This window comes from Mesorhizobium sp. P3_A8 (genome assembly GCF_056402995.1).
Genome location: NZ_JBFUGI010000005.1, coordinates 56,422 through 114,092, shown reverse-complemented (window position 1 = coordinate 114,092; position 57,671 = coordinate 56,422). Strand labels below are relative to the sequence as shown.

Sequence of the window (57,671 nt, the reverse complement as noted above, 5' to 3'; positions counted from 1 at the left end):
GGCCCCAATGGCGGCAAGGTGTTTGCGCGGCGTTCGGACAAGACGCTTCGCGTCGGCATTGCCGGAGCGTTCACCTATGCCGGCTTCCACGACGCCATTCTCGACCGCATCGACGATGTCGCCGCCCAGGCGGCGCTCGATCGCGCGGTTTTCGCCGGCGGCTGCTCGGAAAATTCCGAGACCTCGGTCTCGGCGCTGTCCGAGGATATTCTAAAACTCTACTATGACGACTACATCGCGCAATGGGACAGCTTCCTGCGCGACATGCGGCTCGCGCCATTGACCGATCTCAATGTCGCCAGCGAAAACCTGAAGGACCTCTCGAGTGCCGATTCAGCCTTGAAGCGGCTGCTGACGGCGGTCGTTCAGGAGACCGAACTGACGCGTTCCGACGACGCGCCCGCCGACAACAAGGCGGCGGCCAAGGGTGCCTCGAAACTGCTCGGCAAGTTGGGCAAACTCGGCAAGCTGGCGACAAGCGGTGCGAAACTGCTGCCCCGCGCCGGCTCAGCCACAGAGGTGGACCTGACCGGCAATCTGGTGGCCGAACATTTCAAGCCGCTGAAGAGCACCATTGCCGAGGTCGACGGCCAGCCGCCGGCGCTGGATGCCGCCGTCGTCGCGCTGACCGCGCTGTCGAACGTTTTGCAGACGGTCACCGCCAACCCCAATCCGCAGGATGCCATCAAGAAGCAAGGCGGCCTTGCCGAACTGACCGGTGCGGTCGCCAGGCAAGCACAGATCCTGCCCGATCCTATCAACGTCTGGCTTAGCGGAATTGCCGGTGACACCAGCAATCTGACGCAGAAGGCGGTCACGTCGGAGCTCAACGCCATCTGGCGGGCGGACATATTGCCGTTCTGCCAGGCGGCGCTGAACGACCGCTATCCATTCAGTCCCGACAGCGCTGTGGACGTCAATGTGCGTGATTTCGCCCGTTTGTTCGGGCCGGCCGGACTGATCGACGGTTTCATCAACGACCACCTGATCAACTATGTCGACACCACCAGCCAGCCATGGAAATGGCGCGCCGATTTCGGCCTCGATCCTTCGGCGCTGGCGGCGTTCGAGCAGGCCAGGCATATCCGCGACGATCTCTTTCCCGGTGGCACCGGACCGGTGATGAGCTTCACGCTCGAACCGAAGGACCTGTCTCCCAACGTCACGCGGGTCACGCTCAATCTCGATGGTCAGACGCTGGTCTACTTCAACAATGCGACGCGGCCGCAACCGATGACCTGGCCGGGCAAGGACGGCACCGGGGTCATTTCGCTCGCCTTCCAGCCCATCGACGGATCGCCCGAAATCATGCTCAACGAGACTGGCAGTTGGGCGTGGCTGAGGATGCTGCGCAACGGCCGTTTCGCCGGCACGTCGCTCTCCGATGTCTACAGCCTGCGCCTGGGCACGAAGGGAATGTGGGCCGATTTCGAACTCAAGGCCGCCAGCGTCGAGAACCCCTACAATCTGCAGATGTTCAAGAAATTCTCATGTCCGCCGCAGATATGATCTTGCCCGGCTTTTACGGCAAAATGCCCGCCACCGGCGACTTCGTGACGCGGCGGCTGTCGGGCGACTTTGTCCGCGGCTGGGACCGCTGGCTGGCGCAGCATCTCGTCCCGCTGTTCGGCTCGGAATTTTGGCCAGGCACAACCGCGCTGCGCTTTCTGGCGGGTCCGGTATCCTTCGGCGCATCGGCAGGCATCATCGTGCAAAGCGCCGACAGGGTCGGAAGGAAATTTCCTTTGAGCGTCGTCGCCCAGCTTGCCGAAGCTCCCATTCAATTCGCCGACGCCGAGGCGTGGTTTGCCAGCATCGAAGCGGCGGCCACCGCCGCCCAGAATGGCGAGCTGACGCCCGACGAGTTGGATGCCGCGCTGGCCGGACTGCCGGTGCCATCCGTCGAGGCAGGCGACGAGATCATCGGCGATATGGTGATGTGGACGGCCCGTTCGGACATTTTCGACATCGATCCGCAATCGCCGCAGGCGACTTTGGAACAGATCCTCGCTGCCAGCTGGGAGACCAGCTGATGCAGATCTGGAACCAGATGGGCTATCCGCACCAGTTCACCATGGCCATGGACAAGGCCGGCCATGAATGGATTGTCGTGGTCGTCAAAGGCACGTTCGACTTCCCCGCCAAGCCGGGCGGACTGGTGCAAAAATCGGCGGAGCAGGTGCCGCTGGTGATGGCCGACACACAAACCGGCGTGCCTGGCTACTCGGCCACGCTGTGGGAGACCGACTTCGCCTTCCGCAAACCGCGCTGCGACGTGATCGCCAATGGCTGCGCCTACGCGCCGGGCGGGCGCCCGGCCGAGCGCGTGCCGGTCGGCATCAAGGTTGGCAATTGGTCAAAACTGTTCGAGGTCGTCGGCCACCGCGAATGGCGCTCCATCGGCCCGGTTTTTACCGCCACAGCGCCGCAACCCTTCCTGAAACTGCCCATCTCCTATGACGTCGCCTGGGGTGGTGTCGACAGGCTCGACCCGGAGGACAAGCTCCCCGGCAGCTACAAATACAACCCGGTCGGGACCGGCTGGTCGCGCACCAAGAACCAGCGGCTGATCCCCGGCCTGCGGCTGCCGAACACCCAGGCGGTCGGCGAAGAGGTCCGCTCGCCATTCGGCGACTACAAGCCGATGAGCTTTGGCCCGATGGGCCGTGGCTGGCCGGGCCGCATCGAACATGGCGGCACTTACGACGACAACTGGACCAAGAACATCTTTCCGTTCCTGCCGCCGGACTTCGACGAGCGCTATTTCCAGTCGGCGCCGTCCGACCAGCAGATCGACCTGCCGAGAGGTGGCGAGGTCGTGCAGCTGGTGAACCTGACGCCCGAGGGGCGCACAGGTTTTAGGCTACCCGCGACGGCGCTGCCGCTCACCTTGTTCAAAGGCCGCGCCAAGTCATTCGAAGGCGAGGTCTACCCGGACACGATCCTGTTCGACGCGGAGAGCAGACGGTTCTCACTGGTCTGGCGCGTATCGCAGCGGATCAAGCGAACCATCCTCGACTTCACGGAAGGTTGGGTCGGGCCGCCGACGCCGGCCATGCTGAGGGCGCGCGCGACAGGTCGTACCTATATCCGCGCCAACGGCACCGCGCCCGAGGAGGAAGACGCATGACCTCCCCGATCGAGATCGTTTCGGTTGGTATGGTGACGGCCGTTGGCCTCGATGCACCCTCTGCTTGCGCAGCGATGCGCGCCCGGCTCGACGGCTTTCAGGAAACGCGTTTCACCGGCTCGCCCGCGGGATGGCTTACGGGTGCACCCGTGCCGCTGCCACGCAACTGGATCGGCGAGAAACGAATGGCCCACCTGGCGGCCGGGGCCATAGCGGAGGCTTTCGACAATCACCCGCAAGCGCGAGGGCAGACGGCGCTGATCCTCTGCCTTGCGGAAGAAGATCGGCCCGGCCGGCCGGTGCGGGACAATCTTGCACTGCTGCGCCGGATCAGCGAGATCGTTGAAATAGAACCGCATCTGCGCTCTCGCATCGTGGCTTTTGGCCGTCCGTCCGGCCACGTCGCGTTCGATCAGGCGCGCAGGCTGATTGCTTCGGGCGAAGCGCCCTATGTCATGATCGCGGGTGTCGACAGCTATCTGACGGCACCAACGATTTCCCACTATCTCAGCAAAGGCCGCCTGCTGACGGCAGACAATTCGAACGGCTTCATTCCAGGCGAAGCTGCAGCGGCGGTGCTGTGCACCCGCCCGCGCAATGGCGGTTTCAGGCTCTTCGGGCTCGGTCTTTCGCGCGAGGCGGCTTCGATCTACAACGGCCAGGATTTGCCGTTGCGCGCCGACGGCATGACAGCCGCCTATGATGCGGCGTTCCACGAGACCGGGATCGAGATGAACCGGCTCGGCTATCGCATCGCCGATCTGATCGGCGAGCAGTACTGGTTCAAGCAGACTGCGCTGGCCTCGATCCGCCTCCTGCGAGGGCGCCACGAGTTCCAGGACCTGTGGTCACCCGCGGAGTCGCTTGGCAATATCGGAGCCGCAGCCGTTCCAACAATGGTCGGCATGGCCTGGACCGCAGCCGGCAAAGGATATGCCGCCGGCAATCCGGTTCTCATCGAGGCATCGTCCGATGCCGGTGCCTGCGGCGCCGCGGTGTTCGCTTACGGGAGAACGGCATGACGGTGTATGCCAATGGCCTCGAGGTTGCCTGCAAAGCGCAAGCGAACCAGGTTATCGCGGCTTTTCCTTACGTCTGCTTCACGCCGCCGCAAACGCCGGCAACCCCACCCGGCGTTCCGGTTCCCTATCCGACGTTTGGGATGGACAGTGACACCGACAGCGGCACCGGCACGGTCAAGATCGGCGGCAAGACGGTCACTCAGAAGAACAAATCCTATTACACCAAATGCACCGGCAACGAGGCTGGCTGCGCGCCCAAGAAGAACCTCATCACCTCCGTGAACACGGGCAAGGAATACGCCCATGCCTGGTCGGGCAACGTCAAAATGGATGGTGAGCCGATCAGCCGTTTCACCGACATTTCGTCGAACGACCATGCCTCCCCCACGGCCGGCGGACCGCCAATGCCCAAGGTCGCCACGGCCACGGTGGCGACCTTCAAATGCTCCGACCTCGAAATCAAGCCTTACAAGGAGCTGGAATGCCCGGACGGTTATGAGAAGGAGCATACCGTCGAGGTCCAGTTCTTCACCGCCGAAGGCGTTCGCGACCTGACGCTGGATTGCTGCAAGGCCTATGACGACAAGGAAGCGCCCTGCATTTGCATGAAGGCAAAATGGCTGGCGGGCGAAGGTGCGAAGGCCAAGGCGGCCGGCGTACCGACCAAAAAGATAATCGGCAAGAAACGCAAAACCCCGCACAACTTCAAGTCGGCAGACGCCCGCAACTGGCTGAGCAACAATTCGGCCGGCAAGCTCGGTGATTTTACCGACACTTGCGTGAACAGCACGGTCAAGAACCTGGATGACCCGAAAATTCCGCCGGCCGTGCATGCCGCTGCGACGGAGTGCCTGAAGACTGCCAACATGGAATACATGAAGAAGAGCATGAACAAGTCCGAGCAGGAGGTCAAAGACAAGACGGCCTGCCATGGCAGTTGTCCGAAGGCGAAGGATCAGGCTCGCCTCGTGCAGGTTGCAAAAAAACGCCTGAAGAAAGCCGCCGGAGGGGAGTCCGTGGTCGTGACAGCGGCGGACGTCGCTCCCTCGAAAGTGTCCTGTTAGCCGACCGACCGGCTCTCGGGGAACCGCAGCCACATCTCAGGAGGATGACGCGGATGAAAATGGACAAGGAAGACCTCGAGGGGTTCGCAACCGACAGCGACACGGACATCGAATGCCTTCAGATCGCGCCCTTGGGCGGAGGCAAGGCGGCCATTCTGTTCCTGCTCAGCGATGCCGACTATGTCACGACAGTCTCGGTGATCTTCATCGTCGATGATTTCAACCCCAAGACAGCGCGGGGCTTCCTGGTGACCTCCGAATGGCTGATGTCGCTTTCGGCTGCGCCTTCAGGCGAGTTGTTCGCGCTGGAAGCCACGACCTGGATCTGGCGCAATGCCGATGCCAACTGGGCGCGTGACAAGGTCAGCCAGAAGAGCCTCAGGCAAGTCTGGGCCGAAGATTCCGGCGGACCGATTGCCGTCGGCACGGACGGCGTGGCGTACCGGCTGGCCGGCTCGCAATGGCAGCCCATCGCCCCGCTTGGATCCAATGAGTATCTGGATGTTCACGGGCATCCGAAACATGGCATCTACGCCTGCGGCGAGATGGGCACCATTCACCAACTGGTGGGCGCGGGCTGGCGCCCGCTGGATGTGCATCGGCACGACCGGTTTCGCGGCATCGACATTGCGCCGGACGGCAAGATAAGGGTCGCGGGCGACGATGGTGTCTGCCTGTGCATCGCGGATGAGGAAGTGACCCAGATCGAGGCTGCCGCTGACATGACCTATCTCGCCGTGCGCAGTTTCAAGGGCAAGACCTACTGGGGCGACGAAGCTGGCCTCAATATCGAGGTGGGCGGCGCGCTTGAGCCATTCGAGGACACCGGCATCGCGTCGGACCTGCGCAGCGATGGCGAATTCCTCTATGTGGCCGGTATCGATACCGCCTGGCGCTTTGACGGCCGCAAGTGGAAAACACTTACCCTCGTCTATGACGAAGGCCTTCGGCTGACGTGACCGCGCCGGGTTGGGCCGAGCATCTGCCCAGTACCCGCAAGTTGGCGGACGGCGGTCCTAATGCCCGTTCTCCGATAGATACGCCCGCACTTTGGCGAGGTCGAGTTCGGCGATCCGCGCCGGCGCGCCATTCACCAGCATGCGGAGCACGAACATTTCACCTGCCTCCGGATATTCGGCATAAAGCAGTTCGGCGATCTCCTGCCCCACCTGGCCCGCGACCCGAAGGCCATCGAGATGAGCGTCCAGCCGTTCGACAAGGCGCGCGAGGCGCTCCTCGTCCATGTCGGGGTTTTCGTCAGGGTGCAGCAAATGGTGGTCGTAGACGGTCCACAGAAATGCCGCCATTTCCGCATGCTGTCGCACAATCTCGCGAAGAACGACCTTCGGCATCAGTTTAGGTTCACCGACCCGCCCCGGATACGGTTCGTGGCGCTGGCATGGCTTGTCACGTAGGTGCCGCGAATGGTGATGCGGCCGTCCTTCTCCATGATGATCGTCGCCTTGCCGCAGCGAAGCTCGACACGCTCGTCACCCGTTATGGTTACGCGCTCTCCGTCGCGTATGACCTGGGCGGCGGCGGATTTGCGCGACGGCTCGACAATCCGGCCGACGATGAGTGGTCGGTTCGGATCGCCCTCCTGGAAAAGCAGCGCCACCTCGGCGCCGATCATCGCCGATGTCAGCTCGGTCAGGCTACGCGCCGGGATCGCTGTTTCCTGCGGATTTCCGGGAAACACGACCAGTGGCGCGTCCTCACCGAAGCCCAGGAATATGCCGATCACAACGCCTTCGATTCGCTCTACAACCTGTGTCATCGTCCGCCTTCAATTCTGCTTAATTTCCGAACCCTTCATCGTGATGTCGCTCGAGGCCTTCATATTGATCTTGCCCGAGCCCTTGACGGAAATGTCCTTGCCCTCGATGGTGATCGTACCGTCTTTCTTCATCGTGATCGTCGCGGAACCGCATTTCAGGGCGATGGAATCGCCCGCCTCGAGCACAAACGTCTTGCCTACATTTATGGTCGCGTCCTCGCCGACCCGGACCATGCTGCCTTTTGCGACCTTGAGCTCATGGGCCGCACCAATTTCGGTGACATCGTTGCTCGCGATCTTGGTGTTGCGATCCTTGCCGATCTGAGAAACCTTGCTGCCGGCAATTGCGAAACTCTGGTCCGCGCCGATCTGGACACTCTGGCTGGCGGCAATTTCCCAACCATCCGAAGCACCGATGTTATGGCTCTGCGCAGCACCAACCGTAACCGACCGCGTCGCGCCGATGGTGTTTGTCTGCGGCCCGCCGACGCTTCGTGTCTCGGATGCACCGACGGTATCGATGCGGGCGGCGCCGACAGTGACGGTCTGGACAATCCCGACGGTCTGCGAGTGGTTGGAGCCGATCGTCTCCGTCGAGTTCGAACCGATGCCAATCGTCTCATTCGACCCCACCGTCAGCGAGCGGTTCTTGCCCACTGTCTCGGTGTCGTTCGAGCCGATATTCGTGGTCTGGTCGACGCCGACCTTGACCGTCTTGTTGTTGCCGACGTCCTCATCGAGGTTGTGGCCGACGGAATGCTTGGCGTCGTGGTCGATGCGGTCGGACTGGTCGTGCTGGACGAGCTTGGTGCGGTCGTGCTTGATCAGAAGGTGGTGGTCCTTCTGCGCCTGGAAATTGACCAGTTCGGAGCCGGCCTTGTCCTCGAACATCAGCTCGTTGTAACCGCCGCCGCCTTTCGAAGAGTTGGATTTCCAGCCCGATTGCGTTGCGTTGCCGGGCAAGCCGTAGGGCGGCATCTGCGAGGCGTTGTAGACCCTGCCGGTGATGATCGGCAGATCAGGGTCGCCTTCCAGGAAGTCGACGATCACCTCCTGGCCGATGCGCGGTATCTGGATGAAGCCCCAGCCGCTGCCGGCCCAGGTCTGCGAGACACGGACGAAGCAGGAACTGTTTTCGTTCTTCTTGCCCAGGCGGTCCCAGTGGAACTGCACCTTCACCCGGGCATATTTGTCGGTGAATATCTCCTCGCCGGAAGGGCCGACCACCGTCGCCGTCTGCGGCCCGCGCATGATCGGCCGCGGCGTGATCCGCGGCGCGCGATAGGGCAAGGCAGTCGGTGCGACACCCAGCACGAGTTTGAAATTCTCGCTGTGGGCCTCGTTCTGGGTTCTGTAGCCCGGGTCGAACAACCTGTATTCGGCGCTGACCACCAGATACTCCTGGTTCTGGTCATCGCGCGGAAAGCTTTCCAGCTTGAACGTGCAGCCGGAATGGAGGCCGCGCACGGTTCCGACGGCAGTGATGCGCTGGTGCACGGCCTGGAGTTCCTCGCGCCGGATACCGGCCAGAGTGTCGCCGCGCCCGACATCGAGATGCGCCCCAGGCTGGCGATAATTCTCGCCGGCAGCTTCCTTGTGGCTGAACGGCTGGGCCGACTTCGCCATCAGATCGGCCCCAGGCTTCTGGAAATCATAGTCGGTATGGGCATAGGCCCCCGGCCGCACCGAACTGCCAGGAATCCATTCGGTGATGTATTCGACGTCGCGCCGCGAGCCCTGCCCCTCGAAATTATAGGGTATCTTCTCGTAGCCCGGCGCCGGCTTCAGCTTGCTCATCGCGTCGCACAGAACGAGCGTGTGCTTGCCCTCGTCATGCTCGAAGAAATAGAAGATGCCTTCGTGCTCGAGCAGGCGCTGGACGAAATCGAGATCGCTCTCGTCATACTGCACGCAGTATTCGCGCGACGGGTACGACCCCTGCAGCCGCTTCTCGAATTTCGCCGTACCGTATTTCGAGAAGATCTTTTCGACGATCTCGACAGCGGTCATGTTCTGGAAGATCCGGCAATCGGTCGCATTGCCGAGAAACCAGAGCCACGGCCTGACGACCGCTTCGTAATAGGCCAGCCGGTCCTCGATGCGGGTCAGGCGGAACTCGGACACCAGGCCGCTGAACCACCGTTTTGGATCGGATTCTCCTTCGACCGAAACCACGCCCCCCAGCATCTTCAGCGGATCGATGTCGGAGTTGGGCCCGACGAAGCCGACCGTATAGGCAAAGCAGCGGCTGATCTCGTCGCGGCCGACAAGATGCGTGAAGGTCAGCTCGGCGCCGACCGGTGTCTGCACAACCGTGGCACGTTCGTTCGGCATGGGTCGTGCCCCTCCTGGACGCGGCCGCCGGCGCGGTGGATTTGAAGTTCCCGCCATCTCATCAGGAACTTTTCAGGACCCGCCGCACCAGGCCATGTTGAGCCTACCACATGTTGTCGCGCCGACCAAAGAGGACGCACGGTGGAAAATCCTTACCCTGTCGATGCATTGCCTCGAAACGCTGCTGTCCTGTTGTATGTGCAAACTGCTAGAATGTGGAGTATCGGTCAGTGTTCGACGGCGATCCTGGATGTACATCAGTCTGCAAATCAACAATGTCGACGCCTTGCCTGCGGGCATCTCGACCGGCTACGCGGCGCGGGATCGCAGCTTCGAAATCGGACGCGATGCTTGCGACTGGACCTTGTCGGACCCCGACAAATTCATCTCGGGCCGGCATTGCGAGGTCCGCTACGTGGCAGGTGCGTTCTGGCTGCACGACGTCTCGCGCAACGGAACCTACATCAACGGGTCAAGCCAGCGCATGACCGGCCCGCATCGACTGGGCAGCGGCGACCGGATGCTGATCGGCCGTTATGTCATCTTCGTGTCGATCGACGAGGAGCGGGTCGCGACCGGCCATCCAAGCCACGGTTCGACGCAGCGCGAAATGCCGGCTGCGGCAGGCCGGTCGCTGGAATTCGGAGATGGGCCGTTCTTCGACCCCGCGGAACAACGGTCCGGGCAGCGCGGTGCCGCATCGACGTTCCCGTCACAACCGCCTTTGCCCTCGACAAGAGACGAAGTGCTGCGGGAAATCGCGATCGCGGCCGGCATCTCGCCGGAACTACTGCAATCGCGCGACCCGCATGAAGTTGCGGCCGAGATCGGCGCGGTGCTGCGGACGGTGGTCGAGGAACTGACCTTGCTGCTGAAGGCGCGCGCGGCGGCGAAAATGCTGGCCAAGAGCACGCAGAGAACGATGATCAGCGCCGCCGACAACAACCCGCTGAAATTCGTCCCGGGAACCGACGACATACTCGAGATCATGTTCGCACGGCGCCGGGCCGGCTATCTCGATGCCAGGCGCAGCATCGAGGATGCGTTCCGCGATCTCAAGACCCACGAATTCGCCACCTATGCCGCCATGCAGGCGGCGCTGTCGCGGCTGCTTGACGACCTGTCTCCGGAAGCGATCGGAAGAAAGCTTCCGCCGACGTCGTTCTCGTCGAAAAAGAGCCAGGCCTGGGACGCTTTTGTCGCGACCTGGCGAACCATGGAGGAAGCACACGAGAACGGCATGTTGGACATATTCCTGGCCTATTTCAGCGAAGCCTATGCCAAAGCCGACAAGCAGAAATAGGCGCTTCCGGGGCGCGTTGCAGCCGACGAAGATACCTCTTCGGCGCGCGGCATCCGGTTCCAATCGAGAATTTCCGGGATTACGATCGCATACGACAATTCGCCAAGCGGGTAAGGCTGATCGACCTGGGGGTCTGCGGCAAATGTCATCTTACAGCGGGATAGTAAGGAGTAGCCGACCGTCCTCAAGACACTGCCCTGCTGCGCAGGGCTCGCCTTTGCGTTACCTGGCCGCGAAGAGCTCTGCGCCTGTCCGGCAAGAGCGCGGGCGTCAGGCGCGGACGGACGATCGGCCATGAACTCGAAGGACGATCCTTTCGGCCCGGCGGGCAAGACCGTCATTCGCGCCACGCCACGGCGTGAGCGAAAACCGGCGCCGATCCCACAGGAGCCCGCCGAGGATGGCGGGCAACGCTCGCCGGTCAAGGAGTCGACCGTGTTCGATCCCGGCGTCGGCCGGCATACGCCGCCTGGTTGGACATCAGGGACCGTGCTTTATCAGGGAACTCCTCCTGTTGCGGCAGGAAGCGGCGCTTCCGCTGCGAAGCCGGCGCCGGCTCTGCCACAGGAGACCCTGCTCGATATCACCGACAGTGTCCGATATTCTGCGGCAAACCCGATCCTTGCCGCGGCCGCACCCTTGCTGATGCTGTTCGGCCAGCTCAGGCTTGTCCCCGTCGAGAGACGAGCGGAGCCGTTGGCCGAACATGTCGCTGAGGCGATCGATAAATTCGACAGGACACTGGAGAAATCAGGTGTTGCCGAAGAGGATGCGCGGATTGCTAAGTTCGTCCTTTGCGAAACAGCCGACGATCTCATCGGCAACCTGCCTTGGCCACGCAAGGACACCTGGGCGCAGCACAGCATGCTGTCGCAGTTCTTCCACGTCGAGCCTAACGGGACAGGCTTTTTCGAAGCGCTGAACAAGGTCCTGGCCAGCCCGGAGACACACTACGATCTGCTCGAACTGATGCATGTCTGCCTGTCGCTGGGGTATGAGGGCCAATATCGCGGCCTGACACGCGAAGACACCAATCTCGAACGCGTTCGGCGCGACGTCTACGAAACGCTTCGCTATTTCAAGCCTCGCGCCGACGAGGACATCTCGCCTCGCTGGCAAGGCTTGGCGGCGACGATGTCACAATCGTCGACACGCCTGCCGCTGTGGGCCGTCGCGGCAGCGGCAACGGCGCTGCTGACAGCGGCGTTTTTCGCACTACGGGTCTTCATCACCAATGAAGGCGACGCCACCGCCGGTGAATTGCTGGCTCTCACGCCATCGACGCCGATCGCCATCGAGCGCGCGAGCGTGGCGCCGTTGGCCGAGCCGGTGAAAGTCACTCCGCCTGCAGCCACAACCACGCAGATCGACCGCATCCGCTCGGCACTGGCCAAGGACGTCGAAGCCGGCGGACTGACCGTCGGCACGAAGGGCGACTTCATCGTCGTGGAAATCAACAATCTCCTGCTGTTCCAGTCCGGCCGGGCCGAGGCGAAGCCGGGGTTCCAGCCCATAGCCACTGATATCGCAGCCGCCCTGGAACCCGAGCGCGGACCGATCAGGATCGTCGGCCACACCGACAATGTGAAGCCGCGAAAATCGAGCCCGTTCAAGTCCAACTTCGACCTGTCCGTCGCCAGGGCGAAGGCCGTCGAAACGATGATGGCGCCGAAGTTCAGCGATCCTTCGCGGCTGACCGTCGACGGCAAGGGCGAGGACGAGCCGATCGCCGACAATGCGACGCCGGAAGGCCGCGCCAAGAACCGCCGTGTCGATGTGATGATCGCCAAGGAGGAAACATTGTGAGCACGGCCGGTTGGAAGCGCCGATGACGCGTTGGCTGCTGCAGATCTTCAGCATGATCGCGCTGGCCGGTTTTTCGGCGGCCGTGTGGTTTGCCGGACCGTTGATCCGCTTCGCCGACAGCCGCCCTCTCGGGCCTGTCTGGCTGCGCGCGGCAATCATCGGTGTGATCGTGGCGACCGTGGCGATCATCTACGGATTGCGCTTCTGGAAGATGCGCAAAGCGCAAAAGGCGCTGGAGACCGTCGTTGCCCGCAACGACGACAGGGACAGCGACTCGCAGGTGCTCGAAGCGCGCATGAACGAAGCGATCGCCGCGCTCAAACGGTCGAGCGGCAAGCGCAATTTCCTCTATGAGGTCCCCTGGTACATCATCATCGGCCCGCCCGGCGCAGGCAAGACAACGGCACTTGTCAATTCCGGCCTGAATTTTCCGCTGGCCGGTTCGGGTGATGCCCAGCCAGTCGCCGGCGTTGGCGGCACACGCGCCTGCGACTGGTGGTTTACCGATCAGGCCGTGTTGATCGACACCGCCGGACGCTACACGACGCAGGAGTCCAATGCGCAGAGCGACAGCAAGAGCTGGCTCGCCTTCCTGGCGCTGCTCAAGAAATACCGCGCACGCCAACCGATCAACGGCGTCATCCTGGCGATCAGCCTTGCCGATCTCATCGGCCTCGACGATCAGCAGCTTGACGCTCATGTCGTCGAGATACGCAGTCGCCTGCGGGAAATCCACGAGACGCTGAAAATCCAGTTTCCGGTCTATCTGCTGTTCACCAAGGCCGATCTTGTCGTCGGATTCATGGACTATTTCGGCGGTTTCGACGAGCCGCGCCGACGCAAGGTCTGGGGCGCGACATTCCAGACCGCCGATCGCACCAAGAACATGGCCGCCGAGGCTCCGGCCGAATTCGATGCACTGGCAAGACGCCTGGTCGAGGAGATGCCCGACCGCCTTCAGGAAGAGGCTGACCCGGCCGCGCGCATATCGGTCTTTGGCTTTCCGGCGCAGTTTGGCGCGCTGAAGGTTCGAATTACGAGTTTTGTCGCCGGCCTGTTCGATCCGGGCCGCAGCCAGGTGAATGCCAGCCTGCGTGGGCTCTATTTCTCGTCAGGCACGCAAGAGGGGACGCCCATCGATCAGGTGTTGGGCGCGATCGGCCGCAGCTTCGGCAGCAATTCCCGCGCCCATCTTTCCGGAAGCGGCAAAAGTTTCTTTCTGCATGATCTGCTGACAAGCGTCATTTTTGCCGAATCCGGTTGGGTTTCGTACGACAAATCGGCGGCAAGGCGTGCGGCGATCGCCCGATTTGCCGGGCTTAGCGCCATCGCCTTGATCGCCGCGGCGGCCCTCGGAACGCTCGCCCTGAGCTTCACCGCCAACAGGTCGCTGATTGCCTCCACCACGCAGGCCATGGGCCAGTACCGCACGACGGCGGACGCGCTGCTCAAAAGCACCGAGGTGACCGATGTCGACCTCGAAAACGTCATCGGCCCGCTCGACCAGTTGCGCGATCTGCCGGCCGGGTTCGAAACCGGCGACGCACCGACACCGATCGAGGAGACGTTCGGCCTCAGCCAGCGGGACAGACTGCTTTCGGCGTCCAGGACGGCTTACCGGCAAGCGCTGGAGCGCATGTTCCGATCGCGTCTGCTGATCCAGGCCGAGCGGACGATCCAGGCCAAGATGGCCGATCCCGCCGCGCTCTACGAACCGTTGAAAATCTACCTGATGCTCGGCGGCAAGGCGCCGAAGGTCGACGACGCCTTGATCATCTCCTGGATGAAGCAGGATTGGGAGCAGAACCGCTATCCGGGCGAAAACAACCGCCCAGGACGCGAGCAGCTCGAAAAGCACCTGCGCGCCATGCTTGCCCTGGACGACGCCTATGATCCGGTTTTCGAACTGAACCAGCCGCTCGTCGAGGCCGCCCAGCGCTCGCTTGGGCGGATGAGCCTTGCCGACCGCGCCTCCGCCTTGATCAAGTCGGCGGTATATTCAGCGGCGCTGGAGGATTTTTCGGTTTCCGTCAAAGGCGGCCCGGAGTCGCAGCTGCTGTTCGAGCGTGTCGACGGCGGCGACCTGTCAGGCCTTCGTGTTCCCGGCCTCTATAGTTGGGCCGGCTTCAACCATTTCTATCTCGGGCAACTCTCGCGCATTGCGCAGACGCTCGTCGACGACCAGTGGGTGCTCGGTGGCGGCGGCGAGCAAGGCGGCATCGATCAGGAACTGCTCAAGCTCGGCCCCGAACTTCTCGATCGCTATGGCAAGGAATTCGCAACGGCGTGGAACAGCGTTCTCGACGGGTTGAAATTCAAAGCTATGCTGAAGGACAAGCCGCACTATATCGCGCTTTCTGCCGTCGCCTCACCAACCTCGCCGATCGAACAGCTGTTTACGGCGATCGCCGACGAAACCGCCCTGACGCGCGACGCAGCTTCCGGCCAAGACACGAGCACCGGGGTCGAAGCCGGCACGGTTCAAGGCCAATCTCCGGACGCAGCAAAGATGGCCAAGGGCCTAGCGCGCATCGGCATACAAATCGCCACCGGAAAATCGCAAAGCCGTGCCGGCATAGGATCCGCAGCAAACCAGAATCCCGGGGCCAATATCGAAGCGCAGTTCAAATCGTTCCAGGCCCTGGTGAGCGGTCCTGCCGGACGCCGGCCGATCGATGCCTTGACGCAGAATTTCCGCGACATCTACCAGAGCCTGCAACTGGCGACCGACGTGCCTTCACAGACGGAACGCGTCAACGCCAATCTGCAGCTGCAGATAGCCACCCTTCGCGCCAATTCCTCGCGCCTGCCCAAGCCACTCGCCAGAATGGTCAATGCGACGGCGGACGAGTTTGAAGGAAATGTCACAGAGACCTCGGTGGCGAATTTGAACCAGCTGCTCGACCAGGCGGTCACCGCGCCTTGCGAGGCGGCGATCAACGGCCGTTATCCTTTCTCCGGCAATGCCACCGAGGACATGGCGATGGCGGATTTCGCCAAACTGTTCGCTCCGGGTGGGCTGATGGACCGGTTCTTCGCGCAAAACCTCGCATCGCTGATCGACATGAGCGGTCAGGACTGGAGCTGGAAGCAGGATGCGCGCTTCGGCCGCGACCTGTCGAAATCGACGCTGAAAAGCTTCCAGCAGGCGGCCGAAATCCGCAGCGCGTTCTTTCCCCAGGGCGGTTCGACGCCCTCGATCAGCATCACCTTCACGCCGTTCTCACTGCATGGCGATGCCGATGCGGCGGTGCTCGATGTCGACGGTCAGACCGTGCAGAGCAACCAGGCGGGCAACGCGCCGAGCACCTTGACGTGGCCGAGCGGCGCGGCTTCCGGATCCGCCAGCCTGAGCCTGACGCCGGAGATGCCGGGCCGCGAATCCAGCATCAAGTTCGAAGGGCCGTGGGCGCTGAAGCGGCTCATGGACAAGGCGACCATTACCGGGACAGACAGCAATGTCGAAGCGCGCTTCGTGATCGGCGGGCGCGACGTCACCTATACGATCCAGACCGGCTCCGGCCCCAGCCCCTTCCTGCTTCCGGCACTTCCCGGATTCAGCTGTCCGAAGGCGTTTTGAGATGGGCTTCGAACCTTTCAACGCGTTGACACCCCGCATGAGCCGCAGGGACCCGGACCTTAATTTCGATACTTTAATGGCCGAGCCTGTGGCAGACTGGCACGAGCGGGCGCCCGGGAGTGCGCCGCAGAGGACGCGTGAGACGCGTTTGGTGGCAAGTTGAACGATGTCGCCCTTCCCTTTGACAGCTTCGGCGTGAGCCACAAGGGCTGTGTCCGCGAGCACAATGAGGACAACTATCTTCTCGAGCCGCGAACCGGGCTTTGGGTGGTGGCCGACGGAATGGGCGGGCATGAGGCCGGAGAGGTCGCCTCGGCCAGCATTGTCGACCATCTGGCCACGATCGGCATCGCAAGCTCCGCTCCGGATCTGCGGGCGCGTTTCGAGGACAGGCTGAGCCGGGCCAATGCCGAGATCCGCAGCATATCGGAATCGCGTGGCATCACCATCGGCTCCACGGTCGCCGCCCTGTTGGCGATGGACGGACGGTTCGCCTGCCTGTGGGCGGGCGACAGCCGGGTCTATCTGATCCGCAACGCCGCGATCTCGCAGATTTCGAAAGACCACACCGAAGTACAGGAACTCTTGGATCGAGGCATGATCAGCGCGGCCGAGGCGCTCACCTGGCCACGCCGCAATGTCATCACGCATGCGGTCGGCGTCAGCGACGACTTCGTCATCGATTTCCAGCAAGGCGAACTGATGCCGGGGGACATTTTCGTGCTGGCCACCGACGGGCTGACCGCACATGTCACCGACGCGGAGATCGAGGCCGCTGTGGTGTCGGCAACGCCTCAGGCGGCCGGCGAAAACCTGCTGGAAACGGTTCTGGCGCGAGGCGGAACGGACAATGTCACCATTGTGCTGGTAAAGATCGGAAACGGGCGCAATGGACAATCGCTCCACCCTGATCTGTCCAGAGCGGAGGGCTGAGGCTGATGAGCGCCGACGACAAGACGCGAATTTCGCCGCAGGTGGCCAACACCGCGGTCGGCACGCAGCTCAGCGGCATCTACGAACTTGACGAACGGATCGCATTCGGCGGCATGGGTGAGGTCTACCGTGGCCACAACATCCAGACCGGAGACCACGTCGCCATCAAGATCGTGCTGCCCGAGTTTGCCCGCGACCAGACGATCCTGTCCTTGTTCCGCAAGGAGGCCTCGATCCTCAACCATTTGTCGCATGACGCGGTCGTGCGATACCACGTCTTCACCATCGATCCGGGGATCGGCCGTCCTTACCTGGCCATGGAATTCGTTGACGGCGAGTCGCTGTTCGACATCATGCGGCGCGGGCCGATGCCGGTGGAAGAGGTGCGCAAGCTCTGCCATCGCCTCGCATCCGGCCTGGCCGCCGTGCATCAGGCCGGAGCAATCCATCGCGACCTCTCGCCCGACAACATCATCCTGCCAGGGGGCCGGGTCGACCGCGCAAAGATCATCGATTTCGGCATCGCGCGATCGGCGACCGTGGGCGGGGAGACGCTGATCGGCGGAAAGTTCGCGGGAAAATACAACTACGTTTCACCCGAACAGCTCGGACTGTACAGCGGCGACGTCAGCGAGCAGTCCGACATCTACAGCCTTGGGCTGGTGCTGGCTGCCGCTCTGCGCGGCAAGCCGATCGACATGAGCGGATCACAGTACGAGATCATCGAAAAGCGCCGGACCGTGCCCGATCTCTCCGACATCGACGACGATTTTCGCGGCATTGTCGAAGCCATGCTGCAACCGGATCCGCAAGACCGGCCGGTCAGCATGGCTGACATCGCCAGGATGACGCGCGGCGAAGACGAAGCAACAACGCCGCCGCCATCCAGGACACCCCGTGACCGTCCGGCTCTGCCAGCGGCCGAGCAAACCCTTGCTCCTGATCCCAAGCCCCAGCCATCCAATGTCGCGGGGCACAACGCGCCGGCGGCAACAGGCCCGGGCGAACAGCGCTTCGTCCCGCATGTCCGGCCCGCGCATTTGTCCGAGCCGCAGCCTTCGCCGATCGCCGGGCCGCCGCGCATGGCCGCGAGCAACGTCCCCGGAAAACCTGCGAAGACCCGAACAATCGCGATTGCCGCCTTGGCGACACTGGCTGTCGCCTCAGGCGCCGGCCTTTACCTGAGCGGCTTCATGACGCCGGCGGCGCCGACTGCCGGCAAGACGTCGCTTTCGCCCGAACCCTCGAAGCCTGTAGCGGAAACGTCGAAGCCGACCCCGACGGACAAGGTCGCGAGCGCCCCCGAGCCGGCAAAGCCGGTTGCGCCCGCGCAGCCGGAGGCCAGCGTCCCGCCGGCTGAAAAACAGCCAGAGGCCGCGGCGGCTCAAAAGCCGCAGCCGGCCGAGGCCCTCCCGAAGCAGCCGGCAATGGCAGCGCAACCACAAACGGAGGCGAACGCGCCGCCGGCTGCAAGCCAGGCAGATGCGAAGCCGGTGCAAACGCCCGAGCCGGCGAAGCCCATTGCTCCCCCGCAAACCCAGGAACCCCCGAAGCCTTCTGCAACGGTCGCGCAGCCGTCCGAAACGGCATCGCCGGCAATCCAGCCGGATACGATGGCCCGCAACAGTCAGACGGCAGCTCCAGCACCTGAGACGATAGCTCCAGTCCCGCCGGCCGAGAAGGCCGCAGCACCGCCGCCGGTCCTGCCAAAGGTTGTGGAGACCCCAAAGCCCGAGCCGCAGATCAGCCAGCCGGAAGCCAAGGCGGCCGTGCCGGCACCCAAACCGAGCGTGAGCCAGACGGATACCGCGAACGCCGAGGGCCAAAACGCATCGTCACCGCCGGCCAACCAGCCGGACCAACCAGTCGTCGCATTGAACCTGCCCAAACCGGCGATCCCGCCGGTCGTCGATGACAGTGCGCAACGGGTCTCCTGGGTTCGCGACTTCGGCGGCGGCGACTGTTTCTACGCGACCATGACGTCGTCGACCGACAAGGCCGCCGCGATCGAAGGTTTCGGCACGGCGGTCCAGCCATTCGAACGGATGCTCGGCGATTTCCAGGCAAAATTCCATGTCGAGCCGGACATCAGCGTCCGCCTCATCGAGCCGAGCCAGTGCGAAGTCACCAACTTTCTGCGCTTTCTCGGGCAGACCACGGCCGACAAGCCGCAGCTTGTTCTCGACCGGACATCGGTGCCGAACGGGACGCCGATCAGCGGCACGCTGGTGACGCGCGGCGGGCTCATTTCCAGCGTGCTGCTGATCGATCACAAGGGCATGGTGTTCAACCTCGACGACCGCATCGTCGCGCAATCCGACAGGGCTACCTTCAGCATCCCGATTGGCCTCGGCGCCGCCGACAAGGCCGCCGGGAAGGCCGTGCCGCAGATCATCATGGTGATCACGGGTCCGCAGGATATTCAGGCGGCCTCCTTCTCGACGCCGACGCCGGCCTCGGTTCTGCTGCCCAAAATTCTCGAGGAGATCGAAACCGACGGATCGCAATTCTCAGCCACTGCCAAGTATTTCCGGCTCGGCGGATAGCATGGGCGCCCGATGGAACTCCGCCGCGCGTGTTTGCCTCATTCGTCTGCCGACCTGCCGATAGAGCAGCGTGATCCAGCTCGAGCCCGGCTTGCCATGACAGGCCGCGTGAAGCTTGCGGTCATGGCAGGAGCGGCACTGCTGGCCGTGCTGGTGTCCAGTGAAGCGCGCGCCGAGTTCACCGTCTGCAACCAGACGCTCGACGTCGTCAATCTGGCGGTCGGCCAGAAGGTCGACAATGCGGACCAGACCGACGGCTGGTGGACCATCGGCGCCAACCAATGTGTCAACGTCATCCGTGAGGAGCTGACGAACCGCTACATCTACATCTATGCGACGGATGTGTTCGGCCATGCGATCCTGACCGGATCGACCGAGATGTGCATCGAGCGGCGGCGTTTTTCGATCCGCGGCATCGACGAGTGCTGGCAGCGCGGCCACATCGCGGCGCAATTTCTCGAAGTCGATACGCTCGAACAGGCGCGGTGGACCTTCTTCCTGACCGGAAGCAATCCGTGACGCACAGTATCGACACCAGCTTCAGAGAGAAAAAGCAGGCGCGAGCCGCGCTGCGCAGGCGCACGCTTTGGCGCCGGCTCATTGCCGGGTTGGCCGTGATTGTCCTGCTTTCGATCGCTGCCGGTTTCTACCTCACCGCGGACTATTGGTCGTTTGGCGACGAAGACGAGGAGTTGCACGCGGTTGAAGGCGCGGACGATGTGCCGGCCGATGCATCCGTCTATGTGCCTGCCATTATCGATCTGGCGGGAGATCCGATGTGGATCACGCTTGCGCCCGATGCCGACACGGCAAGCAAGGGCCATGCGGTAGCGCGCCCGGCCGAGCTCGACAGTTCCGGCGCCTCGCCGCAGATCGAGATCCTCTCCGACGTGATGCTGAGTGCCAGCGAAAAGTTCATGACGACGATCCCGTCGACGCAGGAGGACTTCGCGTTCTTCCAGGCACAGCGGCGGACCGCTCCGACATCTCCGGCTGCCGCACCCGCTGAGCAGGCCGCTCCGCCAGCCCCGGCGGCGGCACCGGACGACCAGCAGGGCGACCTGGATAATGACCTGGCCGCACCCGATGCGAGCGGCGCCCCGGCCGGTTCGGCGCCCAAGGCTGATGCCGACGACCCGGAGGCCGGATGGGGAGAGACCATCGATCAGGGCGAGGCAGCGCTGCCCGCCTTCAAGAAGACCCAGATCGAGAACAATACGACCGTGGCAACGGTGACCAGCGAGTACCAGCGCTTCGAGGCGACCGAAGACACGTTCGTGAAGATCCTCAACGACCGCAGCCTGGACAGCGTTGCGCTCGATGCACATTTCTCCGCCGACGATGCCAAGCTGGCCGGCGAAGCCCTGAAGGCGATCTTCAACCGGGACGGTCTGGAACCGGGTTATGTCGTCGCCATGCGCGGCTTCCGGCCGAACCGCGAGACGACGACGATGTCGCTCATGCAGGTCTCGATCTACGCCAAGAATGTCTTTGTCGGCACGCTGACACGCAACGCCGCGGGCGCCTTCGTATCGGGTGTCGATCCCTGGGTGCGCGAGGACCTGTTCAACTATTCCGGTGCCGAACAAGGCGGGCCCAAGCGGCAATACCGCCTGCTCGACGCGATCTATTCGACGGCTGCGCGCAACAAGGTTCCAACCGGCGTCATCGGCGAGGCGATCATGTACCTGTCGCGCGGACAGGATCTCGACGCCTTCGCCAGCGAGGACCAGCGCCTGGTGCTGATCTACTCGCAGACGCCGCGCGGCAAGGAAGAGACGTCCGGGCGGGTGCTTTATGTCGGCGTCCAGGGCGGTGAGAAGACCATCGACTGTTTCGTCTTCCAGCAAAGCGACGGCCAGTACGCCTGCGTCACCGGCAATGACGAGGTGCGTTCGCTGACTGTCGCCAACGGCATGGTGACCCCGGTGAACGGGGTCATGACCTCGACCTTCGGCCCGCGCAAGCACCCGATCCTCGGCGTCGTTCGTATCCACAAGGGTGTCGATTGGGCAGCCCCTGTCGGCACGCCGATCATGGCGGCCTTCGACGGCGAGATCAGCTTCCAGGGCGATGGCGGCAGCTATGGCAATCTGGTGAAGATTACGCATGCGAACGGGCGCGAGACGCGCTACGCGCATATGCAGAAATTCGCCATTGCGAGCGGCGTCGGCACCAAGGTGAAGGCCGGCGACATCATTGGCTATATCGGCACCACCGGGCTTTCGACCGGCCCGCATTTGCATTTCGAGCTCTACCAGAACGGCGAGGCGATCGATCCGCTGGGGACGGTCACCACGGTCGCCAGCTATGATACTGGCAGTTCTGGCAATTCCGGCGATGTCGCCGTCGAAACGCTGACCGAGCGGATCGTTCATGTCGAAAGCGGCGGCAGCGCCCGCGCCAAGAACCCGAATTCCTCGGCGACCGGGGCCGGCCAGTTCATAACCAAGACCTGGATCCGGATGATGAACACCTACCGGCCGGAACTTGCACGCTCGCTGTCGACCGCCGACCTGCTCGCCCTGCGCTACGACGCCACCATCTCGCGTGAGATGGTGCGCAATCTGGCGCGCGAAGGCGAGGCCTATCTGCGGGCGCGCGGTCACCAGATCACAGCCGGCCGGCTCTATCTCTGCCATTTCCTCGGCATGGAAGGTGCGCATCAGGTGCTGTCGGCACCGGGTTCTGCGCAACTGAGCGCCGTGCTGGGGTCGGCCGTCATCCAGGCCAACCCGTTTCTCACCGGCAAGACAGCCAGCTATGTGGTGGACTGGGCCGAAAGGAAGATGGGCCAGAAGCTCAGCCGTGTGGCCACCGACGCCAGCCCGCCGCCGACGACTACGGAGATCCGCCAGACATCGCCGGAGTTCGAAAAATACAAGCAGGCCGTCACCGCCCTCATCAGCTCGATTCAGACTGCGCTTTGAACCTGCCGGCCACGGCATCAGCCCCTCAGGCCATTGGTGTCACTATTTTCGGACCGTTGTGAACCAAAACTGCGGTCAGGACCACATATGTCCAAGGAGCCATTTTTGGCACAAGCGACCCAGTCGCCGACGAAATCTGGCATCCGCCGACATCAACAGTGCCCCCAGTGGGTAGAGGGCTGGTCCATGAAAACGATCACAGTCTTTCTGAGCGGAATTATCGTGGTTTTCCTTGCCGCCTTCGGCGCCGGGGCCGCCGCGCCAGACGCCAAGCGCGTCGCGCTGGTGATCGGCAACAGCAACTATGTCCATGCGGTTACCTTGCCCAACCCCGCCAACGATGCCCGCCTCATCGCATCGACGCTGCGCAATGCCGGCTTCGAGGTGATCGAAGGGGTCGATCAGGACAATGCCGGCATGCACAGCCTCATCAGCCGGTTCACAGAGCAAGCCTACGACGCCGACCTCGCGGTCATTTTCTATGCCGGTCACGGCATGCAGGTCGACGGCAAGAACTACCTGATTCCGGTCGACGCCGATTTGACGTCGCCGGCCTATCTCAAGACACGGACCGTTCAGATCGACAACTTCATGGCCGCGCTGCCGCCCGACCCAGCGATTGGCGTCATCATCCTCGATGCCTGCCGCGACAATCCGTTGGCAAGGACGCTGGCGGCCTCACTGCCGAAAAGCCGCTCCACCTCGCTGGGCACCGGTCTGGCACCGGTCGAAGCGAGATCGGACGGCGTCGGTACCGGTGGCCTGCTGATTGCCTATGCAACAGATCCTGGCGCCATCGCCTTCGACGGCGACGGGGCCGACAGTCCTTACTCCACCGCGCTCGCCAAGCATCTGACCGAACCCGGCGTCGAAATCCAGAGCGCGCTGACGCGCGTGCGCGGCGAAGTGACCGAAACCACGCAAGGCCGCCAGCGGCCGTGGCATAACGCATCGCTGGGACGCGAGGTTTTCCTGGGAAAACCCGTCGCCGCGGCGGCGGCTGCAAATCCCGTGGCCGACGCATCGCACGCATCCGCGACATCCGCCCGTGCCCCTGTCGCCAGTGGTTCTCCTTCCTGGGAAGTCGAGCAACGTCTTTGGGATGAGGCTTCGAAGCACAATTCCGGTCCGTTCTACCAGGCCTATCTCGACCAGTTCCCGAACGGCCGCTTCGCCACAGTGGCGCGGCTGAACATCGACGAACTGAACGGCCCGACAGCTCAAAACCGGCAGGTCGCGGCACTTGATACGAACCAGGCGAGCACCGGTTCCGGCTCTGCCGTGCAGACCTCTATCAGCGTTCCGGACGAGATGAAGCAGGCGCCGGGCACCGCGTTGACGGAAAGTGCGATCGGCCTCGACCGCCAGGGCCGCATCGACCTGCAATTGCGGCTCGAAGCGTTGGGCAACGAGATCGGTCGCATCGACGGAACCCTGGGCTCTCAGACCCGTGAGGCGATCGGCATCTGGCAATCCGATAACGGACTGCCGCAAACCACCTATCTGACGCGCGAGCAGCTGGCGTTCCTGGTGATCCAGTCAGATCCGCAGATGGAAGCCGTGCGTGCCGGATACGCCGCCGATCAAGCCAGTGCGGCGCAGCCGAAAAAGCAGGTGGTGCAGAAGGCCCGCACGATGAGGCCGATGGCACAGAAACCCCGCAAGCAGCAGCAGGTCGTTCAGAAGTGGCGCAACCGCGAGACCATGGCGCGGCTGGATGATCCTCCGCCGCGCCGGCGCAACAACGACTTCCTGACAAGGGCACTGATCTTCGGCGCCGGTGTGGCCGTGGGCAGCCTACTCAAGCAGTGACAGCCGCGCGCTACTGGGTCTTTATGCGCATTTCCACGCGGCGGTTGGCCGGATCGTAAGGGTTGGCGCTGCGCGGATTCTTTTCGCCCATGCCGATCGCATTGATGCGGGCCGGTTCGATGCCGCTGGCCGTCAGGAAAGCTGCCACCGATTTCGCTCGCCGTTGCGACAGGCCTTCGTTGTAATGCACCGTGCCGGTGGCGTCGGTGTAGCCTTCGACGACGAAGCTGAACGTGCTCAGCCGGCTGTCCTTCAGCGCCTTGGCGAACTCGTCGAGTTCAGCGCGTGCGGTGGTGTCGAGTGTGGCTGAATCCAGGCCGAAGTTGATCAGCATATCGAGGCTGGATTTTTCTCCCGGCGCGTCTTTTGCCTTGGTCTTGCTCTTGCACTCCTCCTCGGTGCCGACGCAAATTCCCCGCGACTTGCCGAGATCGGCCGCGCCGGCAAAAAACTTCACGATGTCTTCTGATTTCTGAACGGGATCGGCGGAAACGTGGGTCGAGAAAAACACGACCGCCAACACAAAGGCTGACCTGCCCCACTGCATAGCGGTTACTCCTGTTTGAGCATCCGATTTCGACGATCGCCACGATACCAAATTTCATGGCAATTGTCTGTCGATAAACGCTCTTGGGCATGATTGTGCCGAGGGGTGTTGCGGCGGCAACGGGTTGAGACTTGACCCGCGCGGCGCCTGGGGCTTGAGTGGCCAAGGCTTCTCGATGAAAGCGTGGCGGTCATGGCCAATGGGCTCCGATTCAAGACGGCACGAGATCTTTTCACGGCTTGTCCCGCCATTGCCCGGGACATGAGAACCCTTCCAACCGACCAAAACCCGATCGCGTTTTGCCGCGAGCTGCTGGCCGGGCGCGTTCCCGAAGAAGCTATTACCTTCTGTGCCTACCTGCTTCCCGAGCGGGCCGCGGTCTGGTGGGCGCATGAATGCCTGAGCCATCTGACCGAGCTGTTCGATGGAACCGATCAGGAATTGCTTGCGCGTGTTGGCGACTGGGTGGGTGAGCCGGACAATCCCCGCCATCAGGCAGCCGTCGGTACAGCGGCAGTGACACCCCCAACAACGCCGGTCGGCTGGATTGCGCTCGCTGCCGGATGGCGGGACAATGGTTCGGCAATGGCCGCGACGATGGCACCGGCCTTGCAACCATTTCCTGCACAACCATTTCCCGCCGCCCATGCAGTCAATGCCGGGATACTGGCCGGACTGGCCCGTGTCGCCCTCGCTGACCGGTTTGCCGTTCTTTCGGCATTTGTCGAAATGGGCATCCAGATGGCCGAGATCGAGGCGCGCCAATCGGCGGATGCCTATTAGAGCCGCCTACTTGCAGCCACCTTGCGCCCATTTGGCCAGCGCCACCTTGAAGCGTGTTCCCAGCGGATGTTGCAGGCGCAAGACAGAGACGTCGTTTGCGGCGAAATTTTTCGCCTGATCGCACAGCCGGGTCTCGTTCCATTCATGGCAGCCGTCGCAGTGCTTGTCCTCCCAGACCGACTTGTCCAACCCCTCCACCGGGCTGAACAGCGGCTTGCCCTTGATCAGCTCGGCGATGCTCTTGCCGTCGATTGCCGCATCGCCGAAGTCGATCGGATGGTTGAAAAGGATCGGGGCATCCGACGCCAGTTTGGGGATCTTCTGGCGCAGCACATCGAGCGCAAGCTGGTCGCTGTTTTGGCCTGACGCACCAGCCGCGGCGGTGTTGCGCGCGTCGGAGCCGCCTTCGGCCTGGGGTGTGCTCGCTTCGCCCACGATCAACGGCGCATTGAGGTCGACCTTGTGCAGGACAACCTCAGTGGTCAGTGAAACGTTGAGCCAGGGGCGCTGCTTGCCGGCCGTTGCCTTGAAGACGTCACCGGTCACCCGGTTCATCGCCTCGGTGATGGAGACGTTGGGCGCGCCGATGTGCTGAAGCAGTGCGGCGGTGAACGGCGAATGCTCGCCCGACCCGTCATAGGCGAGTTGATTGGGGCTGGCGGCGAAGGCGACAAGCGTGCCGGCGCCACCATTCTCGATCGGGATCTCGGCCAGGCCACTGCTGGCGCCGTTGACGCCCGCGGTCTTGGCCAGCACGTCGACGAGGGGATTGTCGCGGCAAGCATCGAGAAACACCAGCCTGATGCTGGTCTCCCGCGACATCTGGCGCAGAACGAAATCAACCGACACGGCCTCGAAGTCGAGGGAGGTCTCGTCCTCCAGTGCGGCGTCAACCGGAAGCAGGTAGTTCTTGCCCGAAACCTGCAAGCCGTGGCCGGCGTAGAAGAACAGCGCGATATCGGCACCGCGCACCTGTTTTGCGAACTGGGCGATCGTCGCCTGCGTCTGCGGCTTGGTCAGGTCGAAGCCCGAAACCACCTCGAAGTCGAGCTTCTTCAAGCGTTCGGCCATGGCCTGGGCGTCGCGCACAGGATTGGCGAGTGGTGCTGCGTGCTGATACTGGGCGTTGCCGAGGACCAGGGCGACGCGGCGCTCGGCACTGGCGGTCGTCACAGTCAACAGCAAGGCGAGCACCAAGAGCCCGGCAGCGCGAAACAGGCCACCGCAACGGGCGATCAGATCGGACCTCACCGCCACCTCAGAGCTTGGTCGCGGAAAACTCGATCCGCCGATTGAGCGCCTTGTTCTTGGGTGTGTCGTTGGCGGCAACTGGCCGCTCCTCGCCGTACCCGGTCGCCGTTATCTGCGTGCGCGGAATCCCCGCGGCAACAATGGCATCGGCGACCGCCTGGGCTCGCCGTTCAGACAATTGCTTGTTCGCCTCCGGCGATCCGTCGGAATCGGTATAACCGGAGACCTCGACCTTGAGGCTCGGGCATTTGCCGACGACACCTTCGACCTCTTCAAGCAGCGGCCGGCTTTTCGCGTCGAGCCGCGCGCTGGCAGGCCGGAAGTAGATGGCGCCGGTGCGCGAGAGCACGGCGAACCTGTTCAGGCATTCCTCGTCGCTGAAGTTCGTCTTGGCGGCATCGGTGGCGACCGGGCCGACATCAGCCGCCGCGGCGGTCGGAGCGGCGGCCGGCTTGCTGCCGTCAGCGGTGAAGACGAAATCGAACGACACCGACGCGGTGGGCACGATGTTGGTGACATTGGCCGCCTGCTGCAGCTTGTCGACGTTCGGCAGCAGGCCGAAATCCTCGACATGGACAGCGACCGGAGCCTCGGAGGCAACCGACACCATGGTGTCGCTGATCATGGTGACGACGACGCTGGCCTCGAGGTCCTTGTCGACACCGTGCAGATTGAGGCGGAACGGCAGCGTTGCCTTCACCCTGCGCTTTGTCGCCAGGTCGGCGAACGCGGCGGGATCCACCTTCGCCGTCAGTTCGGCGGTCGGGTATTTGAATGTCTCGAAGAACAGGAAGCGCATGCGGACGTTGCGCAGGTCGACGCCGGTATCGACCGAATTGAGGTCGAACGTAACCTTGGCATCACCCGCCGAACTCAGCGTGCCGGTGATGTTCCTGATCTTGTTGGTCTCGACGATCGTGTTCTTCTTGACCGACTGGTAGGTGATCACCGAAGCGGCGGGATCGAGCGTCCAGTTCGGCGCTGCGCTGGCGGCTTGCGATCCGAGCAACAGCAATAACGCAACGATCAGGCCAAGGGTCCTCGTGGTGAGGTCCCTGAATCCCGTTTTCCACCATAATGCGACGACTTCGAACATGGAACGCCCCTGCCCAGGACTACCGTATCGATACCGACACCGCGCGAACGCGATCGAAGCATAAAGCACTAGCACGCTCTTGGCGAGCAATTGCGGCCGGTCTCCGGTGCGCGCCGAATTGGTGTTGCCAAAGAGGGTCGTAGCTTGACCTGCTTGTTGCAAGCTCATCCCCAGCCACCGCCACCGCCACCCGTACCGCCGGTGCCGCTGCCGCCGCCTCCACCCCCGGTAGGCACAACAGGCGGGGGAACAGTGGTTTCCTCAACCGGCTTGATCACCTTCTTGGCGGTGACCTTCTTCTGCTGGCCGATCTTCGGCGCGGACGTCGTGCGAACGAGCTTCGGCTTGTGCTTGGTCGTTGTCACCGTCGGTTCGGCCTTGGGCGGGACGGACATGCAGCCCGTTAGCGCCGCCAGGGCACCGGATAAGACTGTCGCAATCAATGCCTGCTTCACTGCCCTGCCCACCATTGCCTCCTTGTGAATCAAAACAGGTCCCGACGCGGATTGGCTTGCTCCCAGACCGCTCTGGCCGCCTTGACCAGTTGGTCGTCCAGCGAGCCGTTCGCCGCGATCTTCGACTTGAGTTCGCCGCGCAATTGCGTCAGCGCAGCTGTTTTCGCCTTCACTCCGAATTTTGTCAGCGTCGCCTGCGCGCCCGGCAATTCCTTGCGAAGATCAAGTGCGACGGCGAAGGCCAGGTAACGCACCGCTATCGCCTGGTCGGCCTTGTCGCCCTTCTGCATTTCGAGAGCCGCACGATCGTATGCGCCGGACTGATCACCGCGTGCGGTGGCGAGCTCAAACAGTCTCTGCGCTTCATCGAGGTTCTGCCCGACGCCGACACCGTCCCGGTACATGCGCGCGAGGCTAGCCGGAGCGTAGGGCTGGCCGAGATCCATGGCCTTCTGGAAAAGCCCTTGCGCCTGGCTGGGATCCTTCCCGACTCCCACGCCTGCCAGGTAATTGCGGCCGAGCAGGTTCATCGAATACATGTCCTGCCGCTCCACGCCTGCCTGCAGGAAGGCGACGGCGCGGGCCGGATCGGCGGGCACGCCGTTGCGGCCCTCCGTGAAGATCGCGGCAAGATCGTTCATCGCATAGGTATGGCCCATGGCGGCCGCCTTGAGCAGCAGGTCCAGCCCCTTGCCGGTGTCGCGCTCGACGCCATAGCCGTTGAACAAGGCACGCCCCCATGACGTCATGCCGTAAGGATCGCCCTTGTCGGAGGCCGCCGCATAAAAGGCATTGGCCTGCTTGCGGTCGGCGGGCATTCCCGTTCCCGTCGCGTTGAAGTAGCCGAGCTCGAACACGGCGCGGACGTGGCCTTTGTCGGCTGCCGCCTGGATGGCCTTTTTCGCCTCCTCGACCTTGCCGGCCGCAAGCAGCGCCCGGCCCAGTTCGTAGCGGAAGCGGGCGACATCGGGATAGGCCTTCACCGCCGCCTCGCAGGCCTTCACGGCCTCAGTGCCGATTTCATTCGGCAGCAGGCCGGGGACGACGCCTTGCAGGTCGAGAGGCTCGCCAGCGGCCTGGTCGCAAGGATCGACGCTTGGCGACAGCTTCATCGTGGCGGGCCTGGATGAGCTGCTGTCGGCCCGGATCTCGAAGCCGACCTCGACCGGCTGGGCCGCACCGATCTGGGGCTCGTAGCGCAACTGGTCGACCTCATCGGCCATCAGGCTCGACTCCGGCGACAGGGCGCGATCCGGCAGGGACAGCGTACCCGTTGCCGGATAGCTCGCCAGTTTCAGGCTGACCGCAGGATCGTTTGTCGGGAAGTCCAGCTTCAGCGGAACCGGGCCGACGCCAACCGGGACGCTGATCTCACGGTTTTCGATCGCCTCGGCGGCGCCGGTGATGTGGATGCCCCGTTCCAGCACCTGCTGCTTCTGCTCGGTCTCGAGCGAGGCCACGATCTTTTCGCCCTCGGCGCCCTCACCGTTCTTGACACGGAACACCATGATGCCCTGGGCCTGGCCACCCCAATTGTCGTGCGTGGCGTAGGCCAGCATGTCGACCTCTTCGGACGCACCGGCACCCTTGGGCACATCCATTTTCAGGCGCGGCAGGTCCTTGCCCTCGATCTGTTCGCCGACCGCCACAGCCTTGCCGTCCAAAAGCAGGCGCCCGAGTGCTGGCGGCCTTTCGATGCTGACGGTGATCGATCCGCCATCGACATCAAGCGGCTCCGGCAGGTCCAGGGCAACAGGCCCGACACCCGACGGCACCACCTTCTCCAGAACCGGCGGCAGCGAAGGCCGGCTGGCGCGGCGCATCAGCACGACTTCGTCGATGAGCGACGAGTTTTCCCAGGGAACCTGCTTGCCGTCGGTGGCCTCGACCACATCGCGGCGCACCGCGGCCATGACCGTGCGTATCTCCTGGTTCGGCGCCAGCGCCCGACGCGAGAATGCGGATGAAAACGGGCTGAGGTCTCCCGCTCCATCATAAGCGACCGCCCCTGGCTCGGTGGCAAAGGCAATCAGCGTGTTCAGCGAGCTTTTAACCTGCGCAAGACCGGTGTTGCCGGCCGTGATCAGCTGGTCCCTCAGCCAATAGTCCTTGCGCGGAAACGGATTGTTGCGACAGGCATCGAGGATGATCACCTGGATCTTCGATTTGGCGCGCAATTGCTGCAGGACATCGTCCAGCTTGACCGCCTGGACCTCTATGTCGGCCGCATTCTTCAGCGAGGCATCGACGGGGATCAGGAAATTCTCGCCGCCTATCTGAAAGCCATGACCTGAGTAGTAAACGACGGAGAGATCGGCGCCGTCCGCCGCTGCCAGGTAGTTGCGGAACTGCTCCTCGAACTGCAGCTTTGTGAGATCCTTGGCGACGAACACTTCGAAGCCGGCCAGCCGAAACGTCTTCGATACGTCCTCGGCATCCTTGTCGGGGTTCTTGAGCACGGGGATTTCCCGGTATTCGGAATTGCCGATCACCAGGGCGACCCGTCGATCGGCCGACGCACCGAAGCTCGTCAAGGCCGCTACGAAGAAGATAGCGATCAATCCGCAAAGTCGGAGCATGGCAACCGCCTCAACCGCCGCGACCCGACGACCACAAGCTCCCCAGATTGCGGTATCAAGGTCTGTTGAAGAACTCACAATTCGCCGAGACAGAAACAGGAAAAGAGCGAAAAACCGCCTCGGCAGCAGGCACCTTCCTCATCCCGATGTGTAAACTACCTCAGAGCCGAACCATCCGCAATGAGTGTCGAACCGCCCCGATGTGGCTGTCCGGCTCCGAACACGACTTTTTGAAACAGAAGGGGCCAGCAGGGCATCTCGTGTAGCAGCCACCTGCTACCAACGATGTGAATTTCGGCGCTACCTATTGTGAATGGCGGACCTGGCGATGGCAGTGTAGGGTTCGCTGCAAATAAGAATGACCCGTATCGCGGGCACTGCCAAGCCAACGAATCTGGGAGGATTCATGGTCGAGATCATCTCCAAGCAGGACGGCCCACGGCGCGAGGATGCTCAGGTCAAACGACTGATCGAGCAGAACCGCTCGACCATCGTTCGCCTCGCCGACCAGATCAGCGGCGGTGGCTATTCAGCCTCCAGGAAGCCGCGCCAGCAGCCGAAGGCTGAAGGCCTGATCATCCATGTCGGCGGCGGTGCTGCAACCGCCACCGAAGCGAGCCCGTCCATTCGCGTCACCATGAACGGCCGTGTGATCTCGAAGGATCAGAATACGGGCCGCCAGCTTCACCATATCGGCGATGTCCGCAACCGGAACGGGGAGCAGGTCTTCGTGCTGGCAACGAAGCTGAACGGCTTCTTCTCACCGGTCGACGAAACCATCGCCGAGGCGCTCGCCGGGCTGGACGGGTCCCGGCTGACCGCGACCTATAGCGAGGAGCAGCTTGCGGCCGACATCGGCGCGAAACTCGGCATCGACTGACGGCAAGCTGTTGGGCGTGGCTCTGCATGCCCAATCCGCGACAGCATACAGAAATGGCATACCTCAAAAGGTACTGTGATGACTGAATGAGAAACGCGAGCGGCCCCAATCCGATGAAAACCGATGCTCTTGCGACGCATGCGTCGATGGCCACCGGACAACTGGTTCTGGACAGGATCGACTATGATGAGCGCGCCACCATGCGCGCCTGGGAGAGTTTTCTTTCCGACGAGCCGACATCGGCGCGCGATCCGGTCCACGTCCGCTCGCTGATCCACGATTCCTGGTATCGCAGCGCCACCGGCGGCATCAATGCGCAAGGCATCGAAGCGCCGCTGAGCAGTGATCGCGACGAGATCGAATATCTGACCCGCGCCAATGCCGAACTGCTTTCGGCGGCGCGCCGGTCGTTCGCCTCGCTTGGCCAGTTGCTGGACGGGACAGGCGCGATGCTGGTGCTGGCCGACAGCGACGGCGTGCTGATCGACGCCATCGGCGACAAGAAGACCTTGCATGACGGCAGGGATATCCATCTCGCCATCGGCGGCAAATGGAACGAGGGCGCGGTCGGAACCAACGGCATCGGCACGGCGCTTTGGACCGGTGAGCCGACTTTCGTCCATGCGGCCGAGCATTTCTGCGCCGGGATAAAATCCTGGACCTGCGCCGGCGCACCGATCCGCGATCCGTTGGACGGCAAGATCATCGGCGTCGTCGACCTGTCGGGCTATTCGCCGATCTTCAGGCCGCACAACACCGCACTCGTCGCCGCCACCGCCAGGCAGATCGAAAAGGCATTGGCCGAGCAGCAGCAGGAACAGCGCACGCGCCTGCTCGAAGCCTTCATTTCCTCAGCACCCAGCTACCGCCGGAAGGATGGGCTGGTGATCGTTGATCATCGCGGCCGCGCCATTTTCTGCAACAACGTGCCCAATGGCGACACGACGGAGATGATGGACGGCCCGATGGAACCAGGGCGTGGCCGCTGGCTGATGAACCTGCCTGCCTCCGGCTCGGACACCGATCTCGCCAACGCGCTGCCGCCGCATCTGCGCTCCTGCCACGTCACGCCGCTGAAGCTCGACGGCGACCTTCGCGGCGCGGCCCTGGTGTTCCCTTCGGTGCCGGCTGTTTCCAGCATGACGGTGATGCGCCGGGAGGGGGACAAGCACCTGCGGGCAGCCGCGGCAATGATCGTCGGCGAAAGCGAAAAATTGCTGGCGGCCGTCGATATCGCCTCCCGGGTGGCCGGGTCGAACGGTGTTACCTCGTTGCTGATCGAAGGCGAAACCGGGGTCGGAAAGGAGCTGTTTGCACGGCTTGTCCACGCCGGCAGCCGGCGCACAGAAAACGACCCGTTCATTGCCATGAACTGTGGCGCGATTACCAAGGAATTGTTCGGCAGCGAATTGTTCGGTCACGTCTCCGGCGCCTTTACCGGCGCTTCGCGCGACGGCAAGCCGGGCATCTTCGAACTCGCCAATGGCGGCGTGCTCAGTCTTGACGAAATCGGCGAGTTGCCGCTCGAAATCCAGCCCTTCCTGTTGCGTGTCCTGGAAGAGCGCGTGGTCCACCGTATCGGCGACTCCAGGGGACGGCCGGTGGACGTGCGGCTGGTCGCCTCGACCAATCGCGACCTCAAGCAGGAGGTCGCCGCCGGGCGCTTCCGCAGCGATCTCTACTACCGCATCGGTGCGGTCTCGATCCATGTCCCGGCGCTACGCGATCGCGGCGACGACGTGCTGCTGCTGATCGAGCATTTCAACCGGCAGATCGCGAAGCTGGCCGGCAACGACCCGCTGGAGTTTTCGAACGAAGCGCTCGATGCGCTGCTGGCCTATCGCTGGCCGGGCAATGTGCGCGAACTGAAAAACCTGGTCGAGCGCCTGCACATACTGGCGCGCGGCGGCACGATCGAATTGCAGGATCTTCCCGGGGAAATCAGTGCCGGCGATCGCGGCAGCATGGCGATGCACGGCGACCATCCGGCAGCCATGCTCGAAGCCCCGGTGTGCACATTCGAGGATGCGGAGCGCCAGGCGATCAAGAATGCGCTTGCGGCGGAGAGCGGCAATCTCAGCAAGGTTGCGCTGCGGCTCGGCATTTCGCGGCCTACGCTCTATCGCAAGCTCGGCCAATACGGCATCCGCCGCGGCTTCCTCTGATTTCGATCTGCCTACCGGCACAAAAAACCCGCGGCATTCGCGCCGCGGGCTGGGGAAAATCGTCGACCGAAATTGCCTTCAGGCATCGGCAGCGGACATGATCAGGTCTTTATGACGGCCCCGGTCACTTTCTCCGAGACGAAGCCGAGGATGTTGCCGACGATCAGCGAAATCACCACGGCCGCTGCGACCTTGACGATGCCGGCGGCACCTTCGCCGTAGGCGGCCGCGCCAAGCAGAAAAAGTGCCGCGGTCGTTGCATAGCCATAGACCGCCGACGGAATGGCGCTCAGCAAGGGCAGCTTGGCGGCGAGGATCAGGACGATGATTGAAATGCCGACGCAAATGCCGGCCATGATCGCTGTAACGCCGATCGACGTCAGCGCTATCAAGGCGCCGGCCGCGCAGATCGCGCCCCACAGGTTTGCAACCGCCGAGTTCTTGAACCCGGCCTCCTTGCCGCCGCAGTGATAGAAACTCCCCCAGCCGACGAATACCGCCCAGATCAGCAGATAGGGATTGCCTATCGTGATCGCCGCCCAGGTTGCAATGCCTCCCATAATGCCGATGACGACGGCCAGTCCCGTAACAAGATCCATGTTGTCCTCCCGTTTTTAAACACCACGAAGCAAGGAAACTCGTATGGGGATCGCGCTTCGCCGACGTTCCCGATCTGCAAACGACATGGCATCGGCCACGACGCAGCACGCCGGTTCGTGCTGCGTCTGGTCCAGAGGCTTTCAGGGAACGATGACGCCGCGGCCGGTGAACCGCCGGTTCTTGAAATCGTCGAGCGCGGTGTTGATGCTGGCGAGGTTGTACTCGGTGTAGTGCATCTTGACCTTGCCGTCGGCGTTCAACTCCATCAGCTCGACAAGCTCGGTGAAATTGCCGACCAGGCTACCGCCGATGTTGATCTCCTCGATGACAAGATGCGCGGTCGGGACGTTGATGTTGCCGCCATAGCCGACGACGAACAATTGACCTCCCTTGCGCACCATCTTCCAGCAGATGTTCTCGACACCGAGTTCACCGACGAAATCGATCACCACATGAGCGCCACCGCCGGTGATCTGGGCGACCTCCTCGACGACGTTCGGCCCGCCATCGAGGATGAAGTCGGCGCCAAGGTCCTTGGCCAGCACCCGCGCCGCCGGCTCGCGATCTACAGCGATGATGCGGCAGCCCGAAATCGCGTGCAGCGATTGCAGCGCGATGTGGCCGAGCCCGCCAATGCCGAGCAGCACGCAATAGCTCCCCGGCCGCAGGAGTTTCGCGGCGCGCTTGGCGGCGCGGTAGGCAGTGATGCCGGCGTCGGCCAGCGGCGCCACCTCGATCGGCGTGATGTTGGCGTTGAGCTTGATCAGCGAGCGCTCGCTGGTGATGAAATATTCGGCGAAGCCGCCATTCATGCCGAGGCCGGGGAACTGGCCGTTGTCGCAATACATGTCCTCGCCATGACGGCAGTTGAGGCAGATGCCGCATGAGCGGAAGGGGTGGCAGATCACCGCGTCGCCGCGCTTGACCGATCTGACACCGCTGCCGACTTCCTCGACCCAGCCGGCATTTTCGTGACCCATGATGTAGGGCAACAGCGTGCCTTCGGGATCCATGGTCGGCTTCCACACGCCTTCGATGATGTGCAGGTCGGTGCGGCAGAGGCCTGCGGCGCCGACCCGCACGATCACCTCGTCGGGCGCGGTGATCGTCGGCGCCTTGACCTCCTCGATCTTGAGCTGGACGTTCATCTTCGGGTCGTATTCGTAGAGTCTGGCAGCTTTCATTGTCGTATCCCTTCAACGTAGAGATTGTCTGGGTCGAGATTGTCTGGATTGCTTCAGGCGCGGCCGAGCTTTTCGGAACCGCCGCCACGCGCCGGCCCAGCCGTCGGATCCTCGTCCTCGGCGAGATCGCCAATCAGCGTTTCGGTGGTCAGGATCAGCGTCGCCACGGAAGCCGCGTTGGCGAGCGCGGTGTAGGTGACGCGGACGGGGTCGATGATCCCTGCCTCGAACATGTTCTGATAGGCGCCTGTCGACGCGTTGTAGCCGTAGCCGCCATTGATGCGGGTGACCTCGATCACCACGGCTTCGGGATCGGCGCCGGCATTGGCGGCGATCCGCCACAGCGGCCGCGACAGGACCGAGCGCACCAGGCGCACGCCTTCGGCTACATCGCCATCGACGCTGGCCGCCACCTTGTCGAGCAGCGGCGCGATCTGGGCGAGTGCGGAACCGCCGCCCGCGACCACGCCCTCTTCGGAGGCGGCGCGCACCGCATTCAATGAATCCTCGATCAGCTGGATGGTCCGCTTCTGCTCGACCGGCGTGACGCCGCCGGCATAGAGGATCGCCGTGCCGCCGGAGAGCTTGGCCAGGCGCTCGCGCAGCTTGTCCTGGTCGATGTTCGGCGGCGAAGCTTCATACTGCCGCTGCACCTGGGCGCGGCGCGAGGCGATTGCCGCATGATCGCCACCGCCACGAATGATCGAGGTGTAGGACGAACTGGTCTTGACCCGGTCGGCCGTGCCGAGATCCTCGGCGGTGACATCCTCGAGCCGGCCGCCCAGATCGCGCGCGATCACCTTGCCGCCGGTGATAATGGCCAGATCCTCCATCATCGCCTTGCGCCAATGGCCATATTCCGGCGGGTGGACGACGAGATATCGTCCCGGCCCCTGCTTGCCGAGCAGCGTCACCACCACTTCCGGCGACATTTCCTCGGATACGATCAGCAGCGGCCGGCCATCCTCCTCGGCAATGCGGCGAACCGCATCGAGCTGCTCGGGTTCCTTGATCTTGAGATCGGTCATCAAGATGTAGGGCCGATCGAGCACGGCCTCCATCTTCTCCTGGTCGGTCACCATGTGATGCGAGAGATAGCCGCGTTCGAAGGACATGCCCTCGACGACATCGAGCGTCGTCTCGGTGGTGACGCTGAAGTCCGTGGTGATGACGCCTTCGGCGCCGACCCGCTGATGGGCTTCCGCCACCAGTGCGCCAAGCTTGCTGTTGGTCGCCGCGATGTTGGCGACCGACGCCAGGATACCGTTGCCCTTGGCGGGCTTCGCCGAAGCCTTGAGTGCTGCCACCACCGCCGCTACCGCAAGGTCGATGCCCTTGCACAGATCTACCGATTTCACGCCGCGCTCATTCGCCTCGACACCGCCCTGGATGAGCGCGTTGGCAAGCACGATGGCCGTCGTGGTGCCGTCGCCGGCAATCTCGTTGGTCTGCATCGACACTTCGCGGACCACCTGCGCGCCCATGTTTTCGAAACGGTCGTGCAGCTCGATCTCGGAGGCGATGCTGACGCCGTCACGGGTCACCATCGGCGTGCCGATCGGCCGGTCGATCATGGCGTTCATGCCTTTGGGGCCGAGCGTCGGCTCGACGGCGGCGGCGAGCCGGAAGACACCGCGGGCGAGCGCACGGCGGGCCTCGGAATTGTGAAGCATTATCTTGGGCATGATTCCTCCTTCCGCCTTACGGGCGGGTTGTTGGTTAGGGGCCTCGTGCAAGGGAGGCCGTTGCTGTCGGCTCTGCTTCAGGCGGTCGGCGCGGTTCGTGCCGGCACGCGATCCATGATGAAATCGACCAGCGTCGGTTCGCCGTCGACCACATCCAGTTCCTTGTATCGGGTCTGCTTGAGCCCCCGGCACAGCGCGCCGTTGAACTCCATGTTGATGCGCACACCGCGCAGTTCGGCGAGATGGGCGCTGAGTGCGTCAGGCGGTATGCGATGCCCTTCCCATGTCACGAAGACGGGAGCGTCCGCCCGGCGGTCGGGAAACCGCTCGAGCAGCGCCGCCCGGTATCGCGGCTTCTGCCTGGCCGCCTCGCCCGGCTCGAACCGTGCGACGTCATAGGCCGGCAGGTCCATGCCGACGATTTCGCGATCCGTCAGGCCGTGCGCCTTGAGGCCGCGCAAGACCGCTTCCTGGCGCCGCTTGAAGGCCTTCGTTGCGAAGGTTTCGCGCAAGCCGCCGAGATCCTGATCCTCGGCGAGCACGGCGAAGATATCGCCGAAGCTCTTGCCTTCCGCCATGCCGCTATTGACCTCGTCGGCGAACATGTGGTCGTGCAGCTTGACGCGATAGGCCGGTCCCCAGGAGAGCTGGTCGAGCGCCTTGCGCACGCCATCCAGCATCAGGAACGCGAAATTGGGCGAGCACCAGTAGGTCGGCAGGCGGAAATCGATCTCCACGCTGCCATCGCCCTTCACCTCGCCCCGCTCGACGAAGCCCATCTCGGTGATGGGTTCGTCGAGTTCCGGGTCGTTGACCTCACCAAGGCGCCGCCAGAGTTCCTTCTGGCAGTCGCCCGAAACGCTGGCGGTTGCCATGGCCCCTACTCCGCCGCGATGCTGAAGGGAGAGCTGGCAAGCGCCTTCTTCTTGGCTTCGATATCGATGCTGTAGAGACGTGCGGCGTTGAGGCCCAGGATCTTCTCCTTGATCTCGTCGGTCAGTTGCACGCCGCGTTCGGCGGCGATGTCCTCGGGTATCTGGTAGGCCCAGAACTTCTCGACCAGCCAGCGCGGCGTCCAGATCGCGTAGTCGGAACCGAACAGGATCTTCTCCGGCCCGAGCCAGAACAACAGTTCGGCGATCACCTCACCGAAATAGCGCGGGCGTGCGTGGATGAAGGGCAGCGCCACCGCCAGGCCGCCATAGACATTGGTCTCCTGCGTCGCGATCCAGCAGAAATCGTCGAGACGCGGCAAGCCGCAATGCTCGATGATCCAGTTGAGGCCCTGGAAATCCGTCGCCGCGTGGTCGACATCATGGACGTCGAACGCATCCTTCGACAGCGGCAGGATGGTCGGGCCCTTGTGGACGTGGATGTTCTTGATGCCTAGCTTGTCGCAGAGTTCGAAGCACTTGTAGGCATCGGGATCGGTGAGCTTCCAGCCCTTGGAGGCGCCGTTCCATTCGGCCGTGTACATCTTCACGCCCTTGACGTTGTAGGTCTCCTTTAGGAAGTGGATGTATTCCAGCGCCTTCTCGCCATCGCGCGGATCGAAGGCGCCGTTGACGATGAACCGCTCGGGATAGCGCTTGGCCACCTCGGCATTGCGCTCGATGGTGTTGAAGCCGGTCTTGTAGAAGTCCTTGAGGTAGGTCGACTGGACGATCGCCACATCATCGGGACCGTCGATGAACAGGTCGCGATAGAGATCGTCGGCGCTGTATTTCTCGAACTTGCTCTTCTCCCACAGCTGGTCCTTCGGGCTCAAGCCGGTGTGATAGGCATAGAAGCATTCGATGAACTGCTTGCCGTGGATGTTCTTCTGGTTTTCCGGGCTGCCGTCCCAGAAATGGGTGTGGCCGTCGACTATGAAAATGTCCTTGCCTTCCGGTGTTCTGTACATGGTTGCCTCCGCAGCAATCGCGTTGATCGGTAGGGCGCGCCGCACCCGGCGGCGCGCCGGATTTTCGTGGCGGCTATTCGATGTATTCGAACATCTCGTCCATGTTGCCGAACAGGATCACGGTGTTGTCGTCGACGCGCACCATGCGGCCGTAATGGGTGGAGGTGTTGACCTCGAAGGTCTCGGCCGAAATCTCGCGGCCGAGATACTCGCCGATCGCGTCCATCTTGAAGATCAGCTTGCCGTCGCCGTCGATGCGGATCAGCGCCGGCTGGTAGGTGATGGTCACCCCCGGCTTCTGGCCCATGAATTCGGCGATGGCGCGGGCCTCGACCGAGTCGTTCATGGTGACGCCGCACTGGTGCGAAATCGTCTGCTCGAAGGTGATGTCCTTCATCGCCTTGAAGATGTTGGAATGCGTTGCGTCGCGTGCAGATAGTGACATGACGATTTCTCCTGTTTCAGCGCTTGAGACCGAGTTCGCCGAGGATCTGGCCAATCCGCTCTTCGGATTTGGCGCGGACATCGGCGAAGGCGACCGGCTTGGAATGCGGCATCGACCAGATCGGCTGCAGGCCGGTGGCTGCCTTGTCGGCGAGCGCGCCGTGCTTCTTGACCCAGCCCTGGAAGAGCTTCTTGTTGGCGGCACCATGCTTCTCGTCATTGGCGAGCAGGTGCATGAGGTCGATCGTGTTGGCGAGATTGCGCTCGTAGTCAGCCTCGGCCGCCGAAATCACCGCCGGGGTGATGAAGTCATGGTTGGCGGCGGCGATCTGCATCAGGAAGCCGGAGCGGAACACTTCGCCCACCAGCGGCTCGAAGACGATGTTGATGGCGAAATACTGCTCGAGATAATCGGTCGCGCCCATGATGGTCTCGACCGCTTCGCGCGTGCCTTGCCAGTTCTTGTCCTCGAGCCAGGCCTTCTTGCCGAGTTCGTCGTCCCAGCCGGGCAGGTCCATGCCGATCTCGGCAAGGTAGAGCGTGATGTCCTGGGCAAGCCTGAGCTTGTAGGACGAGTTGGTCAGCGTCGCGTTGTTGATCATCTGGGTGTAGCCGTAACGCTGCGCCTGCATCAGCGAGGTGCCGAGCCCGAATTCGGCATGTTTCCAGGCGCCGAGCTGCGTCTGCAGGATCTTGACCCAAGCCTTGTCGAAGGTCTTCGGCGTACCCGACTTGCGGGCATTGTTGATGACGCTCTGCACCATCGTCTCGATCTTCGACTGGCGCTGGTAGTGCGTGCGCTCCCATTCCTGGTCGGGAGCGCGGAAGGCATGCCAGTTGGAGCTCTGGGCGGCGGTGTTCTGCTTGACATAGGCGCCCTTGCCGTCGGCGAAGGAGATGATCCAGTCCTGGATCAGGTAGCGTTCCGGGTCGGGCTGGACGTCGACCGTCATGTCCTCATAATGGGTGGCGCGCTGGCCTTTCGGATCGAAATACCGGTATTTCCGGCTGTCGGAGTCGGCGAAGATTGCCGCGCCGGCGGCTCCGGATCCGACTGAACTCGAGGTTGCAGGCATAGTCTCTCTCCCTTGTTGCAGTTGTGGTTGGCTGTGGTGTCGGCCGCCCCTTAATGGGCCGGCGTTGCACCTGCCGATGTGGTGAATTTGTCGAAGAAGATCCGCTCGGTTTCGAAGCCGTTCATGAACAGCACCGGCTGCAGCGCATCGATCATCGGCGGCGGGCCACAGGCATGGACATCGCCCTGCCCGTCGACCGCCAGTAGCTTGAGCATGGCGTCGACGCTCTGGTGCACGAAGCCACGCTCGCCTTGCCATTCGGCGTCGTCATTGGCGTGCGACAGCACGGGAATGAAGGTGACGTCGGAATGATTGCCGACCAGCTCGGCGATCCTGTCGAGATAGAACAGGTCGTTGCGGGTGCGGGCACCGTAGAAGAAATAGACCGGACGCTTCTCGCCGCTCTTCAGATGGTCGTTGAGGATCGACCAGATCGGCGACATGCCGGAGCCGGCGCCGACCAGGATCAGGGGTCCTTGCCGTTCGTCGCGGCGGAAACAGGTTCCGTAAGGTCCGACGACGGTGACTTCGGCTCCGGCGCTGATGCCTCCGGAATCGAGTTCGCCCGAGAACTTTCCCTCAGGGTATTTTTTGATGATGAAGGAGAGTTTTTCGGTTTGGTCCGGCGTATTTGCCATGGAGAACGAGCGCGTAATCGTCTCCCCTTTTTGCGTGGTAACCGTGATGTCGACATATTGCCCCGCCCAGAACTTCATTGGGGAGCCGAGTTCGATCTCGATGCCGCGAATGTCGTGGGTCAGGTGCTCGATGCGAGCAATCCGGCCCTTGTACGTCTTCACGGCGATCGCTTTCGCCAGAATCTCCTCGTCGTAATTGAGAAGCTCGACTTCCAGGTCGGAGTAGGCAATGCAGCGGCACAACAGAACGTGCCCGCTTTCCTTCTCCATGTCGTTCAGCGCGAAGGTCGAGTATTTCAGCATGTCGACTTCGCCTTCGAGCAACACGCTTTTGCAGGCCGAGCATTGCCCTTCCTTGCAGCCGTGCGGCAGGGCGATGCCCTGGCGAAACGCGGCGTTGAGCACCGTTTCGCCATTTTCGACCTCGAATTCGACGCCGACCGGGCTGAGCCTGACCGTGTGGGTTTCCGACATACGGACCTCCAGTGAAAGGAAGGGGCGGGACGAACCCGCCCCCCTTTGGCCTGATCAGTTGCAGGGATTGATCGTGAAGCCGGCCCGGTATTCCGCCAGGTGCTTCTCACGGTCGGCGGGCGACATGGCACGCAGCGCGTTCAGCGGCGATCCGAGCGTGTTGCCGCGCACATCGTCGAGCGTCCACATCTCCTTGTCGTCGAAGCGCAGATGCGGCTGCGGGACCAGCGTCTTGCCATCGGAGCGGACGAAGTTCAGGTCCTTGATCGCATCGGCCAGATCCCAGCCGTCATAGAGCGTCTCCCACTCGCGCTTGCCGCTGAAGCGGCCCATCGCGGGCGTCGGGCGGCCCTGATACTCGTCGGCGAAGGCAACCGTTGCGGTCCACTTGTCGAGTTCGTGGGCAAAGGTGTGGAGCTGACCGTCGATCTCGCCGACCACCATGTCCTCGCGGATCAGGCAAGGAACGAGGCACGACCAGCAGCGGTGCGGATAGACGTAGCCGACGTCGCTGTTGAACAGCAGCACCTTCTCGCCCTTGTGGCTGAGCTTGGCGTACCATTTCCAGAAGTCGCCGAACTCGGCGTACCAGCCCGGATACTTATGCTCGAACCACTCGAAGTCCTTGTCGGTCTGGGCTTCGATGCGCCAGAAATTGACCGGCCAGCCGACCGCGAAGAACTGTCCGACCTTGTGGACGTAGTTCTTCTTGGTGATACGCTCCCAGGCCGCCTGGACGTCGTCGTGATGGACCTTGATGCCGTATTTCTCGAGCGGCAGCATGTAGGTGCGGTAGTAATCCTCATAGATCCAGCGGTGCCACATCTCCGCGTAGGATTCCTTGTTCTTGTCGCGGTTGGTGGTGCCGTATTCGATGAAGGTGCCGATGGCCGCATCGACGATCGCATGGTTCTGCCAGAAGGCGTAACGCAGGTCGCGCTCGAGCAGGAGATGGTTTTCCGGCTCCTTGAGTGCCGCCATCAGCAGCGAGTGGCCATTGCCGATATGCCGGCTTTCGTCGGACTGCACCGACAGGAAGACGGTCGGCAGCGCATAGTCGCCATTGCGGGCGGCTTCCGAAGGCATGGCGACGAACAGCGTGTTGGTGAAGGCAGTCTCGGCGACCACGGTCAGGTACATGCAGGCGGCGGTCATCGTGTCGCCGGTGATGAAGCCTTCGGCGAACTGGCGGCCGATGGTGGTGGCGTAGCACTTTCCGAAGGCTTCCTCGGTGATGTCGAAGCCGGCCGGATCGATGTAGTTCTCCATGTACCATTTCTTCAGATTCATCTGGATCGTCGAGTGACGGAACTCGTCGATCATCTGCATGGTGAAACCGGTCCGGAGTTCCTCGCCGGGTGCGATGCGGGCGACCATCGCCATCGAGCGGGCGGCCGAGATTTCCGGGAACGGAATGATGGCCAGGAAGAGCTTCATCCACTCGACCCAGCGCGGCTCGACATTGCGGAACATGTCGCCGCGCAAGGCCGCATCGAGCGCGCCATAGACGCGGTTGTCCTTCTCTTCCTGCATCGGGAAATAGGACCGCAGAACCTGCTTCATCGGGTCGCGCGGCGTCTTGTTGATCTTGTAGTCGGTCGGAAACGTCATCGCTTCCTGCACGTAGGAAGGATTCCAGCCGAGATCGGCAATCTTCTTGGTCGCCTCGCCGACGGAGATTCCGCGTTGCGAGGTAATCTTGTTGAGCGTCAGAGACGTCATGGTCATAAGCCTCCACCAGGTTTGAGCCGCAGGTCCCTTGACCCCGGCATGAAGCGGCAAAGCACCGCCAGTGAGAGTGCGAGCGGCATGACAAGGCGTTGCGCGTCGAAGCGCGACCCGAGGTCCGGCCGTTCAAGTGGATCGGGGCAAAGGTTTCGAGGCGTCTGGCAAGGATCCGCGACGCCAACCGCATATGCGATGGGCGTATCGAAGCGGTCCTGCTTCCTCCGTTCCTTCGTTCTTTTGGCACCGCGTCAAGCGCGATGGGCTTCTTATGAAAATGAACAAAGCAAGCGCCGTGCCAGTTTTAAAATAGCGCTCACGGCCGGCATTAAAAACAAGACCGTCGCCCTTTGGGCAGGCAATCCGATGCGCAACTGTAACGTTCTTTTACAGTTGTAACTTACGCCTGTAATATTTAACATATATTCGCATGTGCAGCATGATTAGTTAGCATTCGCAGCAAATAACGAAATTCATATTATCTGTTTAACTCTTCGTCTTTCCAGACTATTTGAAGGCGGCGGCCCATGGGTGGGCCTGGCGCTGGAGAAAAACCATGCCGAACGACAAGGACAGTCGAGGGTCACCCGAGCCGATGTCCAGCCATGCCGACGGTGTAACCGGTGATCTCGTCAAGCTGATGCCGCGCGATCTGGTCTTCGTCATGCGCTTCATGGGCGAGAGCCAGCACCGTCTGCAAAGCCATTTCCAGGACTTCATCCGGGCCGAGCTTGCCGCCGGCGGCGTCACCATGGAGACGCATCCGATGATCCATCTGTTCATCGAAAACCACGCGATCCTGCTGCGCGACTTCGTGTTTTCCGGGGTTTCGCTGACGCGTCAGTTCCGTGTCGAAGAGATCGAGCGCCTGACCGGCGACACGACATCGATGATCCGCGTCGACATCTGGGACCAGTTGAAGAGCCACATCGAGACGGCTGAAAAACAGTTCCAGTCGCAAGCCGGCACATTGCCCAAATTGCTGTCGGCTTTCGAGAAACCGCAGGGGCCTTTGGGGAGCGAAAAATGACCCAGGCATCCAAAACCGCCAGGCGTGACGCGCTGCTCGCGCGCCGGCTCGATCTCGTCGCCAGCGTCTCGGCGCTTACCGCGGAGGCGCTGCGGCTCAACCAGAAACGCGCCGGTATCGAAATGGACGTGCTGCGCCTGGAGCTCGAAATCGGCAGAAGCGGCGCCAGCGAGCAACTGGTGCGGGACTTGCATGAGGCTGAAGAGAACGCCGAGGCAATCATGCAGGCATGTGCGGCTTGCGAGGATCGCATCATAGCTGCGGAGGGCGATGTCGAGGACGTCGATCGCCTGCTGGCCGCAACGGCGAACGAGGACTGACGGGAGAGACAGCATGAACCAGCAGACGATGCAGAACCTGACCTTGTTCGACCTTCTGGCCCGCAGCTGGCAGCGGCCGTCGGCGATCGCCGATCTGCGCTTCAGCGCCGACGGTTCGGCTGTGACTTTCACCTCGGTCGACGGAACCGTCGCCATAGCCGCGGTCGCGGATCACGAGCCGCCGGAAGCGCGGATCAGGGTCAGCAACGATCTCGGCCAGACGACGATCCGCCCCAGGGAGAAGCCGCCAGTGCCATTGATTGCCACGGCGGCATTCGGTGACGGCGATGTGCCGCTCGCCAGCTATGCGCATTCCGGCTTCCTCGTCGGCGCGGCGAGCGGCGACGTGCTGCATCTGACCACCGGCGGTGAAGTCGCTGAGCCCCTGGTCAGGATCGACGGGCCGGTCGTCGCCATCGACCACAGCGCCAAGGCCGGCACGATAGCCATCAGCAACGGGCATGATGTCTTCCTGTCGCGGGGGAAAGGCGATGCCGTGCGACTGGAACGCGATGTGACCTCGTCGACAGATGCACTTGCCTTCTCGCCGGGCGGGCGGCGACTTGCCTGCGGCCTTGGCGAAGGGCTGTCGATCTGGGCGGTCGAAGGCGACGCAGCCTTGACACACGACATCCCGCTATCCGCGCGCCCGGTGTCGATCCGCTGGAGCAGAGACGGCACCTGGCTGGCCTGCGGGCTCGAAACCGGCGGCTTTGCTCTGGTCTCTCTGGCCGATGGAAGAGCAGAAATCGTCGCGGGATTTCCATCGCCGGTCCGCACCGTGTGCTGGAGCCAGCCGGCGCATGCGTTGTTTGCATCGGGCGCCTTCCGGATCGCCGGCTGGTCGATGACCGCCCCGCCGGTTGGCGGCGAAACCTCGGGTGCGCTGGAGACAGGTCGCGCCGGGCTGGTCCTTGTCGAGGCGGTGGCGGCACACCCGGAAAAGAAGCTGATTGCGGCGGGCTACGCCAACGGCCGTATCACCATCGCCCAGATCGGCGCGCGGGACGAGCTTCTCGTCAGGCCCTTGGGCAGCGCCGTCACCGCTCTCGCCTGGTCCGGCGACGGTCGGCATCTGGCGATCGGAGCTGTCGATGGCACCGCCGCCATCGTCACCTTTCCCGCACAGATGTTCAAATAACGGACGCAGTCCTTATGAAACAGGAGGATGACATGCAGACCGAACTCACCGCCGAGGACAAGAGCAAGGACGAATTTTTCGAACGGCTGGCCGAACTGTCGGAAGAAATGGTGGCCAAGCATGGCAAGGATTTCAGCATGGGCGCGCTGGTGCTCGCCGCTCGCTGGATCGCGGAAAACCGCGTCGGCAAGCTGAAGACCAACTAAACCGACGAGACTGTCCGTTGCTCAGACGAAGAGGCGACCCCTATCGGGCGGAGTTGATACCGCTGCTGGGGGTATGGTCGCGCCGCTTCGGCATCAGCAGGACGCCGCATATGGCCACAACATCACTGGCGCGGATCCAGCAAGATCATCTCCGCAGCCTTTTCCGCGATCATGACGACCGGAGAGTTGGTGTTGCCCGAGACGATTGTCGGCATGATCGAGGCATCGACCACGCGCAGTCCGGCAAGCCCGTGAACACGCAGCCGATCGTCGACCACCGCCATCGAGTCCGAGCCCATCTTGCAGGTGCCGACGGGATGGAAGATCGTCGTACCGATATCGCCGGCCTTGCCGATGAGATCTTCGTCGCTCTCATATTGTGTGCCGGGCAGCATCTCTTCGGGCGCAAAGCGTGCCACGGCCCGCGCCTTCATCAGGCTACGGACATGGCGCAGCGAAGCGATGGCGACACCGCGGTCTCCCTCGGTGGATAGATAGTTCGGCCGGATCTTCGTCGCCTCGCGCGGATCGGACGATCCCATATGCACCGTGCCCCGGCTTTCCGGGCGCAGATTGCAGACCGACACAGTGACCGCGGGAAAGCGATGCAGCGGCTCGCCAAGCCGGTCCGTGCTCAGCGGCTGCACATGGTATTCCAGATCGGGTGTCGCGAGGCGAGAATCACTCCTGGCAAAAATGCCGAGCTGGCTCGGGGCCATCGACAGCGGCCCGCTGCGCTTGAGCGCGTATTCCACCCCCATCGACGCGCGGCTGATCAGATTGTGATAGCGCTGGTTGAGCGTCGCGGCATTGGCGACCTTGAAGACGGTGCGGAGCTGCAAATGATCCTGCAGGTTTTCACCGACGCCCGGCAAGGCATGACGAACATCCACACCGATACTCGAAAGCAGATCGGGGCGCCCCACCCCCGACAGTTCGAGCAGCTTCGGCGAATTGATGGCGCCGGCGGCAAGGATCGTCTGTCCGGCGCCGACCCTATGCAGGCGGTCGCCTTGGCGAAAGACCAGTCCGGTGACACGCCGGCCGTCGAATTCGAGCCGTTCCATCTCGGCCCCGGTCATCACGCGCAAATTTTTGCGCGCCGCAATGCCGCGCAAAAACGCCTTCGATGTGTTCCAGCGCACGCCCCGCCGCTGGTTGACCTCGAAATAGCCCGAGCCTTCATTGGTGCCGGTGTTGAAATCGTCGGTGCGGGGAATGCCGAGTTCCTCGGCTGCGTCCCGGAACGCGTCGAGGATTGGCCAGGACAGACGCTGCCGTTCGACCCGCCACTCGCCGCCGGTGCCGTGCATGGCGCTATTGACGCCATGATAGTCTTCCGATTTGCGGAAATACGGCAGCACATCATCCCAGCCCCAGCCGACATTGCCGGCCTGCCGCCAGCCCTCATAGTCGGCTGCCTGGCCACGCATGTAAATCATGCCGTTGATCGACGAACAGCCGCCAAGCACCTTGCCGCGCGGATAGTTGAGGCTGCGTCCGTTGAGACCGGCTTCCGGCTCGGTCTTCATCATCCAGTCGGTGCGCGGGTTGCCCATGCAGAAGAGGTAGCCGATCGGGATATCGACCCAGTGATAGCGGTCACTGCCGCCGGCTTCGAGCAGCAGCACCTTGTTGCGCGGATCGGCGGAGAGCCGGTTGGCGAGCACGCAGCCGGCGGAACCCGCACCAACGATGACATAGTCGTAGTCGCCGAACGGAGATGATGAGGTTTCAGTCACGTGCAGGCCTGCTGTCCGGCGAAGCGTTCCCATAGCGGCACCATCGCCTTGTTGATCTCGCCATAGAGTCGATAACGCCCTGCATACGCCTCGGCAACCGCCCCGTTGGGTACAAACCGTCGGGCGGCCGCCGTCATGGCCGCGGCGCCGGCGCTGTAGTCAGCGAAGATGCCGACGCCGGTGCCTGCCGCGATCGCCGCCCCAAGTGCGCCGGTCTCGCGGCTGCGCGCCACGGTTACCGGCACGCCAAGCACATCGGCGAAGATCTGCGGCCAGACGCTGCTGCGCGAACCGCCGCCGGACAGCACCACCTCATCGAAATCGGCGCCGGCCTTGTGCAGCGTCTCGACATGCCGCTTGTGCTCGAAGGCGACACCCTCGAACAGCGCGCGCAACAGATGCGCCCGGCCGTGCCAGCCGGCGATACCGTAGAAGCCGGCGCGCGCATGGCCATTCTGCTGCGAGCCGTAGAGGAAGGGATGGTAGATGGGGATGTCGCCCTCGGGATCGACGGAGGCGACGAGTTCGCTGCACAGTTCGAATGGTGACTGGTCGGCTTCGCCGCCGTGCTCGAGGAATTCGCGAACGATCCATTCGAGATTGGCGGCCGAGGTCGCGCTGGATTCGATCGCCAGATAGCGCTGGCGATCGAAGGTCGACAGCATGAAGATCGAAGGATCGCGGATCGGCTCGTCGGTGATGACCTGGTTGATGCTCCAGGTTCCGGCGATGACCGAGGCAGCTCCGGTTCGGGTCACACCGGAACCGACGGCGCTGGCGACGACGTCGAACAACCCGGCCACGACAGGCGTGCCGGCACGCAGTCCCGTCAGGGCCGCCACGTCTTCGCTGATATGCCCGGCAATGTCGGCCGATTCCAGCACCGGCGGTAACAGATCCATGCAATCGCCGAGCCCGTAGGCGGCAAGCAGGTCCGGTTCATAGCGCCGGTCCTGCATCTGCAGCAGGCCGCAGCCAGACATGTCTGATGTATCGCTGCAGCGTGCGCCCGTCAGCCGATTGACGACGAAATCCTTGCACAGGAAGACCGTGCCGATGCTGGCGAACAAGGCCGGCGAAAAGCGCTTGAGCCAGGCAAGAAGGGTCGGTGTCTGCGCCGCCCATGGCCGTTGCAGGCAGTGTGTATAGGTGCGGTCACCGACATGCCGTTCGGCCCACTCGGCAACAATGCCGACGGCGCGGGTATCGAGCGACTGGATGCCGATCAGCGGCGCCCCCGCCCGATCGAGCGCATAGAGCCCGTTGCCATGGCCGGCGCAGCCGATGGCGACGATCTCGCCGGCGTCGATGCCGGCCTCGGCGATGCATTGACCAATGACCGAAACCGCGTTGCGCCAGAGTTCGTCGAGGTCGCGTTCGACGTGGCCGGGCTTCGGCATGGATGAGCGGCCATCGTGGGCGGCGAGCGCCAGCTCGCGCCCCGACAGGTCGAAGAGGACAGCCTTGATGACAGTGTTGCCGGCGTCCAGACCGAGAATGTAGTTTGCCATTGGCGCCTCCCGAGGCCGCAGCCTATGCCTGGTTGTACAGGTCCCAGGCCACGCGGCCATCGGCATCGTCATGAATGATCGCCATCAGCCCGCGCACGACAGCACTCGGGTTGGCATGCTGGTAGATGTTGCGGCCATAGACCATGCCGAGCGCGCCTTGCGCCATCAAGGCAGCGGACTTGTCGAACACCGCGCGCAGATCCTCTTTGCCGCCGCCACGCACCAGCACCGGGCAGCGCGCGGCCTCGACGACGCGGTGGAAGTCATTGGGATCGGTCGTCGGATCGGCCTTGATGATATCGGCACCCATCTCGCGCGCCAAGCGGGTCAAGGTGACGATCTTTTCGGCATCGCCGTCGACCATGTAGCCGCCATGTTCGGTGACCGGCAGCATGGCCAGCGGCTCGATCATCAGCGGCAGGCCGTATTTCTCGCAATCGGCGCGCACACGCGCGATGTTCTGCACGCATTGCCTGAACAGGTCGGGCTCGTCGGGCAGCATGAACAAATTCACCACGACGCAGGCCGCATCCATCTCGATGGCGCCAAGCAGAGGCTCGGCTTCGTTCTGCAGCACCGCCCACATCGCCCGGTGGCGCGTCTTGTTGTAAGGATTGCCCATGTCGATACGCATGACCAGCGCCGGCTTGTCCTTGCCCGGCACGGATTGCAACAGATCGGCCTGGCCGTAATTCATCTGGATGGCGTCGGGACCGGCCTTGACCAGTTGGCTGACGACACCGGCCATGTCTTCCAGCCCGGCCAGGAAACTCGGCTCGTTGCAGACGCCATGATCGATGGCCACGTCGAGGCAGCGCCCCCCGCCGAACAGCCGGTTCATGCGGACTTTCTTGTTTACGCGCATAGGGCGCTCCTTTGATGCGTCTGGAGGTCGATGCCGTGCCGGTCTGCCAGCAAGGCCAGGAAGGTCGAGCGCTCGGCGACGGCCTCGCTGGCATTCCAGCCTTTGTGATCGGCCAGCATGTCGAGAACGGCGCTGATGAGGTCGAAGCTCAGACCACCCGAAATGGCGATGGTGGAGCGGCGCAGGAACAGGTCGGCAAGGCACTCGACCTGCTCATGCTCGATGATGTGTCGGATTTCGCTTGCCGAGTAGTCGGACCGCGGCAGCATCTGTTCGCCCGCGGGGCGCGAAACGAAGTCCACGGCAGACGTGCCGTAGCGCTGCAGAAGTGTGTGCGCGCGCTCGACCGTCAGGCCGTATTCAAGCGCGAATGACGCGCACCAGCTCTCCTGATCGGCAGGGAAGTCGCGACCGCCGCCGATGGCCATATCCTCTGTACCCACACTGCGTTCGAGCCCGAGGCGCTCCAGCACACTGCCAGCCGCCAATGCTCCGAACGAACGAAACGTCGTCCACTTGCCGCCGATCATGCATAGTGTCGCCGGCAGATCCCCGCTCGCCTCGACGAACTCGCAATAGTGGTCGCGCGGTATGCGGCCGGTGAAGCTGTCTTCGCTGGCGGGCAAGGGGCGCACGCCGGCGAAGCGGAACACGATCTGGTCGTCGGTCACCTTGATCGAGGGAAAGACGAAGGCGAGCGACTGCAGGATGTAGCGCTGTTCGTCCTCCTCGCATCGGACCTGGTCGGGATCGTCGATCCGGATGTCGGTCGAGCCGATCAGCACCTTGCCGAGATAGGGAAACAGGATGCAGATGCGCCCGTCCTCGTTCTCGTAGTAGACCATATGGCCGCCGAGCGCTGCGAGCAGTTCGTCATTGTCGACGATGAGATGCGAGCCCTTGGTGCCGCCCATCATTCTCTGCGCCGCCGCCCCGATTGCCTTGTTGGTCAGGTCGATCCAGCCGCCGGTGGCGTTGATGACCAATCGCGGCCGCACCGGCAGTTGTTCGCCTGTCAGCCTGTCGGTGATGGCAAGGCCGTCGCCGTTCGATGACACCTGCGCATAATTCAAGGCGCGCGCGTTCGCCCCGCTCGCCATGGCGTCCAGCAGCATCTCCAGGCCGAGGCGTTCGGGCCGGCTCACCCAGGCGTCATAGTAGGTCGCCGAATTGCGGATCGCCGGATTGATCGCCGGCCATGTCTTCAGTGTCTCGGCGCGTCCCCGGAATCGGTGCGTCGGCATCAACCGCCGTGCGGCGGTGAACAGGTCATACATGGCAAGGCCAGTCTTGATCACCAGCGCGCCGCGCCGACTGGGCCGCCTCGTCAATCCCAGGAAACGCACCGCGCCATTGGCAAGGCCGGAGAACATGTCGAAGATCGGTACCGTCGTCGGCAGGGGCGCCACATAGTGCGGGGCATTCTTCAGCAGGCGATCGCGTTCGAGCAGCGATTCGCGCACCAGTTTGAATTCGCCGTTTTCGAGGTAGCGCAGCCCGCCATGCACCATGCGCGACAGGGCGGCACTGGCGCCGCTGCAATAGTCGTCCTTTTCCGCCAGCACGACATCGACGCCTTGCAAGGCCAGTTCGCGAAAGACGCTGATGCCGTTGATGCCGCCGCCGATGACGAGCACGGCTATATCAGGCCGTTCGCGCAGAGCGGCTGTTGTATCGCTACGGTTCATTGGACTGCTGCCTTTTTGCTCAGGCATCCATCGCCGTGAGATGCGCGGCGGCTGCGGCGTCGATTGCCGCAAGTTCGCCTGCCGCAAGCGTGATCTCGCCGGCCCGCGCATTGTCGAGCGCCTGTTCGGGATTGCGCGCGCCGCACAGGGCAAAAGTGATGCCCGGCTGGGCGAGCGTCCAGGCGATGACGATCTGGGCCATCGACGCCTGATGGTCTGCGGCAATCGAGGCGATGGCCTCCTTCAGCTTCGCCACCTTTTGCCGGTTGGCCGTGGAGAAGCGTGGATTGTCCTTGCGCTGGTCGTCGCCGCCGAATGTGCGGCCGGGGTCGACCGTGCCGGTGAGCAGGCCAAGCGCCAGCGACGAATAGCTGAGGGTGGCGATGTCATGGCGACGGGTGATCGGCAGCAGGCTGCCCTCGATCTCGCGATCGATCATCGAATAGCGCTCCTGGATCGCATCGAGCTGGCCGGCGTCGATATAGTGGCCAAGATCATCGGCACTGATGTTGCTGGCGCCGATGGCGCGGATCTTGCCGGCCGCCTTCAGTTTTTCCAGCACCACCATCGTCTCGGCGATGGGCGTCGTCGGGTCCTGCCAATGGGTGATGTAGAGATCGATATGATCGGTGCCGAGACGCCGCAGGCTCTGCTCGACTTCGTAGGCGATGCCGTCAGCCCCGAGATAGCGATGCACCGGCTTGCCGTCCTGGTCGAAGAAATGGCCCCCTTTGCCGGTATGCCAGTTCAGCCCGCATTTGGTCGCGATCACCACTTTGTCGCGCTTGCCCTTGATGGCGGTGCCAACGATCGCCTCGCTGCGGCCAAGGCCGTAAGCCGGTGCGGTGTCGATCAGGCTGAGGCCGGCGTCGATCGAGGCTTCGATGGCGCGCACCGATTCCTTCTCGTCGGTGCCGCCCCACATCCATCCGCCAATCGCCCAGGTGCCCAAGCCAACAGCCGACGCCGATATGCCGGACTTGCCGATCTGCCGCTGGATTTGTCGAGAATTCATGCTGCCTCCTGTTTGGCCAACTCGAGGATCTGGAGCCCGGTGGCCTCGTCCGTGACGATGGTGTCGAGATGGTTTCCGCGCATGGCGGCGAGGATCGGCGCGACCTTGCTGGGTCCGCTGGCGATGCCGATCGAGCGTGGGATGGTGGCGAACTCGTCGAGCGTCAGCGAGACCAGCGAACGGTTGAGCGAGTAGTTGCAGAGCTTGCCCTGGCGATCGATGAGATGGGCCAGCAACTCGCCCGTCGCCCCGGATTTCTGGATCGCCTGGCGGTCGGCATTCGAGGACGGATGCAGATCGTAGTAGCTGGAATCGTCGGTCAGGATGGAGCCGACCCCGACCACCGCGACATCGGCCTCGCGCGCCTTGCGAAACACGTCGGCGACGGAGCTGATGCCCATCAGCATCTCGCGCTGCTGCGCGGTGTCGGCGAACAGCGGCGCATGGATCTGGTAGGCGCGGCCGCCGAGTTTGTCGGCCATCAGTGAGGCGACGTGATTGACGTCGGTATAGTGCTTGCCCTGCACCAGGCCGGTGGCGGGGATGATTTCGACGTCGTATCGGCGCCCCGGCTTGAGACCGGCGACCAGCGCGCTGACACCTTTGCCACCGGTGATCGAAATGGTGTCGCCGTCCTTGATGGTGTCGAGCAGCAGCCCAGCCGCCGCCTCGCCGACCCGCTGCAGGGCCGTGTGCGGATTTTCGGAGACCGATGGCACAACCATCGCCCGCTCTATACCGCCCAGCGCCACCAGCCGCGCCTCGAGTTCAACCAGATGATCGATCGGCGACTTGATCTTGATCTCGACCAGGCCAAGCTGGTGGCCGCGCTTGATCAGCCGGTTGACGGTCGCGTGCGAGAGGCCGAGTTCCACGGCGATCTCGGCCTGGGTCTTGCCTTCGACGTAATGCAGGACAAGCGCCTGGTGCATCTGGCGGACGGCGGCGATGTCGTCGCGGGTGTTGGGAGGGGCCATGGTGTTGCTTCGGTGCGCTTGAGGTCAGGACTTCTTGCGATGCAGGAAGTGATCGATCGATACGGCTGCGAGCAGAATGCATCCCTTGATCATGTCCTGCCAATAGACCGAGATATCGAGGAGGATGAGCGAGCTGGTCACCACCGAGAGCAGCGCCATGCCGAGGATCGCCCCGAAGATGGTGCCGGAGCCGCCATTGAGCGAGGCGCCGCCGATGACGGCCGCGGCGATGATGTTGAGCTCCATGCCGGCGCCGAAGGTCGGCGTCGCCGCACCGAAGCGCGCCATGTAGATGACGCCGGCCAGCCCGGCCAGCGTCGAGCACAGCACCGTGACCCAGAACTTCACCTGTTTGGTCCTGATGCCGGAGAACTGCGCGGCCTTCTCGTTGGAGCCGGTGTAGAAGACTTTTCGAAAGGCCGTGGCGCGACGCAGCAGGAAATCGAAGATCGCCACCACCACGACAAAGATCAGGATGACATAGGGGATGTTATTGAAGCTGCCCTGACCGATGGCCTTGAAAGCCGGCGGCAAGGTGAACAGCGACAACGGCGTGCCCTTGGTGACGACCAGGCACATGCCGCGCACGATGACCATCGCCGCCAGCGAGGTGATGAAATGATTGAGGCCTATCACCGTGACGAAGAAGCCCATCGCCGCGCCGATCAGCGCGCTGACGCCGATGCCGATCAGGCTTGCCGTCCAGGGATCGAGGCCGGCGAGGAACAGCGCGCCGGAGACAACCATCGAGAAACACACGACCGAACCGACCGACAGGTCGATGCCGCCGACGATGAGCAGGATGGTCATGCCGACGACGACGATGCCTTCGATGGAGAAGCTCATCAGCATGGCGCGGAAATTGCCCCATGTCAGGAAGTGCGGCGAGGCAAAGCTCATGGCGATGCACAGCGCCAGGATGATGACGATCAGCCCGGCTTCGCGCATCGACGCAAGGCGGGCAAAATTGACGCGCCGCCCGCGACCCGCGGCCGGTATCTCGGCATGCATGAGCGCTTCTCCTGAGTTCCTAGGCGACATTCTGGGCCTGCCTTTGGTTTGAACTGTTGTGGACACCCGATGCCAGCATGATGATGGCCTCCTCGCCGAGTTCGCCGGCATTGAGTTCGCCGGCGATCCTGCCTTCGCGCACCACCATGACGCGGTCGCACAGGCCGATCAGCTCCGGCAGTTCCGACGAGATGACGACGACACCGACACTGCTGTCGGCAAGTTGGCGCAGCAGCCGGTGGATCTCGACCTTGGCGCCAACGTCGATGCCGCGTGTCGGCTCGTCCATGATGATGACTTTGGGGTTGACGGACAATTGCTTGGCGATGGCGACCTTCTGCTGGTTGCCGCCGCTCAGTGTCGAAACGGTGGCCTCGATGCCGGCCATGCGCACGCCGAGCCTGCCGGTCAGTTCCCGCGCCTGACGATCCTCGGCCTTGCGGTCGAGCAGGCCGAGTGGCCCCGTCAGCCTGGCGAGGTCGAGCGCCGAGATGTTCTGCGCGATCGGCAGATCGAGGAACACGCCGGAGCCTTTGCGATCCTCCGAGAGATAGACCAGCCCCGCCTTGACCGCATCGCCGTAGCTGCGCGGCCGCAATGGCTTTCCGTCGAGCGCAACGGTTCCTGCCGTCATCGGCTTCAGGCCGCAGATCGTCTGCGCGATCTCGCTGCGGCCGGCCCCGATGAGGCCGCCAATGCCCAGAATTTCGCCGGCGCGAAGCTGCAGATCGACGTCGGCGAAGCGGCGGCCATCGGAAAGGCCCTCAACCGAAAGGAGCAAGCGCCCAGCTTCTTTCGGCGCCAGCTTGTCGGGGTAGAGCTGGGTGATTTCGCGGCCGACCATCTTGCGCACCACGTCATCAGGCGAAACGGCGGCGATCGGGTCGGTCGCCACGTAGCGGCCGTCGCGAAAGACGGTGACGCGGTCGCACAACGAGAAGATCTCAGCCATGCGGTGGCTGATATAGACCACCGAAATGCCGCGCTGCTTGAGCCCGCGCACGATCAAAAACAGGCGCCGCGCCTCGCTCTCGGTCAATGCCGCCGTCGGCTCGTCAAGCATCAGCACCTTGCAGTCGAGCGTCAGCGCCTTGGCGATCTCGACGAGCTGCTGGTTGGAAATGGAGAGATCGGCGACCCTGGTGCGCACCGGAATGGGGGCAAGCAGGTCCATGACCTTCTGGGCATCGGCATAGAGCTTCTGGAAATTCATCAGCGGCGCCCGCCGGCTGTTGATCGCGGCCATGTAGATATTTTCCGCGACCGTGGCATCCTGGCAGAGCGCGATCTCCTGATGGACGAGCGCGATGCCGAGGCGTTGGGCGGCCGCCGGCGACAGGATCGAAACCCGCTCGCCGTCGATCAGTATGTCGCCCTCATCGGGTTGCAGCACGCCGGCGATCATGTTCATCAGCGTCGACTTGCCGGCGCCGTTCTCGCCGCACAGCGCGTGGACTTCGCCGCGTCGCAGCGCGAACTGCACGTCGCTCAGCGCCTTGACCGGGCCAAACGCCTTGGACAGGCCGCGGATTTCAAGAATGGGCGCCTGGGTCACGCCATGCTCCTGCGATGAACCTGCGGGGGGAGGAAGGAGGCCATGGCCTCCTTCCCGGTTGGCCCGGCCTTGCGGAGGCCGGGGTAGCAAGAGCGAGTTTATTCCTCGATGCCCTTGGTGCCGCGGCGCTTCAGGTATTTGTCCCAGTAGAAGTCGTCCGCATTTTCCTTGGAGACGATGGAGAAGCCATTGTCGACGAAGGGCACGCTCATCGGGTTGAAGCCCGAACGCTTGGCGTCGTTCATCGGATCGATCAGGCCCGGATGCTTGGCCATCCACAACAGCATGAAACCCATATAGCCCTGCATGCCCTGGTTCGGATTGACCGAGCCGAAGATCTCGCCGGCCTTGATCATGTCGAGGATCTTGGCGTTGACGTCGGCCAGCATGACGCGGATCTTGCCGCCGCCTTCCTTGGCGGCCTGCGCGGCGCCGATGGCCGAGTTGGCTTCCGGCATGAACACGGCGCCGAGGTCGGGATGCGCCTGCGCCAGGCTCAGCACTGCCTGGTAGGCCTTGGTCGGATCCTGGTTCGAAGCGGCGCGGCCGACGAGCTTCATGTCAGGCCATTTGGCTTCCATGCGGGCGACAAAGGCGTTGACGCGCTTGTCGTGATTGTCCTGGCCGGGATTTTCCAGCACGGCATATTCGCCTTTGCCGTCCATCGCCTTGGCAACGGCGTCGGCGGCATAGGTGCCTTCGGCATTGTTGTCGGAGGTGATGTAGGAGACGCGCTTGGAATTGGGCGAGTCGGCGGCGAAGGTCACCACGGCGGTGCCCTGTTCGATGGCGCGGTTGATCGGCTCGATGAATGGATCGGAGTTCATCGGATGCACCAGTATACCGGCCGGCTTCTGCGCCAGCGCCTGGTCGAAGGTCGCGATCTGC

General features: G+C 63.1%; 47 protein-coding genes (2 of these 47 only partly in view). 21 read left to right on the top strand and 26 right to left on the bottom strand.

What is annotated here, in order from left to right; all coding sequences use genetic code 11:
• The 6 genes in view from tssM (AC1DX4_RS13625) to AC1DX4_RS13600 are tightly spaced (at most 53 nt apart) and all read left to right on the top strand, a layout consistent with a single transcriptional unit that may run on beyond the window.
• On the top strand, positions 1–1,509 hold the final stretch of the coding sequence (tssM, locus tag AC1DX4_RS13625) for a type VI secretion system membrane subunit TssM (protein ID WP_477220789.1). The gene continues 2,028 nt to the left of window position 1, outside the view; 1,509 of the gene's 3,537 nt are visible here — the last part of the coding sequence; its start codon lies beyond the left edge, outside the window; the stop codon is at positions 1,507–1,509.
• A complete protein-coding gene (tagF, locus tag AC1DX4_RS13620; protein WP_477220788.1) occupies positions 1,491–2,033 on the top strand; it encodes a type VI secretion system-associated protein TagF in 543 nt (180 codons plus the stop codon). The genes tssM (AC1DX4_RS13625) and tagF overlap by 19 nt, the downstream gene beginning before the upstream one ends.
• Positions 2,033–3,130, top strand: coding sequence for a DUF2169 family type VI secretion system accessory protein (locus AC1DX4_RS13615; RefSeq protein ID WP_477220787.1), 1,098 nt, complete (start codon positions 2,033–2,035; stop codon positions 3,128–3,130). Before tagF ends, AC1DX4_RS13615 begins: the two co-directional genes overlap by 1 nt.
• Positions 3,127–4,152 carry a beta-ketoacyl synthase N-terminal-like domain-containing protein gene (locus AC1DX4_RS13610; protein ID WP_477220786.1) on the top strand — a complete coding sequence of 342 codons (1,026 nt, stop codon included), beginning with the start codon at positions 3,127–3,129 and terminating at the stop codon, positions 4,150–4,152. The genes AC1DX4_RS13615 and AC1DX4_RS13610 overlap by 4 nt, the downstream gene beginning before the upstream one ends.
• Positions 4,149–5,216, top strand: coding sequence for a PAAR-like domain-containing protein (locus tag AC1DX4_RS13605; protein WP_477220785.1), 1,068 nt, complete (start codon positions 4,149–4,151; stop codon positions 5,214–5,216). The genes AC1DX4_RS13610 and AC1DX4_RS13605 overlap by 4 nt, the downstream gene beginning before the upstream one ends.
• 53 nt (positions 5,217–5,269) lie before the next feature.
• On the top strand, positions 5,270–6,175 hold the full coding sequence (locus AC1DX4_RS13600; protein ID WP_477220784.1) for a hypothetical protein: 906 nt from the start codon (positions 5,270–5,272) through the stop codon (positions 6,173–6,175).
• 57 nt (positions 6,176–6,232) lie between these two features.
• On the opposite strand, the gene AC1DX4_RS13595 is transcribed toward AC1DX4_RS13600, so the two are convergent.
• The 3 genes from AC1DX4_RS13595 to AC1DX4_RS13585 are packed head-to-tail and all read right to left on the bottom strand — an operon-like array spanning position 6,233 to position 9,327.
• Complete coding sequence (locus AC1DX4_RS13595; RefSeq protein WP_477220783.1) at positions 6,233–6,568, bottom strand: hypothetical protein; 336 nt, start codon at positions 6,566–6,568, stop codon at positions 6,233–6,235.
• Positions 6,568–6,993 carry a DUF6484 domain-containing protein gene (locus AC1DX4_RS13590; RefSeq protein ID WP_477220782.1) on the bottom strand — a complete coding sequence of 142 codons (426 nt, stop codon included), beginning with the start codon at positions 6,991–6,993 and terminating at the stop codon, positions 6,568–6,570. Before AC1DX4_RS13590 ends, AC1DX4_RS13595 begins: the two co-directional genes overlap by 1 nt.
• Positions 6,994–7,002: 9 nt before the next feature.
• The gene (locus AC1DX4_RS13585; protein WP_477220781.1) at positions 7,003–9,327 is read right to left on the bottom strand and encodes a type VI secretion system Vgr family protein; all 2,325 of its coding nucleotides are present in this window, start codon (positions 9,325–9,327) and stop codon (positions 7,003–7,005) included.
• Between the two features lie 250 nt (positions 9,328–9,577).
• On the opposite strand from AC1DX4_RS13585, the gene tagH reads away from it, so the two are divergent.
• The 8 genes from tagH to AC1DX4_RS13545 all read left to right on the top strand — a co-directional run bounded on the left by tagH (position 9,578) and on the right by AC1DX4_RS13545 (position 24,237).
• Positions 9,578–10,630, top strand: a complete 1,053-nt coding sequence (gene tagH, locus AC1DX4_RS13580) for a type VI secretion system-associated FHA domain protein TagH (RefSeq protein WP_477220780.1) — start codon at positions 9,578–9,580, stop codon at positions 10,628–10,630.
• Positions 10,631–10,924: 294 nt separating this feature from the next.
• The gene (tssL, locus tag AC1DX4_RS13575) at positions 10,925–12,436 is read left to right on the top strand and encodes a type VI secretion system protein TssL, long form (protein WP_477220779.1); all 1,512 of its coding nucleotides are present in this window, start codon (positions 10,925–10,927) and stop codon (positions 12,434–12,436) included.
• A 22-nt stretch (positions 12,437–12,458) separates the two neighbouring features.
• Entirely contained in the window at positions 12,459–16,016 is a 3,558-nt protein-coding gene (tssM, locus tag AC1DX4_RS13570) for a type VI secretion system membrane subunit TssM (protein ID WP_477220778.1), read from the top strand.
• Between the two features lie 159 nt (positions 16,017–16,175).
• A complete protein-coding gene (locus tag AC1DX4_RS13565) occupies positions 16,176–16,949 on the top strand; it encodes a PP2C family protein-serine/threonine phosphatase (protein ID WP_477220777.1) in 774 nt (257 codons plus the stop codon).
• 5 nt (positions 16,950–16,954) lie between these two features.
• A complete protein-coding gene (locus tag AC1DX4_RS13560; protein ID WP_477220776.1) occupies positions 16,955–19,495 on the top strand; it encodes a serine/threonine-protein kinase in 2,541 nt (846 codons plus the stop codon).
• A gap of 96 nt (positions 19,496–19,591) precedes the next feature.
• A complete protein-coding gene (locus AC1DX4_RS13555; RefSeq protein ID WP_477220775.1) occupies positions 19,592–20,014 on the top strand; it encodes a DUF1036 domain-containing protein in 423 nt (140 codons plus the stop codon).
• Entirely contained in the window at positions 20,011–22,425 is a 2,415-nt protein-coding gene (locus AC1DX4_RS13550) for a M23 family metallopeptidase (RefSeq protein ID WP_477220774.1), read from the top strand. The genes AC1DX4_RS13555 and AC1DX4_RS13550 overlap by 4 nt, the downstream gene beginning before the upstream one ends.
• A gap of 186 nt (positions 22,426–22,611) precedes the next feature.
• On the top strand, positions 22,612–24,237 hold the full coding sequence (locus AC1DX4_RS13545) for a caspase family protein (protein WP_477220773.1): 1,626 nt from the start codon (positions 22,612–22,614) through the stop codon (positions 24,235–24,237).
• 10 nt (positions 24,238–24,247) lie between these two features.
• Here AC1DX4_RS13545 and AC1DX4_RS13540 read toward each other — a convergent pair whose 3' ends face one another.
• A complete protein-coding gene (locus tag AC1DX4_RS13540) occupies positions 24,248–24,784 on the bottom strand; it encodes an OmpA family protein (RefSeq protein ID WP_477220772.1) in 537 nt (178 codons plus the stop codon).
• A gap of 192 nt (positions 24,785–24,976) precedes the next feature.
• Here AC1DX4_RS13540 and AC1DX4_RS13535 point away from each other — a divergent pair, with 192 nt between their 5' ends.
• Complete coding sequence (locus AC1DX4_RS13535) at positions 24,977–25,567, top strand: DUF6931 family protein (RefSeq protein ID WP_477221088.1); 591 nt, start codon at positions 24,977–24,979, stop codon at positions 25,565–25,567.
• 6 nt (positions 25,568–25,573) lie between these two features.
• On the opposite strand, the gene AC1DX4_RS13530 is transcribed toward AC1DX4_RS13535, so the two are convergent.
• From AC1DX4_RS13530 to AC1DX4_RS13515, 4 genes are all read right to left on the bottom strand, one after another.
• Entirely contained in the window at positions 25,574–26,818 is a 1,245-nt protein-coding gene (locus AC1DX4_RS13530; protein WP_477220771.1) for a caspase family protein, read from the bottom strand.
• Between the two features lie 7 nt (positions 26,819–26,825).
• On the bottom strand, positions 26,826–27,914 hold the full coding sequence (locus tag AC1DX4_RS13525) for an OmpA family protein (RefSeq protein ID WP_477220770.1): 1,089 nt from the start codon (positions 27,912–27,914) through the stop codon (positions 26,826–26,828).
• A 164-nt stretch (positions 27,915–28,078) separates the two neighbouring features.
• A complete protein-coding gene (locus AC1DX4_RS13520; protein ID WP_477220769.1) occupies positions 28,079–28,309 on the bottom strand; it encodes a hypothetical protein in 231 nt (76 codons plus the stop codon).
• An 89-nt stretch (positions 28,310–28,398) separates the two neighbouring features.
• Entirely contained in the window at positions 28,399–30,948 is a 2,550-nt protein-coding gene (locus AC1DX4_RS13515; RefSeq protein WP_477220768.1) for a caspase family protein, read from the bottom strand.
• A 406-nt stretch (positions 30,949–31,354) separates the two neighbouring features.
• On the opposite strand from AC1DX4_RS13515, the gene AC1DX4_RS13510 reads away from it, so the two are divergent.
• Positions 31,355–31,828: a hypothetical protein gene (locus AC1DX4_RS13510; protein ID WP_477220767.1), complete on the top strand. Its 474-nt coding sequence runs from the start codon at positions 31,355–31,357 to the stop codon at positions 31,826–31,828.
• A gap of 86 nt (positions 31,829–31,914) precedes the next feature.
• Entirely contained in the window at positions 31,915–33,993 is a 2,079-nt protein-coding gene (locus tag AC1DX4_RS13505; protein ID WP_477220766.1) for a sigma-54-dependent Fis family transcriptional regulator, read from the top strand.
• Between the two features lie 101 nt (positions 33,994–34,094).
• On the opposite strand, the gene AC1DX4_RS13500 is transcribed toward AC1DX4_RS13505, so the two are convergent.
• From AC1DX4_RS13500 to AC1DX4_RS13460, 9 genes are all read right to left on the bottom strand, one after another.
• Positions 34,095–34,592 carry a DUF1097 domain-containing protein gene (locus tag AC1DX4_RS13500; RefSeq protein WP_477220765.1) on the bottom strand — a complete coding sequence of 166 codons (498 nt, stop codon included), beginning with the start codon at positions 34,590–34,592 and terminating at the stop codon, positions 34,095–34,097.
• Positions 34,593–34,733: 141 nt separating this feature from the next.
• Entirely contained in the window at positions 34,734–35,777 is a 1,044-nt protein-coding gene (locus AC1DX4_RS13495; protein ID WP_136619350.1) for an NAD(P)-dependent alcohol dehydrogenase, read from the bottom strand.
• A gap of 53 nt (positions 35,778–35,830) precedes the next feature.
• The gene (gene groEL, locus AC1DX4_RS13490) at positions 35,831–37,462 is read right to left on the bottom strand and encodes a chaperonin GroEL (RefSeq protein ID WP_477220764.1); all 1,632 of its coding nucleotides are present in this window, start codon (positions 37,460–37,462) and stop codon (positions 35,831–35,833) included.
• A 77-nt stretch (positions 37,463–37,539) separates the two neighbouring features.
• Entirely contained in the window at positions 37,540–38,337 is a 798-nt protein-coding gene (locus tag AC1DX4_RS13485) for an iron-sulfur cluster assembly protein (RefSeq protein WP_477220763.1), read from the bottom strand.
• Between the two features lie 5 nt (positions 38,338–38,342).
• Entirely contained in the window at positions 38,343–39,365 is a 1,023-nt protein-coding gene (locus tag AC1DX4_RS13480) for an amidohydrolase family protein (protein ID WP_477220762.1), read from the bottom strand.
• A gap of 73 nt (positions 39,366–39,438) precedes the next feature.
• On the bottom strand, positions 39,439–39,810 hold the full coding sequence (locus tag AC1DX4_RS13475; protein WP_027045792.1) for an MmoB/DmpM family protein: 372 nt from the start codon (positions 39,808–39,810) through the stop codon (positions 39,439–39,441).
• A gap of 16 nt (positions 39,811–39,826) precedes the next feature.
• Positions 39,827–40,885 (bottom strand): aromatic/alkene monooxygenase hydroxylase subunit beta, encoded by a 1,059-nt coding sequence (locus AC1DX4_RS13470; protein ID WP_477220761.1) that lies wholly within the window; start codon positions 40,883–40,885, stop codon positions 39,827–39,829.
• A gap of 50 nt (positions 40,886–40,935) precedes the next feature.
• The gene (locus AC1DX4_RS13465; protein ID WP_477220760.1) at positions 40,936–41,997 is read right to left on the bottom strand and encodes a 2Fe-2S iron-sulfur cluster-binding protein; all 1,062 of its coding nucleotides are present in this window, start codon (positions 41,995–41,997) and stop codon (positions 40,936–40,938) included.
• Positions 41,998–42,051: 54 nt separating this feature from the next.
• Positions 42,052–43,725: an aromatic/alkene/methane monooxygenase hydroxylase/oxygenase subunit alpha gene (locus tag AC1DX4_RS13460; protein WP_197033322.1), complete on the bottom strand. Its 1,674-nt coding sequence runs from the start codon at positions 43,723–43,725 to the stop codon at positions 42,052–42,054.
• A gap of 553 nt (positions 43,726–44,278) precedes the next feature.
• On the opposite strand from AC1DX4_RS13460, the gene AC1DX4_RS13455 reads away from it, so the two are divergent.
• Genes AC1DX4_RS13455 through AC1DX4_RS13440 form a run of 4 tightly spaced genes read left to right on the top strand, consistent with a single transcriptional unit; the run spans position 44,279 to position 46,419 of the window.
• The gene (locus AC1DX4_RS13455; protein ID WP_477220759.1) at positions 44,279–44,752 is read left to right on the top strand and encodes a hypothetical protein; all 474 of its coding nucleotides are present in this window, start codon (positions 44,279–44,281) and stop codon (positions 44,750–44,752) included.
• Entirely contained in the window at positions 44,749–45,072 is a 324-nt protein-coding gene (locus tag AC1DX4_RS13450) for a hypothetical protein (protein WP_477220758.1), read from the top strand. Before AC1DX4_RS13455 ends, AC1DX4_RS13450 begins: the two co-directional genes overlap by 4 nt.
• A 13-nt stretch (positions 45,073–45,085) precedes the next feature.
• Complete coding sequence (locus AC1DX4_RS13445; protein ID WP_477220757.1) at positions 45,086–46,213, top strand: WD40 repeat domain-containing protein; 1,128 nt, start codon at positions 45,086–45,088, stop codon at positions 46,211–46,213.
• A gap of 32 nt (positions 46,214–46,245) precedes the next feature.
• Positions 46,246–46,419 (top strand): hypothetical protein, encoded by a 174-nt coding sequence (locus AC1DX4_RS13440; protein ID WP_167434275.1) that lies wholly within the window; start codon positions 46,246–46,248, stop codon positions 46,417–46,419.
• 122 nt (positions 46,420–46,541) lie between these two features.
• Here AC1DX4_RS13440 and AC1DX4_RS13435 read toward each other — a convergent pair whose 3' ends face one another.
• From AC1DX4_RS13435 to AC1DX4_RS13395, 9 genes are all read right to left on the bottom strand, one after another.
• The gene (locus AC1DX4_RS13435) at positions 46,542–48,194 is read right to left on the bottom strand and encodes a GMC family oxidoreductase (RefSeq protein ID WP_477220756.1); all 1,653 of its coding nucleotides are present in this window, start codon (positions 48,192–48,194) and stop codon (positions 46,542–46,544) included.
• Positions 48,158–49,672 carry an FGGY-family carbohydrate kinase gene (locus AC1DX4_RS13430; RefSeq protein ID WP_477220755.1) on the bottom strand — a complete coding sequence of 505 codons (1,515 nt, stop codon included), beginning with the start codon at positions 49,670–49,672 and terminating at the stop codon, positions 48,158–48,160. The genes AC1DX4_RS13435 and AC1DX4_RS13430 overlap by 37 nt, the downstream gene beginning before the upstream one ends.
• Positions 49,673–49,694: 22 nt before the next feature.
• Complete coding sequence (locus AC1DX4_RS13425; RefSeq protein WP_477220754.1) at positions 49,695–50,537, bottom strand: class I fructose-bisphosphate aldolase; 843 nt, start codon at positions 50,535–50,537, stop codon at positions 49,695–49,697.
• Positions 50,528–52,225 carry a glycerol-3-phosphate dehydrogenase/oxidase gene (locus tag AC1DX4_RS13420; RefSeq protein WP_477220753.1) on the bottom strand — a complete coding sequence of 566 codons (1,698 nt, stop codon included), beginning with the start codon at positions 52,223–52,225 and terminating at the stop codon, positions 50,528–50,530. Before AC1DX4_RS13420 ends, AC1DX4_RS13425 begins: the two co-directional genes overlap by 10 nt.
• A gap of 19 nt (positions 52,226–52,244) precedes the next feature.
• A complete protein-coding gene (locus AC1DX4_RS13415) occupies positions 52,245–53,240 on the bottom strand; it encodes an aldo/keto reductase (protein WP_477220752.1) in 996 nt (331 codons plus the stop codon).
• Positions 53,237–54,217, bottom strand: coding sequence for a sugar-binding transcriptional regulator (locus tag AC1DX4_RS13410; protein WP_477220751.1), 981 nt, complete (start codon positions 54,215–54,217; stop codon positions 53,237–53,239). Before AC1DX4_RS13410 ends, AC1DX4_RS13415 begins: the two co-directional genes overlap by 4 nt.
• Before the next feature lie 24 nt (positions 54,218–54,241).
• A complete protein-coding gene (locus AC1DX4_RS13405) occupies positions 54,242–55,228 on the bottom strand; it encodes an ABC transporter permease (RefSeq protein ID WP_477220750.1) in 987 nt (328 codons plus the stop codon).
• Positions 55,229–55,247: 19 nt separating this feature from the next.
• Positions 55,248–56,783: a sugar ABC transporter ATP-binding protein gene (locus tag AC1DX4_RS13400; protein WP_477220749.1), complete on the bottom strand. Its 1,536-nt coding sequence runs from the start codon at positions 56,781–56,783 to the stop codon at positions 55,248–55,250.
• Between the two features lie 98 nt (positions 56,784–56,881).
• A protein-coding gene (locus AC1DX4_RS13395) for a substrate-binding domain-containing protein (RefSeq protein ID WP_477220748.1) crosses the window boundary here: on the bottom strand, positions 56,882–57,671 show its 3' portion. It continues 242 nt past the right edge of the window; only the last 790 of its 1,032 coding nucleotides appear in the window; its start codon lies off the right edge, out of view; it ends in the stop codon at positions 56,882–56,884.

Excerpts from the sequence above, each read along its gene's own strand:
- tagF (WP_477220788.1), top strand. The coding sequence starts at position 1,491 with ATGTCCGCCGCAGATATGATCTTGCCCGGCTTTTACGGCAAAATGCCC.
- AC1DX4_RS13615 (WP_477220787.1), top strand. The coding sequence starts at position 2,033 with ATGCAGATCTGGAACCAGATGGGCTATCCGCACCAGTTCACCATGGCC.
- AC1DX4_RS13610 (WP_477220786.1), top strand. The coding sequence starts at position 3,127 with ATGACCTCCCCGATCGAGATCGTTTCGGTTGGTATGGTGACGGCCGTT.
- AC1DX4_RS13605 (WP_477220785.1), top strand. The coding sequence starts at position 4,149 with ATGACGGTGTATGCCAATGGCCTCGAGGTTGCCTGCAAAGCGCAAGCG.
- AC1DX4_RS13600 (WP_477220784.1), top strand. The coding sequence starts at position 5,270 with ATGAAAATGGACAAGGAAGACCTCGAGGGGTTCGCAACCGACAGCGAC.
- AC1DX4_RS13595 (WP_477220783.1), bottom strand. The coding sequence starts at position 6,568 with ATGCCGAAGGTCGTTCTTCGCGAGATTGTGCGACAGCATGCGGAAATG.
- AC1DX4_RS13590 (WP_477220782.1), bottom strand. The coding sequence starts at position 6,993 with ATGACACAGGTTGTAGAGCGAATCGAAGGCGTTGTGATCGGCATATTC.
- AC1DX4_RS13585 (WP_477220781.1), bottom strand. The coding sequence starts at position 9,327 with ATGCCGAACGAACGTGCCACGGTTGTGCAGACACCGGTCGGCGCCGAG.
- tagH (WP_477220780.1), top strand. The coding sequence starts at position 9,578 with ATGTACATCAGTCTGCAAATCAACAATGTCGACGCCTTGCCTGCGGGC.
- tssL (WP_477220779.1), top strand. The coding sequence starts at position 10,925 with ATGAACTCGAAGGACGATCCTTTCGGCCCGGCGGGCAAGACCGTCATT.
- tssM (WP_477220778.1), top strand. The coding sequence starts at position 12,459 with ATGACGCGTTGGCTGCTGCAGATCTTCAGCATGATCGCGCTGGCCGGT.
- AC1DX4_RS13560 (WP_477220776.1), top strand. The coding sequence starts at position 16,955 with ATGAGCGCCGACGACAAGACGCGAATTTCGCCGCAGGTGGCCAACACC.
- AC1DX4_RS13555 (WP_477220775.1), top strand. The coding sequence starts at position 19,592 with ATGACAGGCCGCGTGAAGCTTGCGGTCATGGCAGGAGCGGCACTGCTG.
- AC1DX4_RS13545 (WP_477220773.1), top strand. The coding sequence starts at position 22,612 with ATGAAAACGATCACAGTCTTTCTGAGCGGAATTATCGTGGTTTTCCTT.
- AC1DX4_RS13540 (WP_477220772.1), bottom strand. The coding sequence starts at position 24,784 with ATGCAGTGGGGCAGGTCAGCCTTTGTGTTGGCGGTCGTGTTTTTCTCG.
- AC1DX4_RS13535 (WP_477221088.1), top strand. The coding sequence starts at position 24,977 with ATGGCCAATGGGCTCCGATTCAAGACGGCACGAGATCTTTTCACGGCT.
- AC1DX4_RS13525 (WP_477220770.1), bottom strand. The coding sequence starts at position 27,914 with ATGTTCGAAGTCGTCGCATTATGGTGGAAAACGGGATTCAGGGACCTC.
- AC1DX4_RS13520 (WP_477220769.1), bottom strand. The coding sequence starts at position 28,309 with ATGTCCGTCCCGCCCAAGGCCGAACCGACGGTGACAACGACCAAGCAC.
- AC1DX4_RS13515 (WP_477220768.1), bottom strand. The coding sequence starts at position 30,948 with ATGCTCCGACTTTGCGGATTGATCGCTATCTTCTTCGTAGCGGCCTTG.
- AC1DX4_RS13510 (WP_477220767.1), top strand. The coding sequence starts at position 31,355 with ATGGTCGAGATCATCTCCAAGCAGGACGGCCCACGGCGCGAGGATGCT.
- AC1DX4_RS13505 (WP_477220766.1), top strand. The coding sequence starts at position 31,915 with ATGAGAAACGCGAGCGGCCCCAATCCGATGAAAACCGATGCTCTTGCG.
- AC1DX4_RS13500 (WP_477220765.1), bottom strand. The coding sequence starts at position 34,592 with ATGGATCTTGTTACGGGACTGGCCGTCGTCATCGGCATTATGGGAGGC.
- AC1DX4_RS13495 (WP_136619350.1), bottom strand. The coding sequence starts at position 35,777 with ATGAAAGCTGCCAGACTCTACGAATACGACCCGAAGATGAACGTCCAG.
- groEL (WP_477220764.1), bottom strand. The coding sequence starts at position 37,462 with ATGCCCAAGATAATGCTTCACAATTCCGAGGCCCGCCGTGCGCTCGCC.
- AC1DX4_RS13485 (WP_477220763.1), bottom strand. The coding sequence starts at position 38,337 with ATGGCAACCGCCAGCGTTTCGGGCGACTGCCAGAAGGAACTCTGGCGG.
- AC1DX4_RS13480 (WP_477220762.1), bottom strand. The coding sequence starts at position 39,365 with ATGTACAGAACACCGGAAGGCAAGGACATTTTCATAGTCGACGGCCAC.
- AC1DX4_RS13475 (WP_027045792.1), bottom strand. The coding sequence starts at position 39,810 with ATGTCACTATCTGCACGCGACGCAACGCATTCCAACATCTTCAAGGCG.
- AC1DX4_RS13470 (WP_477220761.1), bottom strand. The coding sequence starts at position 40,885 with ATGCCTGCAACCTCGAGTTCAGTCGGATCCGGAGCCGCCGGCGCGGCA.
- AC1DX4_RS13465 (WP_477220760.1), bottom strand. The coding sequence starts at position 41,997 with ATGTCGGAAACCCACACGGTCAGGCTCAGCCCGGTCGGCGTCGAATTC.
- AC1DX4_RS13460 (WP_197033322.1), bottom strand. The coding sequence starts at position 43,725 with ATGACCATGACGTCTCTGACGCTCAACAAGATTACCTCGCAACGCGGA.
- AC1DX4_RS13455 (WP_477220759.1), top strand. The coding sequence starts at position 44,279 with ATGCCGAACGACAAGGACAGTCGAGGGTCACCCGAGCCGATGTCCAGC.
- AC1DX4_RS13450 (WP_477220758.1), top strand. The coding sequence starts at position 44,749 with ATGACCCAGGCATCCAAAACCGCCAGGCGTGACGCGCTGCTCGCGCGC.
- AC1DX4_RS13445 (WP_477220757.1), top strand. The coding sequence starts at position 45,086 with ATGAACCAGCAGACGATGCAGAACCTGACCTTGTTCGACCTTCTGGCC.
- AC1DX4_RS13440 (WP_167434275.1), top strand. The coding sequence starts at position 46,246 with ATGCAGACCGAACTCACCGCCGAGGACAAGAGCAAGGACGAATTTTTC.
- AC1DX4_RS13435 (WP_477220756.1), bottom strand. The coding sequence starts at position 48,194 with ATGGGAACGCTTCGCCGGACAGCAGGCCTGCACGTGACTGAAACCTCA.
- AC1DX4_RS13430 (WP_477220755.1), bottom strand. The coding sequence starts at position 49,672 with ATGGCAAACTACATTCTCGGTCTGGACGCCGGCAACACTGTCATCAAG.
- AC1DX4_RS13425 (WP_477220754.1), bottom strand. The coding sequence starts at position 50,537 with ATGCGCGTAAACAAGAAAGTCCGCATGAACCGGCTGTTCGGCGGGGGG.
- AC1DX4_RS13420 (WP_477220753.1), bottom strand. The coding sequence starts at position 52,225 with ATGAACCGTAGCGATACAACAGCCGCTCTGCGCGAACGGCCTGATATA.
- AC1DX4_RS13415 (WP_477220752.1), bottom strand. The coding sequence starts at position 53,240 with ATGAATTCTCGACAAATCCAGCGGCAGATCGGCAAGTCCGGCATATCG.
- AC1DX4_RS13410 (WP_477220751.1), bottom strand. The coding sequence starts at position 54,217 with ATGGCCCCTCCCAACACCCGCGACGACATCGCCGCCGTCCGCCAGATG.
- AC1DX4_RS13405 (WP_477220750.1), bottom strand. The coding sequence starts at position 55,228 with ATGCATGCCGAGATACCGGCCGCGGGTCGCGGGCGGCGCGTCAATTTT.